The 57,671-nt window shown below is 58.1% G+C and carries 47 protein-coding genes and 5 pseudogenes (1 of these 52 only partly in view); 30 read left to right on the forward strand and 22 right to left on the reverse strand.

Annotated features, from left to right (window positions below; genetic code table 11):
• The first annotated feature begins 55 nt into the window (after positions 1 to 55).
• Complete coding sequence (locus HS961_RS10390; RefSeq protein ID WP_182327680.1) at positions 56 to 781, forward strand: response regulator transcription factor; 726 nt, start codon at positions 56 to 58, stop codon at positions 779 to 781.
• A 345-nt stretch (positions 782 to 1,126) separates the two neighbouring features.
• On the opposite strand, the gene tnpC is transcribed toward HS961_RS10390, so the two are convergent.
• The 4 genes from tnpC to HS961_RS10410 all read right to left on the reverse strand — a co-directional run bounded on the left by tnpC (position 1,127) and on the right by HS961_RS10410 (position 4,459).
• Positions 1,127 to 2,689 (reverse strand): IS66 family transposase, encoded by a 1,563-nt coding sequence (tnpC, locus tag HS961_RS10395; protein WP_412101656.1) that lies wholly within the window; start codon positions 2,687 to 2,689, stop codon positions 1,127 to 1,129.
• A gap of 68 nt (positions 2,690 to 2,757) precedes the next feature.
• Positions 2,758 to 3,090, reverse strand: coding sequence for an IS66 family insertion sequence element accessory protein TnpB (gene tnpB, locus HS961_RS10400; RefSeq protein WP_182327684.1), 333 nt, complete (start codon positions 3,088 to 3,090; stop codon positions 2,758 to 2,760).
• A 50-nt stretch (positions 3,091 to 3,140) separates the two neighbouring features.
• Complete coding sequence (gene tnpA / locus HS961_RS10405; RefSeq protein ID WP_182327686.1) at positions 3,141 to 3,497, reverse strand: IS66-like element accessory protein TnpA; 357 nt, start codon at positions 3,495 to 3,497, stop codon at positions 3,141 to 3,143.
• Between the two features lie 287 nt (positions 3,498 to 3,784).
• A complete protein-coding gene (locus tag HS961_RS10410) occupies positions 3,785 to 4,459 on the reverse strand; it encodes a Crp/Fnr family transcriptional regulator (protein WP_238347933.1) in 675 nt (224 codons plus the stop codon).
• Between the two features lie 329 nt (positions 4,460 to 4,788).
• On the opposite strand from HS961_RS10410, the gene HS961_RS10415 reads away from it, so the two are divergent.
• Both HS961_RS10415 and HS961_RS10420 read left to right on the forward strand, forming a co-directional pair.
• The gene (locus HS961_RS10415) at positions 4,789 to 5,235 is read left to right on the forward strand and encodes a hypothetical protein (RefSeq protein WP_182327690.1); all 447 of its coding nucleotides are present in this window, start codon (positions 4,789 to 4,791) and stop codon (positions 5,233 to 5,235) included.
• Positions 5,232 to 6,689 (forward strand): ATPase domain-containing protein, encoded by a 1,458-nt coding sequence (locus HS961_RS10420; RefSeq protein ID WP_182327692.1) that lies wholly within the window; start codon positions 5,232 to 5,234, stop codon positions 6,687 to 6,689. Before HS961_RS10415 ends, HS961_RS10420 begins: the two co-directional genes overlap by 4 nt.
• A gap of 676 nt (positions 6,690 to 7,365) precedes the next feature.
• Here HS961_RS10420 and HS961_RS10425 read toward each other — a convergent pair.
• Both HS961_RS10425 and HS961_RS10430 read right to left on the reverse strand, forming a co-directional pair.
• Positions 7,366 to 8,809: pseudogene (locus HS961_RS10425) on the reverse strand (IS3 family transposase); the annotation flags it as partial.
• A 769-nt stretch (positions 8,810 to 9,578) separates the two neighbouring features.
• On the reverse strand, positions 9,579 to 9,728 hold the full coding sequence (locus HS961_RS10430) for a hypothetical protein (RefSeq protein ID WP_182327694.1): 150 nt from the start codon (positions 9,726 to 9,728) through the stop codon (positions 9,579 to 9,581).
• Between the two features lie 632 nt (positions 9,729 to 10,360).
• On the opposite strand from HS961_RS10430, the pseudogene HS961_RS10435 reads away from it, so the two are divergent.
• Positions 10,361 to 11,332, forward strand: a pseudogene (locus HS961_RS10435) (IS481 family transposase).
• Positions 11,333 to 11,371: 39 nt separating this feature from the next.
• Here the strand turns inward: HS961_RS10435 and HS961_RS23620 are convergent.
• Both HS961_RS23620 and HS961_RS10440 read right to left on the reverse strand, forming a co-directional pair.
• Positions 11,372 to 11,488, reverse strand: a pseudogene (locus tag HS961_RS23620) (IS3 family transposase); the annotation flags it as partial.
• Positions 11,481 to 12,125: pseudogene (locus tag HS961_RS10440) on the reverse strand (transposase); the annotation flags it as partial. The pseudogenes HS961_RS10440 and HS961_RS23620, both read right to left, overlap by 8 nt.
• A 922-nt stretch (positions 12,126 to 13,047) precedes the next feature.
• On the opposite strand from HS961_RS10440, the gene HS961_RS10445 reads away from it, so the two are divergent.
• Together HS961_RS10445 and HS961_RS10450 are read left to right on the forward strand one after the other, a co-directional pair.
• Positions 13,048 to 13,221 carry a hypothetical protein gene (locus HS961_RS10445; protein WP_182327696.1) on the forward strand — a complete coding sequence of 58 codons (174 nt, stop codon included), beginning with the start codon at positions 13,048 to 13,050 and terminating at the stop codon, positions 13,219 to 13,221.
• 296 nt (positions 13,222 to 13,517) lie between these two features.
• The gene (locus tag HS961_RS10450) at positions 13,518 to 13,682 is read left to right on the forward strand and encodes a hypothetical protein (RefSeq protein WP_182327697.1); all 165 of its coding nucleotides are present in this window, start codon (positions 13,518 to 13,520) and stop codon (positions 13,680 to 13,682) included.
• A 309-nt stretch (positions 13,683 to 13,991) separates the two neighbouring features.
• On the opposite strand, the gene HS961_RS10455 is transcribed toward HS961_RS10450, so the two are convergent.
• Positions 13,992 to 15,531 (reverse strand): IS3 family transposase gene (locus HS961_RS10455; RefSeq protein ID WP_182327699.1). Its coding sequence is split into 2 segments (ribosomal slippage): positions 13,992 to 14,447 and positions 14,449 to 15,531, totalling 1,539 coding nucleotides; the frame shifts between segments, so codons are not numbered across the junction.
• Positions 15,532 to 15,709: 178 nt separating this feature from the next.
• Between HS961_RS10455 and HS961_RS10460 the strand changes: the two genes are divergently transcribed.
• From HS961_RS10460 to HS961_RS10490, 7 genes are all read left to right on the forward strand, one after another.
• A complete protein-coding gene (locus tag HS961_RS10460; protein ID WP_182327701.1) occupies positions 15,710 to 16,174 on the forward strand; it encodes a helix-hairpin-helix domain-containing protein in 465 nt (154 codons plus the stop codon).
• A gap of 279 nt (positions 16,175 to 16,453) precedes the next feature.
• Positions 16,454 to 16,648, forward strand: a complete 195-nt coding sequence (locus HS961_RS10465) for a helix-hairpin-helix domain-containing protein (protein WP_182327702.1) — start codon at positions 16,454 to 16,456, stop codon at positions 16,646 to 16,648.
• A gap of 233 nt (positions 16,649 to 16,881) precedes the next feature.
• Positions 16,882 to 17,685, forward strand: a complete 804-nt coding sequence (locus tag HS961_RS10470) for a hypothetical protein (RefSeq protein WP_182327704.1) — start codon at positions 16,882 to 16,884, stop codon at positions 17,683 to 17,685.
• Positions 17,613 to 18,581, forward strand: a complete 969-nt coding sequence (locus HS961_RS10475) for an FAD binding domain-containing protein (RefSeq protein WP_182328216.1) — start codon at positions 17,613 to 17,615, stop codon at positions 18,579 to 18,581. Before HS961_RS10470 ends, HS961_RS10475 begins: the two co-directional genes overlap by 73 nt.
• Positions 18,578 to 20,986, forward strand: coding sequence for a xanthine dehydrogenase family protein molybdopterin-binding subunit (locus HS961_RS10480; RefSeq protein ID WP_182327706.1), 2,409 nt, complete (start codon positions 18,578 to 18,580; stop codon positions 20,984 to 20,986). The genes HS961_RS10475 and HS961_RS10480 overlap by 4 nt, the downstream gene beginning before the upstream one ends.
• Positions 20,987 to 21,056: 70 nt before the next feature.
• A complete protein-coding gene (locus HS961_RS10485) occupies positions 21,057 to 22,106 on the forward strand; it encodes an XdhC family protein (RefSeq protein ID WP_182327708.1) in 1,050 nt (349 codons plus the stop codon).
• A 183-nt stretch (positions 22,107 to 22,289) separates the two neighbouring features.
• Positions 22,290 to 22,937, forward strand: a complete 648-nt coding sequence (locus tag HS961_RS10490) for a nucleotidyltransferase family protein (protein ID WP_182327710.1) — start codon at positions 22,290 to 22,292, stop codon at positions 22,935 to 22,937.
• A gap of 474 nt (positions 22,938 to 23,411) precedes the next feature.
• Here the strand turns inward: HS961_RS10490 and HS961_RS10495 are convergent, their stop codons facing one another.
• The 5 genes and pseudogenes from HS961_RS10495 to HS961_RS10515 all read right to left on the reverse strand — a co-directional run bounded on the left by HS961_RS10495 (position 23,412) and on the right by HS961_RS10515 (position 27,295).
• The gene (locus HS961_RS10495) at positions 23,412 to 24,134 is read right to left on the reverse strand and encodes an RHS repeat domain-containing protein (RefSeq protein WP_182327712.1); all 723 of its coding nucleotides are present in this window, start codon (positions 24,132 to 24,134) and stop codon (positions 23,412 to 23,414) included.
• Positions 24,135 to 24,284: 150 nt separating this feature from the next.
• Positions 24,285 to 24,506, reverse strand: a pseudogene (locus HS961_RS10500) (IS3 family transposase); the annotation flags it as partial.
• 213 nt (positions 24,507 to 24,719) lie between these two features.
• Entirely contained in the window at positions 24,720 to 25,523 is an 804-nt protein-coding gene (locus tag HS961_RS10505; RefSeq protein WP_182327714.1) for an endonuclease NucS domain-containing protein, read from the reverse strand.
• Positions 25,524 to 25,976: 453 nt separating this feature from the next.
• Positions 25,977 to 26,630 (reverse strand): inovirus Gp2 family protein, encoded by a 654-nt coding sequence (locus tag HS961_RS10510; RefSeq protein ID WP_182327716.1) that lies wholly within the window; start codon positions 26,628 to 26,630, stop codon positions 25,977 to 25,979.
• Positions 26,631 to 27,103: 473 nt separating this feature from the next.
• A complete protein-coding gene (locus HS961_RS10515; protein ID WP_182327718.1) occupies positions 27,104 to 27,295 on the reverse strand; it encodes a helix-turn-helix transcriptional regulator in 192 nt (63 codons plus the stop codon).
• A 668-nt stretch (positions 27,296 to 27,963) separates the two neighbouring features.
• On the opposite strand from HS961_RS10515, the gene HS961_RS10520 reads away from it, so the two are divergent.
• Positions 27,964 to 28,725: a hypothetical protein gene (locus HS961_RS10520; RefSeq protein WP_182327720.1), complete on the forward strand. Its 762-nt coding sequence runs from the start codon at positions 27,964 to 27,966 to the stop codon at positions 28,723 to 28,725.
• A gap of 115 nt (positions 28,726 to 28,840) precedes the next feature.
• On the opposite strand, the gene HS961_RS10525 is transcribed toward HS961_RS10520, so the two are convergent.
• The 7 genes from HS961_RS10525 to HS961_RS10555 form a co-directional block, all read right to left on the reverse strand.
• On the reverse strand, positions 28,841 to 30,028 hold the full coding sequence (locus HS961_RS10525; protein WP_182327722.1) for a tyrosine-type recombinase/integrase: 1,188 nt from the start codon (positions 30,026 to 30,028) through the stop codon (positions 28,841 to 28,843).
• 837 nt (positions 30,029 to 30,865) lie between these two features.
• Positions 30,866 to 31,987 carry an acyltransferase family protein gene (locus HS961_RS10530; RefSeq protein WP_182327724.1) on the reverse strand — a complete coding sequence of 374 codons (1,122 nt, stop codon included), beginning with the start codon at positions 31,985 to 31,987 and terminating at the stop codon, positions 30,866 to 30,868.
• Positions 31,988 to 32,700: 713 nt separating this feature from the next.
• A complete protein-coding gene (locus HS961_RS10535; RefSeq protein ID WP_182327725.1) occupies positions 32,701 to 33,669 on the reverse strand; it encodes a tripartite tricarboxylate transporter substrate binding protein in 969 nt (322 codons plus the stop codon).
• Between the two features lie 403 nt (positions 33,670 to 34,072).
• On the reverse strand, positions 34,073 to 34,708 hold the full coding sequence (locus tag HS961_RS10540; protein ID WP_182327726.1) for an OmpA/MotB family protein: 636 nt from the start codon (positions 34,706 to 34,708) through the stop codon (positions 34,073 to 34,075).
• Positions 34,709 to 34,711: 3 nt separating this feature from the next.
• The gene (locus HS961_RS10545) at positions 34,712 to 36,640 is read right to left on the reverse strand and encodes a hypothetical protein (protein WP_182327727.1); all 1,929 of its coding nucleotides are present in this window, start codon (positions 36,638 to 36,640) and stop codon (positions 34,712 to 34,714) included.
• Entirely contained in the window at positions 36,637 to 37,935 is a 1,299-nt protein-coding gene (locus tag HS961_RS10550) for a hypothetical protein (RefSeq protein WP_182327728.1), read from the reverse strand. The genes HS961_RS10545 and HS961_RS10550 overlap by 4 nt, the downstream gene beginning before the upstream one ends.
• Before the next feature lie 3 nt (positions 37,936 to 37,938).
• A complete protein-coding gene (locus HS961_RS10555; protein WP_238347887.1) occupies positions 37,939 to 38,883 on the reverse strand; it encodes an ATP-binding protein in 945 nt (314 codons plus the stop codon).
• 648 nt (positions 38,884 to 39,531) lie between these two features.
• Here HS961_RS10555 and HS961_RS10560 point away from each other — a divergent pair.
• From HS961_RS10560 to HS961_RS10580, 5 genes are all read left to right on the forward strand, one after another.
• Positions 39,532 to 40,440, forward strand: coding sequence for a helix-turn-helix transcriptional regulator (locus HS961_RS10560; protein WP_182327729.1), 909 nt, complete (start codon positions 39,532 to 39,534; stop codon positions 40,438 to 40,440).
• A 157-nt stretch (positions 40,441 to 40,597) separates the two neighbouring features.
• On the forward strand, positions 40,598 to 40,939 hold the full coding sequence (locus HS961_RS10565) for a DUF4190 domain-containing protein (RefSeq protein ID WP_182327730.1): 342 nt from the start codon (positions 40,598 to 40,600) through the stop codon (positions 40,937 to 40,939).
• A gap of 39 nt (positions 40,940 to 40,978) precedes the next feature.
• Positions 40,979 to 41,347, forward strand: coding sequence for a TM2 domain-containing protein (locus tag HS961_RS10570; protein WP_182327732.1), 369 nt, complete (start codon positions 40,979 to 40,981; stop codon positions 41,345 to 41,347).
• 31 nt (positions 41,348 to 41,378) lie between these two features.
• The gene (locus HS961_RS10575; protein ID WP_182327734.1) at positions 41,379 to 41,702 is read left to right on the forward strand and encodes a hypothetical protein; all 324 of its coding nucleotides are present in this window, start codon (positions 41,379 to 41,381) and stop codon (positions 41,700 to 41,702) included.
• 26 nt (positions 41,703 to 41,728) lie between these two features.
• On the forward strand, positions 41,729 to 42,754 hold the full coding sequence (locus HS961_RS10580; protein ID WP_182327735.1) for a hypothetical protein: 1,026 nt from the start codon (positions 41,729 to 41,731) through the stop codon (positions 42,752 to 42,754).
• Between the two features lie 57 nt (positions 42,755 to 42,811).
• Here HS961_RS10580 and proP read toward each other — a convergent pair whose 3' ends face one another.
• On the reverse strand, positions 42,812 to 44,383 hold the full coding sequence (gene proP, locus HS961_RS10585) for a glycine betaine/L-proline transporter ProP (RefSeq protein WP_182327737.1): 1,572 nt from the start codon (positions 44,381 to 44,383) through the stop codon (positions 42,812 to 42,814).
• A 184-nt stretch (positions 44,384 to 44,567) separates the two neighbouring features.
• Between proP and HS961_RS10590 the strand changes: the two genes are divergently transcribed.
• From HS961_RS10590 to HS961_RS10640, 11 genes are all read left to right on the forward strand, one after another.
• On the forward strand, positions 44,568 to 45,746 hold the full coding sequence (locus HS961_RS10590; protein ID WP_182327739.1) for an acetyl-CoA C-acetyltransferase: 1,179 nt from the start codon (positions 44,568 to 44,570) through the stop codon (positions 45,744 to 45,746).
• A gap of 49 nt (positions 45,747 to 45,795) precedes the next feature.
• A complete protein-coding gene (locus tag HS961_RS10595; RefSeq protein ID WP_182327741.1) occupies positions 45,796 to 48,465 on the forward strand; it encodes a LuxR C-terminal-related transcriptional regulator in 2,670 nt (889 codons plus the stop codon).
• Positions 48,466 to 48,768: 303 nt separating this feature from the next.
• Complete coding sequence (locus HS961_RS10600) at positions 48,769 to 49,827, forward strand: phosphotransferase family protein (RefSeq protein WP_182327743.1); 1,059 nt, start codon at positions 48,769 to 48,771, stop codon at positions 49,825 to 49,827.
• A gap of 21 nt (positions 49,828 to 49,848) precedes the next feature.
• The gene (locus HS961_RS10605; RefSeq protein WP_238347888.1) at positions 49,849 to 51,099 is read left to right on the forward strand and encodes an acyl-CoA dehydrogenase family protein; all 1,251 of its coding nucleotides are present in this window, start codon (positions 49,849 to 49,851) and stop codon (positions 51,097 to 51,099) included.
• 10 nt (positions 51,100 to 51,109) lie between these two features.
• Positions 51,110 to 51,907: an enoyl-CoA hydratase/isomerase family protein gene (locus HS961_RS10610; RefSeq protein ID WP_182327745.1), complete on the forward strand. Its 798-nt coding sequence runs from the start codon at positions 51,110 to 51,112 to the stop codon at positions 51,905 to 51,907.
• 47 nt (positions 51,908 to 51,954) lie between these two features.
• A complete protein-coding gene (locus tag HS961_RS10615; protein ID WP_182327747.1) occupies positions 51,955 to 52,956 on the forward strand; it encodes an NAD(P)H-dependent flavin oxidoreductase in 1,002 nt (333 codons plus the stop codon).
• Positions 52,956 to 54,581: a class I adenylate-forming enzyme family protein gene (locus tag HS961_RS10620; RefSeq protein WP_202883147.1), complete on the forward strand. Its 1,626-nt coding sequence runs from the start codon at positions 52,956 to 52,958 to the stop codon at positions 54,579 to 54,581. Before HS961_RS10615 ends, HS961_RS10620 begins: the two co-directional genes overlap by 1 nt.
• 14 nt (positions 54,582 to 54,595) lie before the next feature.
• Positions 54,596 to 55,402, forward strand: a complete 807-nt coding sequence (locus HS961_RS10625; protein WP_182327749.1) for an enoyl-CoA hydratase/isomerase family protein — start codon at positions 54,596 to 54,598, stop codon at positions 55,400 to 55,402.
• A 9-nt stretch (positions 55,403 to 55,411) separates the two neighbouring features.
• On the forward strand, positions 55,412 to 55,939 hold the full coding sequence (locus tag HS961_RS10630) for a MaoC family dehydratase (protein WP_182327751.1): 528 nt from the start codon (positions 55,412 to 55,414) through the stop codon (positions 55,937 to 55,939).
• On the forward strand, positions 55,936 to 56,910 hold the full coding sequence (locus tag HS961_RS10635; RefSeq protein ID WP_182327753.1) for an NADPH:quinone oxidoreductase family protein: 975 nt from the start codon (positions 55,936 to 55,938) through the stop codon (positions 56,908 to 56,910). The genes HS961_RS10630 and HS961_RS10635 overlap by 4 nt, the downstream gene beginning before the upstream one ends.
• A gap of 157 nt (positions 56,911 to 57,067) precedes the next feature.
• A protein-coding gene (locus HS961_RS10640; protein ID WP_182327755.1) for an MFS transporter crosses the window boundary here: on the forward strand, positions 57,068 to 57,671 show its 5' end (the start). The gene runs 704 nt beyond the window's last position; 604 of the gene's 1,308 nt are visible here — the first part of the coding sequence; it begins with the start codon at positions 57,068 to 57,070; its stop codon lies beyond the right edge, outside the window.

Here is a 57,671-nt window from a genome sequence, read left to right on the forward strand (position 1 = left end):
ATCAATAATTATTAGTGTATCGGTCGATATTTTTTTATAATTAATAATCACGATCATGCAACAAAACTCTAATTTCTTTAAATTTACAATTGCCATTATTGAGGAAAATGAGAATATTCGAGTCAATATATGCAATTTCCTTGGGCAAGCAGGTGTACATGCCTGGGGCGCAGAGTCCGTCGAAAAATTCTACATAACGCTGTTGAGGGAAAAGGCCGATCTGGTAGTCGTTGATCTGAGCCTGCCGCGTGAAGACAAGTTGTGCCTCATCGAGCGTTTGGCCGAGCAGTGCATACCGGTAGTCGTCCTGACTGCACGCAGTGATCTGTGCAGCTGTATCACGGGATTGACCACCGGTGCATTGCGGTATTTTGTTGAGCCTGACGACCTGCATGCCTTGGCCGCAAGCTTGCGCGCGCAGCTACCCCTGGCTGCAACGGTGACTGCGCCGGTGAAACTGGCCCTCAATGGTGGCCATCCTGCTTGGCATCTTGACAAGGCGGCCGCTCGTCTGGTTGCCCCTAATCGACACTCGATACCACTGACTAGTCGTGAGCTCCAGTTGATGGTGCATCTGTATGCAGCTGACGAAAACATCGTAGGCAAGAAGGAACTACTTGATGCGATGGGCTATGCCTATGTGCAAGATGGCTTCCATCGGATCGAGTCTCAGCTCAACCGTCTGAGGCGTAAGACTTTGCAGAGCACTGGCATGCCGCTGCCCATTCGTGCCGTGTTTGGCAAAGGGCTGGTCTTCGTCAGCCAACACGCGCTGCGCTAATAAGAGCCGCGAACACAAGCCTTGCTACGTCGCTCTTCATGCTTGCCATATGCCTGTGCAGTCTGCGGTTTGCTGCCTCCTCGGAGGCACCCAGCTTCCACCGCAAACCTGCGTTTGGATGGGGCTTGTTAGCAGCTCCATGTGGCCTGAGGCTTTGGGGTTGACAGCGTGAGGCCGTTGAACCATTGCAGGGTAGTCTTAAGGGCTTATTTGACGTTGCCCGGCGCTTGCTACGTCCGGCAAACAAGCAGCCAAAAATCATGACAAGAGATGCGACCCGGCCGCAAAGGTGCGTAAGCACGCGGTGATCCCATATTGACCGCTGACGGGCGTCGCGGTTAAAGCTCAGGCGTCGGCAGGCTGCCAGCGATGCGGCAGCAGTTGGTCAATGTCCCGGGTCCTGTGCGTTGGCAACCGTGTCAGCACGTCCCTCAGGTATGCATAGGGATCATGCCCGGTCATGCGCGCCGACTGCACCAAGCTCATCACCGCCGCCGCACGCTGGCCCGCGCGCAAGCTGCCGGCGAACAGCCAGTTATTGCGACCAATGGCAATCGGCCGGATCTGGTTCTCGATCCAGTTGTTGTCCACGGGCAATTGCCCATCATCCGCGAAGCGCGTCAGCGCTGTCCAGCGCCTGAGGCTGTAATCCAGTGCCCTGGCCGTCGCCGAGCTGTCCGGCATCTTGTGCCGCTGCAATGTCATCCACTCGTGCAGCGCATTGAGCACCGGCTTACTGTGCTGCTGCCGGATGGCCTGGCGCTGATCGGCGTTCAGATCCTTCACCTCGCGTTCGATGTCGTAGACCTTGCTGAACTGCTCCAGCGCGAACCCTGCGATCTGGCTCTTGTTGGCCGCATGCAGATCGAAGAATTTGCGACGCGCATGCGCCAGGCAACCGGCTTCCGTTATGCCGTTGGCAAACCCGGCTTTGTAGCCACTGAAGTCATCACAGACCAAGCTGCCCTCCCAATCACCCAGGAAGGCCCGTGCATGCTCACCGGCCCTTGACTCGCAGAAGTCATACACCACAGCCTTGATGTCTTCGAAGGCGCCTGGCGCATAGGCCCACAGGTAAGCACGGTGTGTCGTGCCTTTACCCGGTTTGAGCATCTGCACCGGCGTCTCGTCGGCGTGCAGCACGCGGTGGCTGAGTATCTCGGCCTTCAAAGCATCGACCAGCGGTTGCAGCCGCACGCCGCAGGTGCCGACCCATTGCGCCAGGGTGGAGCGGGGGATGGCCAGACCGGCGCGGCCAAAGATGCTCTCCTGCCGGTACAGCGGCAGATGATCGGCGTACTTGGCCACCAGCACCTGGGCCAGCAGACCGGCGGTCGGGATACCTTTGTCGATCACATGCGCGTCGACCGGTGCCTGTTGAATACTTTCGCACTTCGCGCACGCCCATTTGCCGCGGATGTGGCGCTCTACCGTGAATACGCCTGGCACATAGTCCAGCTTCTCGGCCACGTCTTCGCCGATGCGTTGCATCTGGCAGCCGCAACCGGGCGTGCTGCAGGTGGTCGACTCGGGCTCGTGGTGGATCTCGCGCCGGGGCAGTTGGGTCGGTAGCGGCTGGCGTTTGGGTTGTTGTTTGGCGTCAGGCGCTGCAGCCGGTGGCTGGAGCTGTTCGATCTCGACGGCGACGGCTGCCAGGTCGGCCTCTATCTCGTCTTCGAGCAGGCTCTTTTGCTCGGCGTTGAAACGCTCGGACTGGGCGGCAAACTTCATGCGTTTGAGCAGCGCGTTCTCGTGGGTGAGCTTGGCGTTGAGTGCCTGGCTGTGCTTGAGTTCGGTTTGGTGGCGGGCGATTTGCGCATCCTTGTCAGTCACGTGGCCCATGAGGCTGGCGACCATCTCGCGCAGTTGCTCTGCACTGAGATTGTTCAGGGATTGTTGCTGCACCACCATGGCAGCAAGTGTGCCAAGGAAGGCCCTGCGCTGCCATGCGCAGATCCACGGATTGCGCGCCGACTTCAGACCACGGTGATGATGCCCGCGTCTCCCATGCGCTGCCAGGGCAGGCCCAGCACCAGGGTGTCGAGCTGGGCGGGTTCCAACTGCCACTGGGCTTCCCCCGGCGCAGGCCAGATGAACTTGCCCTGGTGCAGGCGCCGAGCGGCCAGCCAGATGCCGATGCCGTCGTGCACCAGCACTTTGATGCGGTTGGCACGTTTCTTGGCGAACAGATAGGCGTGGTGGGGGTGGGCTGCGCCGAAGACGATGACCACCCGGGCCAGCGCTGTGTCGGTGCCAGCGCGCATGTCCAGCGGGGCCGTGGCCAGCCAGGCGGCATCGATGCGGATCATCGCAGCAGCGCGCGCAGCATCTGAGCACAGGCGCTGGCAGCGTCCACAGGTCAATGCAGGGTAACCTTCATGGCGTGATGTTGGAGCTCAATGCGGATGCTGGATGGCGGTGTCGAGGGCTCGCCTTTACTGGCCAATACAGGCAGCGAGGCGGTGAGATCAATAGGGATGAATGCAGGAGCCGGGACCTCATCGCTGAGCAAGGGTGACCCTTGGCGATGGTCCTTGAGCCAGCGGTGCAGCACGTTGGCGTTCATGCCATGTTGCAGGGCCAAGGCGGCAATCGAGGCGCCAGGCTGCTTGCAGGCGGTGAGCAGTTCGCTCTTGAACTGCGGGGTATAGGTACGGCGCGTGCGCGGCACCGAGTAGCGAGGGGGTTGAGAGTCTTTGAGCAAGATCGTGTCCACGTAGGTTTCGTGGACACGATCTTGCTCAGAGGTGAGTATCGCATCAAGATGGGATTACCGGCCCCTTACAAAGGTGCACGCTGCGGAGGCGAACAAACAGATGCCATGGCACTCAGGGATGTCGAACGCTTTTGCTCGAATCCACCATAGGGATACAAGAGCAAGACCGGTGATGCAAGGCCAAACGTGAAATCGATGCAGGCAGGATGAGCGACGCCTACCAAGAGCCGCCATTTGCATGTGAAGAGTAGATGCTTGCCTGGTACTGCTGCTGCGGCGCTGCGCGTTCAGTCAGCGCTCGGAACTGGCAGCAGGCGCTTGTATTCCTGTTTGACCACGGCGTAGCACTCGCAGGTACGCTGCTCAATACCGACACGGTCGTGCACCGTGATATGGCCACGCCGGTACTGGATCAAGCCCGCTTTTTGTAAACGCCCGGCAGCCTCGGTAACACCTTCCCGGCGCACCCCCAGCATATTGGCGATGAGCTCCTGCGTCATCACCAGTTCATTGCTGTCCAAGCGGTCCAGGCTCATCAGTAACCAACGGCACAGTTGCTGATCCAAGGAATGGTGGCGGTTGCACACAGCCGTCTGTGACATCTGTGTCAGCAAGGCTTGGGTGTAGCGCAGCAGCAGATGCATCACGTCACCCGCGCGATTGAACTCCGTCATCATGAAGTGGGCCTTGAGCCGCAGCGCCTGGCCGGCGCTTTGCACCACGGCACGGCTTGGCGTGGTCTGGCCACCCATAAATAACGAGACGCCAATCAGGCCCTCATTGCCGACAACTGCAATCTCTGCTGAGCCTCCATCGGCCAGCACATAGAGCAAAGAGACAATGGAGGATATGGGGAAGTAGACGTGGCTGAGGTGCCCGCCCGATTCGTAGAGTACAGCGCCCAAGGGCATCTCTATGCACTCCAGATCCGGCAACCATTGGGCTAGCTCATGCTCAGGCAGGGCAGCCAAAAGCAGATTACCTCGAGCATGGGAGGCAGTGACCACGGATGCCTTTCTACTGAAGAAAGCGACAGTCCTCATGACTGGCGAACACCCCGGTGGGGAGCAGAGTTATTACAGTATAGTCGGCTTTTTCCTTGGGGCCTTAGGCTGCGGCGCGCGGCGGGAATCCCATGTTGGCCCGACCAGGCTGCGCCGGCTGCTCATATTCATTTATCCACCGACTTGATGAAAGACGCTCAGATCCAAATATGCTCCCGGCTAGCAGCGTGAGCACGTATGATGCGGAACCACCTGCATTCGCAGGTGCGTGCATATATACCAAATCCATGTCCACCCAGGTGCGTTCGTCCCAGGCCACGCCCAACTCGTCTGCAGTGAAGGGCTCTGGCACTGCTGAGTGCGCAGTCGCCGAATCTGCTCAGAAAGCTTGGGAGCGAGCGTTTACCGTCTTATCTCCGGTGATAGGCTATCAAGGTGTGGCCGGGCTCTACAGGCGCGCGCTCTCGCTCAGCCGCAGGGAACACCTGAGCCTAGTCCCTCTTTATGAAGCCACCAGACTGGGTGGGATCGACCTGACCAAACTGCAAGCCATGCTCCTCGCGCTCGATTCAGTAGAGGCCGCTGCTGTGCAGGCGAGCCTTGGGCGTCATTTTGTCGAGTTGCTGTCGCAGCTGATCGGTGCAAGATTGGCTGAGCACCTGCTTCACCCAACAGATGAGTTAATTCACCCACTCAATTTTAATGGCTCAGCCGCCAAGGACCCATCGTCATGAAAACAGGCAAAGCAACCATAAAGCGTCTGGCGACGGGCGTGCCCGGGTTGGACGAGGTATTGGGCGGTGGCTTACCCGAGCTCTCCTTCAATCTGATCGCAGGCCCGCCCGGCTGTGGCAAGACTACGCTGGCACACCAGATGATGTTCGCCCTGGCTACGCCCGAGCGGCCGGCCCTGTACTTCACGGTATTGGGCGAGCCGCCCATCAAGATGCTGCGCTACCAGCAGCAATTCGACTTCTTCGATTTGGACCAGCTCAACCGGGCGATTCGCTTCATCAATCTGGCCGAGGAGATGAGTACTGGAAATCTCGACAAAGTGCTCTCACGCATTGCCGTTGAGGTGGAGAAGCACGAACCCGGTCTGGTGTTCGTCGACTCCTTTCGCTCGGTGGTGCTGGCCGGGGAGGGGGAGGGTCATAACTTCATCAGCCTGCAGAAATTCATCCAGAGCCTAGGCGTGATGATGACCAGTTGGCAGGCCACCACCTTCCTGATCGGCGAGTACTTCACCGACAGCGATCCCAATCCAGTTTTCACCGTCTCTGACGGCTTGATCTGGTTGCGACAAAGCTTGCAGGGCAATTCCATGGTGCGCAAGATGGAGATCATGAAGATGCGTGGCCAGCCGACCCTGCCGGGTCTGCATACCTTCCGCATTGGTCCGGCCGGTCTGCAGGTTTTTGCGCCGCCGCCGCTAGAGGTGTTGGCCGTAGAGCAGCCTGATGCAAAGCGCCTGGCTATGGGCGTGCCAGGTCTTGATGAAATGCTGGGCGGCGGCTTGCCGCGTAGCTATTCCCTGTTGGTTGCCGGGCCTTCGGGTTCAGGCAAAAGCATTCTTGCCGCTGCTTTCCTGGCAGAGGGCGCAAGCTGCGGAGAAACCGGCGTGATCGCTGCCTTTGAGCAGCGGCCGTTACTTTCACGCGGTGCACAAATGGCTGATTTGATCAAGAGCGGGCGGATCGCCGTGGTTGATACGCGCGCGGCGTCATTGTCGGTGGATGAGATCGCGATGCAACTGATTTCCGAGATACGCAGACTCAAGGCTAGTCGGGTCGTCATCGATTCATTGTCGGGCTTCGAGTTGGCACTGGCTCCGACCTTCAAGCAGGACTTCCGCGAGTCACTGTCACGTTTGGTCTCGGCCCTGGCCAGTACGGGTGTCACGGTACTGATGACTTCCGAGTTGGAAGATCGCTATGGGGATCTGCGCTTCTCGCCCTATGGCTCGGCTTTTTTGACCGACGCTATTATTGTGCAGCGCTACATTGAGGTTGACAGCCGCTTGCAACGTGTCATGGCCGTGGTCAAGCTGCGAAACAGTGCGCATTCCAACGAGTTGCGGCAGTTCCATATCGACGACAAGGGACTGCAGATCGGCGACCGCCTGCAAGGCATGGAAGGCCTGCTGAGAGGTCAGCCGACGCGGCGCGCTGACATGCAGGAGTCGTAGCACAGGTCGGCGATTCGCGGATGTCTTGCTGGTTGCAGATCTGTTCTCATGCTCGACGGCTCAACGTGAACTAGTCGACGTCGTGCCCCATGACTTAACCCACCGCTTCACTACCGATCGACCCGTCGCACTGACCGCCCTCCACTGGGGTCGACACCGTCTCTATAGCCGTGTTTTTGTTGCCTTCGTTCATTCCGCTACCTCTCGCCATGACTAGAGGCAGTCCAGATCAGCACACCCAGCACACCCAGCACATTAGTACTTATGACGCATGACAGGCTCCTTGCGGAACGCTGCTTGGTTCGCTGGTCACTCTTACACGCCAGGAGACGCCATGCCGCGATCTATGCTGCTGTGGGGCGAATGCGCATTGCTAACGAGCCTGTGAATCTCGTTTCAGGGTCAAGGTTTCTCGATGGATTTTTGCTGTTAGCGGAGTGGCCGTGTCGGTGTGACTCTGTCGCGGGGGAGGGGGCGGTGGCAGCTTGTCAGGAGCTGGTGCGCCCTCTGCGGTGAAGTCTCTTTTTTGTTCCGCGAGTGCTTTGGGGGCGGGATCGTTGCGAGAGGGGATCATGGCAGCATTCTCCTAGGGCAATGGCTGAGCAGGCATTTGCAGCGTAGGACCACCACTATCGAGTGTCTGTGCGATTGCAAACATTACAAGGGTTTTTTAGTCGTCGACTACCTGAATGAACTGCGCAATGGTGACGCTCTTCCAGTCCCGAGGATAGAACAGTTCGTTCTTGAGGCGACCGAAGAAGCCTTCGCAAGCCGCATTGTCCGGAGAACAGGCCTTGCGGGACATCGAGCGGATGAGGTTGGCATCGCTCATTCTCGATAGCCAGCCTGGCCGGCGGTAGTGGCCGCCGCGGTCGGAGTGGAGCACGGGCCGGTCAGCGGTGTCCTTCACCGTCTCGATGGCTGCATCCAGCATGGTATTGACCAGTTCCGCGTCAGGGCTCGTGCCAATGGCCCAGCTCACCACCATCCCGTCAAAGCAATCAATGATCGGCGAGAGATAGACCTTGCCGGCGGGGGATCTGGAACTCTGTGATGTCCGTGAGCCACTTCTCGTTCGGTGCCGCAGCCTGGAAGTCTCGGTTGATGATGTTGTCGGGCGCGGGGCTGATCTCGCCAAGGTAGGACGCATACCGGCGCCGCTTGGGCTTGGCCACGACCAGGCTCTCTTGCTTCATCAAGCGCTGCACCACCTTCTCGGAGATGGTGACATCTTGCCTGGTGAGCGAGGCCTGCAGCCTGCGGTAGCCGTAGCAGCGATGGTTCGACTCGAAGATCTCGGTGATGGACTGCCTTACTTCAAGGTACTTATCGCCCACCACTGCACGGGCTCGATGGTAGAAGTACGAGCTCCGCGCAAGACCCAACTGAGCAAGAAGCTCTGGCAAGCCATAGTGCTCCTTGAGGGCGTCAATCAGCAGTGTCTTCTCCCGGTTGGACAGGAGCTGCAGATCGACACCCAGGCCTTTTTTTAACAGTTCATTGGCCTTGTTCAAGAGGTCTTGCTCGAGCCGCAAATGCCTGACCTCGAGCCGCAAAGCCTCAAGCTGATGCTCGAGCTCGTCGCGCTCTCGTACCTGAGGAGATTGATTGGTGTGTTTCATTGATGCGGGGGCCTCCCGTCCCAGAAGCTGGTTCTTCCAGTTGTACAACGTGGGCCTGCTCACGCCAAGCTTCTGGGCAACCACCTGTGCACTTCCCTCACGAGTGCACAGCTCGAGGACTGCCTGCTTCTTCAGTTGCAGCGGCCATGGTGCACAGGCGGCCCTGCCGACAGCACGCTGCCGGGACTCGGGGTCCAGCTCATCAATCCAGGCACGCAGCAAATCGCGGCACGGATAGCCCAACGCCTTGACCGTGGAGGCAATGCAGCGCCCGTGCGCGGCGTAGTGTTCGACAGCCTGCTCCTTCTGAATTTGAGAGTACTTCGGCTTCGAGCGCACGTAACCGGACGACAGGTCCAGGCGCCGCTCGTACTCCTCATGCCAGCTCTTCAAAGCGTTCTTCGTTGGGTAGCCCAGCTGGCGGATAGTCGTCCCGGTGCGCTTGCCCAGCTTGATGTAGAGCTCAACGGCTCGAATGCGGTCGTCGTATGAATACATGAACTACCTCCTGGCAGTCCAAGTTTTCGTCCGCACCCCCGGCGGGTCAAGATTGCATCGGCCCTAACAGCTATGACCCATCAAATCAACTGCCTGCACTCTGGCGAAACTTTCACGATCGGGTTTCACTGAATTTTGACTCCGTCCCTGAAGGTTATTTCAGCATATTCAAGCAGATTGCAGACTTGATCGTTGCCCTTGGACAGCGGGGACTCCACATAAACGACAGCTTCGTGCCAGACATTAGTGTTGGTCAATGTTGGGGGCGTCACTGGGTAACCATAGGAGGCGATGAGAAGTTTGGGCCTCGCATAAACTACCAGCACAACTATCCGGACTATTATCCTCAAGCGGCCAGCAACCCGCAGGTGCCATGATGCTACCCTGAAGCAGCACTTGGTGAGTTCCAAAGGTGGTTCCGCGAAAGCTATCCAAGGAGGGGCGCCTGAAGTCATATCTGCTCAATAAAGTGAAAGATCACACTCTGCCTGCACCGTTTGTCGAACAAGCAATCCAACTGCTTGATCACAAAACACCTCCGCGTCAAATCCAATAGACTCACTTCAAGCCACCTCCGGGTGGCTTTTCTTTTGCCTGCGCGGTAACTTCCATCCAGAAGGCAGTCACGGCCCCTCGCAGTCCAGCGCTGTAGAGGTGATGGGGATGCACTTCACTTTTAAAGCCGTGCTAGGACCTTCAATAAAAGAGCCCACCGAAGTGGGCCATGAATAGCGATCTAAGCCGTCATTTCATTTAATGCAAACTCCAATCACTTGGGTTGCGTGTCTGGCTTTTTGCTGTCTGCTTGCTTGCCATCTGGTTGCTTCTGACCAGGATTTTGCTGATCTTGCTGACCAGGTTTTTTCTGGTCTTGCCCAGGTTGCTGCTGGCCAGAGTTTTGCGGTTGTTGCTGAGACATGATGATTCCTTAAATCAAGTGAGTGATAAGGTGCTTCTGTCGCTAGCGGGAGCGCCTCTCGAATCAGTGTTCTGCTGTGGCATTGCACTGATGATCAGTGTGCGTGGACACCATCAGGTTTGTCGTAGGAGATGCAGGCGCTTACATCCTGATTTGTACATACTCAGCTTGAGACAACATTGTCGGAACAAAGAGCGGTCTCAAGAAGAAAAACACTCAGGGATGCGGTTTAAGGCCATTAAAAAGCGTAAGGTGAATCAAGGCAATCCATCTCGATTCGCCGCAATAGACCGGAGGTCTAAATGTTCAAATTCTCAGCCTATCCCCCAGCTTCGTTTTGGGATGAGTCCAAACAGATGGGTCACACTTCGAGCGTTCCAGCGCCCCAGGAACAACCGAAGAAACCGCCTACAGACCCTGATAAAGCTGGCCAGGGCCAACAAATTGCAGGAGCCTTTGCTTTTAAGTTCTTGTAAAAGCACGCTCCCACCTCAACCGCCTCAGGGCGGTTTTTTGTTGCCTAGTTGTCGCATCCCTGACGATTGCATAGGCAAAAACCGCTATCCGCTGTTCATGGCTCGCGAGGTGCTGCGAGAGCTTGTACAGTCAGTGCAGTCCACCGGGAGCCCGTCATGCAAATAGCCCTGCACAAGAATGCCCGTACCACCCCAGCAGTGCGTGCCCTGATCGCTTCCAGCGATGAGACCGCCAGCGTGCTGGCCCAGCGCTTTGGCATTTCCGAACAGACGGTCTACAAATGGAAGAAGCGCGAAAGCGTGCAAGACCGCTCTCACACCGCCCATCGCCTGCAAACACAGCTCACACCCGCGCAAGAAATCGTGGTGGTACACCTTCGCCGGGCCTTATTGTTGCCCCTCGATGACTTGCTAGCTGTCACCCGCGAGTTCATCTGGAGCACGGTATCGCGCTCGGGCCTGGACCGGTGCCTGCGCAGGCACGGCGTGGGCAATCTCAACGCTTTGAAGCCAGCCGAGCCCAAAGAGGTGCACAAGGCTATTAAGAGCTATGTGCCCGGCTATTTGCACATGGATGTGAAGTACTTGCCCCAGATGCAGGACGAGCCCAAGCGCCGCTATTTGTTCGTGGTCATCGACAGGGCCACGCGCTGGGTGTTTGTGCAGATCAAGTCTGCCAAAACGGCAGCCGGCGCCAAAGCATTCTTGAGGGCCCTGCACAAAGCCTGTCCGATCAAGATAACCAGGCTGCTGACCGACAACGGCAAAGAGTTCACTGATCGCTTGTTTGTCAGTCATGCAAGAGCGCCCAGCGGCAGCCGTGAATTGGACCTGCTTTGCGAGCAACTGGGTATCGAGCATCGCCTGACGCAGCCCCGGACACCCAGAACCAACGGCATGGTTGAACGCTTCAACGGCCGCATCGCAGATGTCCTCAAGACACATCGCTTTAACAGCGCCGAGGATTTGAAGCAGACGCTGATGCGTTACGTGGCCTTGTACAACCACCAATTACCGCAATAAGCGCTGCAAAGCAAAACGCCCATCCAGGTTATGAAGCAGTGGCACCAAACGCATCCTGAACTGTTCATTAAGCGGCTCTATGATCGTCCGGGATGCGACACCTAGTCTCTACTTGGGCTTCCCTCAGTTTCCCGGACGCTTTGCCTAGCCCTTTAAACGTTGCCGCTCCTCAAATTGAACCGGGCTAAGGTAGTTCAATTTTGAGTGTTTCCTGAACGGATTGTAGAACCGCTCGATGTAGTCGAACACATCGGCCCAGGCCTTTTTTTAGTAGTTCATTGGCCTTATTCAAGAGGTCTTGCTCTAGCCGCAGTTGCCTTACCTCCCGGCGCAAAGCCTCAAGCTGATGCTCGAGCTCGTCGCGCTCTCGTACCTGAGGAGATTGATTGGTGTGTTTCATTGATGCGGGGGCCTCCCGTCCCAGAAGCTGGTTCTTCCAGTTGTACAACGTGGGCCTGCTCACGCCAAGCTTCTGGGCAACCACCTGTGCACTTCCCTCACGAGTGCACAGCTCGAGGACTGCCTGCTTCTTCAGTTGCAGCGGCCATGGTGCACAGGCGGCCCTGCCGACAACACGCTGCCGGGACTCGGGGTCCAGCTCATCAATCCAGGCACGCAGCAAATCGCGGCACGGATAGCCCAACGCCTTGACCGTGGAGGCAATGCAGCGCCCGTGCGCGGCGTAGTGTTCGACAGCCTGCTCCTTCTGAATTTGAGAGTACTTCGGCTTCGAGCGCACGTAACCGGACGACAGGTCCAGGCGCCGCTCGTACTCCTCATGCCAGCTCTTCAAAGCGTTCTTCGTCGGGTAGCCCAGCTGCCGGATGGTAGGCCTAACGCGTTTGCCCATCTTGATGTAGAGCTCAACGGCTCGAATGCGGTCGTCGTATGAATACATGAACTACCTCCTGGCAATCCAAGTTTTCGTCCGCATCCCCATAGGTCACCGCTGGCAGCTGGAGGCCAGGCCCAACGCACCGGGATGACCACGCAGCAGTTGCACCACGCGATGGGTGCAAGTGATCGAGCGAGCTCCCTCAAGTCTTTAAAAAGTTAGCCGCCGATGTTGCTTGCCCGCGTACGTGGGGCATTCGTCCGGCCAATTGCATCAGCGGACATGCCCGCTGCTCAGCGCAGTGTCCCGACTGAGCGCCTGCCGCCAAAGCGCGTATACGGCCAAACAGGGTGAGGCGAAGACGGCCAATAGCGAAAACGGTCATGCCATTTGGAATCGTGGCAAGCCCTTGGCAATAAGGGCAAAGCTAAAGCCGCGTGACAGGCGTTTTTGTCTTCCAAGTAAGTCTTTGTGCAATCCAGTTTAAAGGGTTTAAAGAGAGTACTGTCAAAGTAGGCGATCTATCTCGATTCGCCGCCATAGACCGGAGGTCTATATGCTTATGTACCCTCGTCCTGATAGGAAGCTCTCGCTCTGGGAGCATGTGAAATCATTCTTCTCTATAAGAAAGCCTGAACAAGCACCAGTCGTTGATCAAGGCAAAAAGCTTCCCAAGGAGCCTGAAAATCCCGATCGCAAAGCTACTGTGTTTCCCGGTTCCGGCGATTTCTAAAGTATACGGAGGCGTCAATGACTCCCACAGAAAAAACCATCTTCAACTTTCGATTGAGGAAGACCGCGACACTGAGAGATGTTGATAGTCACAATGTGTCAGATGACGACTATGTGTTCCATCGTTCGGCCCGCTCTGGCGAGAAAGAGGAAAAGGAGACTCCCATGCAACTACTAAAGGAAAAGACAGCACGCATACACAAGCAAGCCGTGCTTCAAAAAGCCCTTGACCCTACTTAGACCGGAGGTCTATATGTTCTCGCTTCTTGCCTACAAACGACACATGGAGTTCTGGCGCGACATGCGCGACATCTTGGTGATGCCCATCGAGAAAATGGAACCCATCTTTGCTGAAGTTAAGAGCCCCCAAAAGCAGCAGCCAAAGGATGATCGAGCCCGAAATAAAAAGCGGAAAACCGAATGCTGAAGAGGTGCAGAGAGCGCAATTGAGGCAGCAGTTTCAGCATCCGGACATTCGGCGCCCGCCCTAAGCGAGATCAGGGGCAAAGCCAAGCATCGCGAGTCGGTGCTTTTTTATTGTCCACCGACCGCACTGAGCCTACCCGGAGCGTATCCGGGCGCGAAACCTAAGCCTTGTTACAGAGGGCTTAGGTTTCCGAAACTAAAGTAAGTGTTTACTCCATATAGTTTTTTAGCCAATAAAAGGAGTACCCTGCAAGGAGGCAACTCAACCTGAGTTGCCAAATTAGACCGGAGGTCTATATGTTTCCACTTCTTTTGTACCAACGAAACATGGAATTCTGGCGCGATCTGCGCAACATCTGGTTGATGCCGATGAACGAAATTTCGGCTCTGCTCCCAGAGGCGAAGAGTCCAGAAAAGCAGCCGACGAAAGACGAGCAGGCTAAAGGCAAAAAACGCAAGTAGATCTGTGTGTCGTATTCAGAAAACGCAATTGCAGCAGTTTTAATGTCCTAGCAATCGGCGACCGCCCTGGCGATAACGGAGCAAGCTAAAGCATCGCGAGTCGGTGCTTTTGTTTGCTCACCATGCTCCCTACGTCGCCCCTAAGTGGCGCTTGGTAGGCCCTGAGCCTTGCGGCAGAGGGATTAGGTTTCCAAAACGACGATCAGTGTTCGTCTTGCTCGACGGGAATCGGCTGCTTCTGAAGCTGAGAGTGTTAGTGCCGATGCAAATCTGATCAGCTGGGGGTGCGGATAAAAACTTGGACTGGTGTTATGCCGTAAGTCCGAGGCTCACCCGGTATTCGATGGGACTGAGTGAGCCAAGGGATATCTTGATCCGCTTTTCGTTGTACCAGCGAATGTAGTCGTCGACTACCTGAATGAACTGCGCAATGGTGACGCTCTTCCAGTCCCGAGGATAGAACAGTTCGTTCTTGAGGCGACCGAAGAAGCCTTCGCAAGCCGCATTGTCCGGAGAACAGGCCTTGCGGGACATCGAGCGGATGAGGTTGGCATCGCTCATTCTCGATAGCCAGCCTGGCCGGCGGTAGTGGCCGCCGCGGTCGGAGTGGAGCACGGGCCGGTCAGCGGTGTCCTTCACCGTCTCGATGGCTGCATCCAGCATGGTATTGACCAGTTCCGCGTCAGGGCTCGTGCCAATGGCCCAGCTCACCACCATCCCGTCAAAGCAATCAATGATCGGCGAGAGATAGACCTTGCCGGCGGGGGATCTGGAACTCTGTGATGTCCGTGAGCCACTTCTCGTTCGGTGCCGCAGCCTGGAAGTCTCGGTTGATGATGTTGTCGGGCGCGGGGCTGATCTCGCCAAGGTAGGACGCATACCGGCGCCGCTTGGGCTTGGCCACGACCAGGCTCTCTTGCTTCATCAAGCGCTGCACCACCTTCTCGGAGATGGTGACATCTTGCCTGGTGAGCGAGGCCTGCAGCCTGCGGTAGCCGTAGCAGCGATGGTTCGACTCGAAGATCTCGGTGATGGACTGCCTTACTTCAAGGTACTTATCGCCCACCACTGCACGGGCTCGATGGTAGAAGTACGAGCTCCGCGCAAGACCCAACTGAGCAAGAAGCTCTGGCAAGCCATAGTGCTCCTTGAGGGCGTCAATCAGCAGTGTCTTCTCCCGGTTGGACAGGAGCTGCAGATCGACACCCAGGCCTTTTTTTAACAGTTCATTGGCCTTGTTCAAGAGGTCTTGCTCGAGCCGCAAATGCCTGACCTCGAGCCGCAAAGCCTCAAGCTGATGCTCGAGCTCGTCGCGCTCTCGTACCTGAGGAGATTGATTGGTGTGTTTCATTGATGCGGGGGCCTCCCGTCCCAGAAGCTGGTTCTTCCAGTTGTACAACGTGGGCCTGCTCACGCCAAGCTTCTGGGCAACCACCTGTGCACTTCCCTCACGAGTGCACAGCTCGAGGACTGCCTGCTTCTTCAGTTGCAGCGGCCATGGTGCACAGGCGGCCCTGCCGACAGCACGCTGCCGGGACTCGGGGTCCAGCTCATCAATCCAGGCACGCAGCAAATCGCGGCACGGATAGCCCAACGCCTTGACCGTGGAGGCAATGCAGCGCCCGTGCGCGGCGTAGTGTTCGACAGCCTGCTCCTTCTGAATTTGAGAGTACTTCGGCTTCGAGCGCACGTAACCGGACGACAGGTCCAGGCGCCGCTCGTACTCCTCATGCCAGCTCTTCAAAGCGTTCTTCGTCGGGTAGCCCAGCTGCCGGATGGTAGGCCTAACGCGTTTGCCCATCTTGATGTAGAGCTCAACGGCTCGAATGCGGTCGTCGTATGAATACATGAACTACCTCCTGGCAGTCCAAGTTTTCGTCCGCATCCTACAAATTATAGAGCCTCTTGCGGTGTAGGATAAAGCCTGCAATCAGAATCCGCTGAAGAAGTCTGTTGAAAAGGGATTACGGTGTTAGGCGCCCAAAAGCAGTGGATGCACCTGCTACTCATTTTGCCATTTGAAATAAATGTCAGATAAAAAAACAAAAACACTTTTGCAAGGCAAGCTCTCTCCCGGATTGGTGAAAATCCTCGCAAAAAACAATCTACACACAGTGGAGGCAGTCAAGCGAGCTTATCCCGAAAGACTGCTGAGAATGCCAGGCATTGGCATTGTGCGCTTCCGGATGATTGAAGCAGAGTTGATTCACAGCGGCCCCTACAGACCCCTTTTTGCTGCTTCCCCTTTTCCTGAAGTACCTGGTTCAACTCTGAAAAATTCCCCATTGCCGCTGGCTACAGTACGCCGCTTGGCAAGAAATGGCGTCTTTACTGAACAGCAGCTACGCGAAGCCTATCCTGAGAAGCTGATGAAGATTAGTTTTATTGGATTAGTTTCACTTCGCGAAATCGAGCGCATCTTTTTTCCAGGGCAGCGATACGATCCTCCTAAACGTAAGCAGCCACCCCCAAACTTTCCCCGATGGAGTTAACGAAGTTGCCAAGGAGGTTCCGAAGTCCTGCTGGAAAAGATCTATGATGAATTTACCATGCATAACGAACCGCAACTCGAGACGCCTCTAGGCGATCTACTGCCACTCCGAGCGAAGTCCGTTCTCTTAAAGAATGGACTTCATACAATGGAGGAAGTCCGCCGGGCATACCCGGATCAACTTTTGAAGATGAGAGGCATGGGGATGCTTCGATTCAGGGACATCGAGGGAGCGCTCTTCCCAGGTGAGTCATTCACTCCTGCCATGCCGAGACCTCCAGTGCGTCAGATTAAAGGCTCATCTCTCAATGGCGTGCTATCCCCAGCCACGGTTCAAGCGTTGGCGCGCGGCGGGATCACGACTGTTGAGCAGTTGCGGGCAATGAACCCCAAGCAACTGATGAAGATTGATGGCTTCGGCGCTGGGAAGCTCAGGGAGATCGAGAGCGTGTTCTTTGCGGGGGGGCAGGCGTGACCCAGTGCTGAAGTAGCAATCGTGGTCCACCTCCCAGCTGCATTGCAAACGCAGTGAAAGCTTCAGAATTGCTAAATGTTGTTCATTGTCAATTCGTAACGTTTAGCACAAATCATGGAAATTATTGTTACTTGGATGAATGATTGATTGTCATTTAATGTCATTGCATACCCCGAAGTCATAGGTAATTGCTACATTTTCATATTGGCCATTTTGGCCAGATGAAAGAATGTATGAAAAAACAATGCTACCTCTTGGCAGCTCTGATAGCAGCAAGTTTCCATACCCATGCTGCAGAGATCACAGTCGCTCCAAACTCTATGTATTTTTCGGGCTGGAATTTCAGCAGCTTGAATCCCAACTCTAGAGCAGAGCGTATCAACATGACGCCAGGGCAGACCATTTCGGGAGCATTCAACGGATTTCCGCTTAGCTGGACTGTGAACGCTAGCCCAACGCCTGATACCTACGGTGTCTGGACGGATGGATTTAATGCATTTGGCACAAATCTCCCTACTAATATTTCCAGACCTGCTCCCTCGCCTGGACAGGGATTTATCAATCGAGGCGAAGCGCAGTTCGCATCCACTATTCCTTTCCCTACGGGTACTACAATCTTTTTTCAAGATGTTGATAATAATGAGATTGCGAACCTTAGATTTTACAGTTGCAGTGGAGTGCAAGTAGATGCTGGAAGCTTTGATTTCTTAAAAATATCAAGTTTTAACACGCCAGCCTATTCAATTCAGGGAGATTTTCCAAATCAGTCCTGGCAAGTTGCAGCAAATAACTCCAATGATCCGAATACAGTAAACGGTATTACTGTTCGCTCTAACGAAGTCTGCAGTATTACTATTCAAGCAATCAGACCTTTAAATGGTGGAAGTATTAACTACTTCCTTGGTGCACCTCCCAATGTAGTTCCAACTGCTGTACCTACGATCTCGGGAACTACGCAAGTGGGCTGGCGGCAAGCGCCGAAGCAGCCAAGCCGGACACCAAATTGCTCGCCGGGGGCACGACCCTGCTCGACCTGATGAAGCTCAACGTCGAGCGTCCGTCGCGCGTGGTCGACATCACCCGCCTCACGGGCTTGGACCGTATCGAGGTGACGGGCAGCGTCATCCGCATCGGCGCTCTCGCGAAGATGAGCAAGGTGGCGGACCACGGCGCTGTCAAGGATGCGGCGCCGGCGCTGTCGGAAAGCCTCTGGCGCGCCGCCTCTGCGCAGCTGCGCAACATGGCGTCGATTGGCGGCAACCTGATGCAGCGCACCCGCTGCATGTATTTCCGCGATCCGGGCGCCTACCCGAACTGCAACAAACGCAACCCCGGCTCCGGTTGCGCAGCGCTGGACGGCATCAACCGCAATCACGCCATCCTGGGCACCAGCGACGCCTGCATCGCCATCTATCCGGGGGACTTCGCGGTTGCGCTGGTTGCCTTCGATGCCAGGGTAATAGTCAAGGGCGCGATCCGAGGCGAGAACGAGCGCACCATTCCTGTCGACGACTTTTTTCTGCTTCCAGGCCAGACCCCGCATCTCGAAACCCGCCTGGCTCCCGGCGAGATGATCGTGGGCATCGAAGTGCCGCGTTCGGCGACGCTCAAGCGCTCGCACTACCTGAAGGTGAGGGACCGCGCGTCCTACGAGTTCGCTGCCGCCAGTGCGGCCGTGGGTTTGGAGATGGAGCCAGATGGCAAGACCATTCGCGAGGTGCGCATCGCCGTCGGCGGCGTAGCCACCAAGCCCTGGCGGCTGCGCGCCGTCGAGGCGTCGCTCCAAGGCAAGACTCTTGACGAGGCCACGTTGCGCGCCGCCGCTGCGGCCACTGCCGTTGGTGCGAAGGCCAGCGGACACAACGCGTTCAAGATCGATCTCGCACCGAAAGTCGTTGCGCGGGCTTTGATGACTTTGGGAGGTGTGGCATGACACAACACAACGAACTGGAACTGAACCGGCGCGCCATCATGAAACTCGGTGTAGGCACTGCAGCGGTGGCCACCGCAGGGGTCGGTTTGTCGGCACAAACGGATCTGGCCAACGCGCTTGCGCCGGCCAGAGGACCCGCCCTTGGCGCTGCGCTGTCGCGCGCTGAAGGTCCGCTGAAAGTCACGGGGCTGGCACGCTATGCCATTGAGCAGAAGCTTCCGAACATGGCCTATGGCGTCACCGTGCAATCGACGCGGCCCGCAGGGCGCATCGTCCACATCGACACCTCTGCCGCCAAGGCGCTGCCGGGCGTGGTGGATGTCTACACGCCACAGAACCCGTTGAAGCTGAACAAGCCGACCCTCTACAGCAAGGGCGGTGGCGCCACGGAAGAGTTCACGCCGCTGCAGGACGACGTGGTGCGGTTCAACGGCATGCACATCGCGTTGGTGGTGGCGGACACGTTGGAGCAGGCCACGCAAGCGGCAAGTCTTCTCAAGGTCACGTACGAAGACGCCGAACCGATCCTCGACCTGGACGATCCGAAAGCGAAGCCCCAGACCATCGCCGACATGGGCGCAGCATGGGGTGATGCACCGGCTGCGCTCGGCAGTGCCGAAGTCAAGCTCAACGTCACCTACACCACGGCCCGCGAATACAACGTGCCGCTGGAGCCGCACGCCTGCATCGCGTCCTGGGACCACGGGAAGATCACCGTCTGGGAGCCGAGTCAGTGGGTGGGCGGCGCGCGCAGCGTGGTGGCCGAGTGGCTGGGCATCGACATCGAGAACGTGCGCGTGATCTCGCCCTACGTGGGCGGTGGCTTCGGCTCCAAGATCGGCGCGCATCCACACGTCGGCCTGGCCTGTGCGGCGTCGCGCCAGCTCGGTAGGCCTGTCAAGGTGTCACTCACACGCCCGCAGACCTTCACTGGCCTCGGTGGCCGCCCGGTGACCAAACAGAACCTGTCGATCGGCGCCAGGAAAGATGGAAGGATCGTGTCCATCGTGCATGAGAGCTGGAACGAAACGGCCATCGACGAAGTGCATGTCGAGGCCTGCAACAACGTGACCAAGATCATGTACGCGACGCCCAATCTTTCATCTCGGCTGAATGTCGTTCCGGTGCACGCGGTGATGCCCGGCTGGAAGCGCGGCCCCGGCGAGAACCCCAGCGCCTACGCCCTCGAAAGCGCGATGGACGAGCTGGCCTACGCGCTGCAGATGGACCCGATCGCGCTGCGCCTGGCCAACTGGGCCGACAAGGACCCGAGCAACCAGTTCCCCTGGACGACGCGGCAACTGCGCGAAGCCTATGCCGCAGGCGCCAAGGCCATCGGCTGGCACAACCGCAACCCCAAGCCCCGTTCGATGCGCGAAGGCCGCGAGCTGATCGGCTACGGCATGGCTGCCGGCGCGTACCCCATGATCCGCACGGCGAGTGAGGCGAAGATCGTCTTCCATGCCGATGGGCGGATCGAAGTGCTCAGCGCCGGCACCGACATCGGCACAGGCACGTACACGATCCTCGCGCAGACAGCGGCCGAAGTGCTGGGCGTGCCGGTCGCGCATGTCACGGTCCGTCTGGGCGACACCGTGCTTCCGCGATCAGCACTGGCCGGTGGCTCGCAGCAGGCGAACAATCTCGCGAGTGCTGTCGCCAAGGCGGCGAACAACGCCAAAGACGCGTTGCGGTCTTTGGCGGCGACCGATTCCAGGTCACCGTTGGCATCATCAAAGCTGGTAGACCTCATTTTCGAGCGGGGCACCATTCGCCCCAACCGCCGTCCTAGCGGTGGGCTCAGCATCGCGAATCTGCTGAAAACCGTAGGCAAGGAAAAACTGGAAGTTGAAGGAAGCACCTTCGCCGCCGATGCAACCGAGGCCACGAAGAATGCGGCGGACCGCAGCTTCGCCCAGTTGAAGGGCCCGGTGGAGGGTGGTCTGTCGGCCCACAGCTGGTGCGCACAGTTCGTGGAGGTGCGCATCGACGAAGACTTCGGCACGGTCCGCGTCAAGCGGATGGTCGCGGCCTTCGACAGCGGAAGAATCTTCAACCCAAAGCTCGCCGAAAGCCAATGGATCGGCGGGATGGTGATGGGTTTGGGTCAGTCGCTGTTGGAAGAAGGCCAGATCGACCACCGGGACGGCCGCACCGTGAATGCGAACTTCGCGGACTATGCCGTACCCGTGAACGCCGACGTGCCGGAAATTCAGGTGATTTCTGTGGGCATACCCGACCTGCAGGCCAGCGCCCTCGGCGGCAAGGGTGTCGGCGAGATCGGTGTCGTGGGAGTCGCTCCGGCGATTGGCAACGCCGTTTTCCACGCGACCGGTAAACGGATTCGAAGCCTTCCCATTACGTTGGAGAAAATCAGCGTGACGCGCGACCGGAGGCAGTCGTGAGTACACATCGTCCGTACGAGGCAATTGCTGCGCTGGCGGCGATGTTAGCTGTGACAAACTGACCGGCACCATGGAAGATCTCGACACATTGGTCTTAAGAACGGCTTGTGACTGGTATGGCAGCGGTTTGGCCGTAGTGCTGGTTACAGTCGCGCGAACATGGGGATCATCACCCCGTCCCCCAGGCTCGCTGATGGCCATCAACGGCCGAGGCGAGACTGTTGGTTCAGTTTCAGGAGGGTGCATCGAAGACGACCTGATTCACCAGATTCGCGAAGGCGGTGTTCAGGCTGCGTGCGCACCCGATAGGCCAACGGTTCTGCGCTACGGCATTTCTGCCGACCAGGCGCACCGATTTGGGCTTCCGTGTGGCGGCACAGTGGAGCTGGTCCTTGAAAGTGTGGCAGCGCACAGCCGGCTGGGTGAGTTGCTGGCGGCGTGCGAAGAGCGGCGCAGCACCGAGCGTCGTTTGAACCTGCGTACAGGTCAAGCCATCCTGCGTCAAGGGCTACGTGATGGCGTGCCCAGCTTGGACGGCACGCATCTCATCACTTGGCTTGGACCGAAAGCCCGCCTTGTCTTGATTGGGGCCGGAGACTTGGCCCGTTACCTTTGCCAGATGGCTATGAGCTTGGGATTCGACGTGGTTGTGTGTGATCCGCGCGAGGACCACCGGGCGAGCTGGAGCATGTCTGGGGTGCAAGTCACCCACGAGATGCCAGATGACCTTATCGTGCGGCTGAAGCCCGACGCTCGTACGGCCGTGGTGGCGCTCACCCACGACCCCAAGTTGGACGATTTGGCGCTCATTGATGCCTTGCAGTCCGACGCCTTCTATGTCGGCGCCATCGGCTCGCGCCGTAATACTGCGCAGCGTCGAGAGCGGCTGAAAGAACACTTCGATCTGTCAGATGCCAGCCTCGCCCGGCTGCGCGGACCGGCAGGGCTTTACATCGGCAGCAAGACACCCGCAGAGATTGCTCTATCGATCATGGCCGAGGTCGTGGCAGCCAAGAACGGAATCGTGGCCCATGACCTCATGTCGGTGGAACGGGGCAAGTCGCAGACACAGTCCCCGGTTCGTCACAGCGCCGGTCCGTTCGCTTTGGCTGCGGCGTAAGACATATCGAGTCACCCTGTACCCACCGCAAAAGCAAGCCACAAGGGCGCACGAAATGACCCCACAGTTCCTCGCACTGATTCCATCCTTATCCATTGCGACGCGTTGTGCCGATGGCGAGAGCAGTGCAGCACACGGCCACGACAGCATCAAGGTCGGCATCTAAATTTCGTCGTCACACGAATGGAATACCTCGAACCCAGCCAGCTTGGTCTCGCTGCTTGCATTCTTGCTGCTGGCTACGGCAGCAGAATGGGGCACGTTCCCAAGGCAGCCATACGCATCCGCGAACGTTCAGTGCTGGAGTGGCAGGTTTTAGCTCTGCGAGGCGCAGGCGTGCAAGACATATCCGTAGTCGTTGGCCCCTACCAAGAGCAACTGTGCCCGCTCGTCAGCCTCTGCGAGGCTGAACTCGTTCTCAATGAGTCGAAGTCTGCCGAAATCCTCCACTCCCAAATCGCAGCGGTCAAGTCGCATTACCGCGACCGCCATGGCTGCGACATGATGGTGCTACTTGGGGACCTTCCTTTCCTGCAAACCCATCATTTCCTTAGGCTGCGCAAGCTTTGGGAGATGCGCAATGGCGATATCCACGGCCTGGTTCCCATGGCCGACGGAGTTCGTGGTCATCCCTTGGTTCTTTCTTGGTCGGCTGTGCAGACCATCGCCGAATCAGGCCAGACCGATAAGGGCATCCGCAGCTGGCTATCACGGAGTAAGCAGTCAGTGCAGTTCGTGGAAATGAACGATCCGGCTTACGTGCGGGATGTCGACATCCCCCAAGATCTCGCGCAAATTGAAGGGCCTGCCGAGCTCCCGTTAGTATCCTGACAATAAAAGTCGAAACGTGTCAATGCCCCCGACTTGCATCACTGGCTTCACCCGCTTCCCTAGACAAGCTTCATGCAAACCTAAACTGAGATACGAATAGCCCTGCCGCAATGGCAGCGCCCAAAGGTGACTACCCAAACTCTCCGAATGACTTAAGCAGGTCTTCTGGCGACGAGACGCGGAGCGCCCTGGCGTCATCACCACTTTCGATGGCGGCGAAGACACCGCCTCGCAAGTCGCGGCGCAAAACACTGGAAATGCGGTTCCAAAGCTTCGACCTACAGTATGGGTCGTCAAGTATCGCTCGTTCCACTGAACATCTTATGCGGATGTCTTCTGTTGGCCGAGAGCACCCGGTCGTGGCAGGGCCACGACCGGCAGCAATCGCTGCATAAGAGACATTGACTGACGCGAGAGAACCTACGTGGCTGCTTGAAAGGAAAGCGGGAAGTATTTTAACCCTCTACGGCGACATCACCCAACACCATCGGCAGGCCATGCCTTCATCAGTGCCTTTTCGAAACCGCTGCGGACGACACCGAGGCAAAGGCCGCTGAAGCCTTCAATGCCGTACAAGGCTCCAGACCACGCATCAACACATAGCGGTGAGAAATCACTGCTCTTATGCTCTCCTACCCGGTTGCCTGCCCACTTCTGGGTGGCTGATAGCTGCTGCCCGTTTGTCTGCTCTGGCCTGCCCTGCAATGGGTTGTACTCGCCGTGGCCTATCTGTTGCCTGCTCACCGGGTTGGCCTGGCTGCTCGCCCGCGGCTGGGCTCTTTGGCGATCCGTTTCGTCCAGCTCTCCTGTGATGGCCTCGCCTGCCATGGATGTGGCTACTGTTCCTGTGACGGGTAGCCGGTTGCCTGCTGGATAGAACTTCCAGCGCTGTTGGCCTGCATGCGGGGTGTCAGCCCCTGTGAGCCGGCCAGCTGCGTCGTAGGCGAAGCGGCTCATGCCCACCGGCGTCTGGATGCCGACCATCTGGCCCAGGCTGTCGTAGTGGTACTGTCTGGAGGTCAGCTCCCCGAGCATGGTCTGCGGCGCTTTTGCGAGCTGGGCCATGCCTGCACTTTTGGCGGTGCTCCCCTCAGGCAGGCTGTCCAGCATGTCTGGCAGGCCGGTGCCTTGCTGTAATCCACTCCACAGCATGGAGGTCAGATGTCCGGCCTTATCCCAACTGAGTTCACGGCTCATTAGCTTGGGATCGGTTTAGCCCGATGCGGATGCCTCTGCCCCGGTCACTAGTTGTCGTCCCGCTTCACGGTACAGCGCATCGCGCTCGAAGTCTACGAGGTTCTCACCTTGCAAGGTGATGCCATGCGCATGGCCCGAACCATAGAGCAGATAGCCCAGTGCCCTTATGGTGGCTGCAATGTACCGATCGTGGGCGAGGTAGTGCTCAATGGCTGCCTTCTTCTGCTCCCGCGAGAACTTGGGCTTGCGATCTGCATAGCCTGCAGGCAAATCGAGCCGCTGCTGATACTCGCGATACCAGCCCTTCAACGCATTTTCGGTGGGATAGCTCAGCTGCCGGATGGTGGGCCTAACGCGTTTGCCCAGCTTGATCTAGAGCTCAACGGCTCGAATCCGATCTTCGTATGAACACATGAACTACCTCCTGGCAGTCCAAGTTTTCGTCCGCACGCCCTCGCTTGATCGAGGTGGTTCTTGCTCTCGCGATCTTCCCGGTTAACGTTGATCGCCAGCTTCGCGAAATAGCCTGACACGCATATTGCGACGACCGAGATGACCGGGGCGAGGAAGGACATGATATTGACATCAGCCATGGAGCGCTACCGGTCGCAGGTCCACTTTCAGATCGTACTCCATGAGACGAACGTTAGGCACCTGCGTCGCCGCGTACCGGAGTTTCTGCCCGATGTCGGACGCAACGATGATCCCGTAGACCTTCTTCTCGCTGGCCAGGTGCTCTTTCACCCAGCCCATATAGCGCAGGATCTGCCCCAGCGTTGCGTCGGGGCCGCGACCCAGTTTCAGTTCCAGCACATAAAAATCGCCGTTGTTAGTGGCGAGAATGTCGATCGGTCCCACGTCCGTCTGGAACTCAACACCGTCACGGTCGTCAGCACGGTAAAGAGTCAGTGGTGCGGTGTGGTCGGGAAGCTTGGGCAAGTTCCTGGCGAGGTAATCGCGCAGGTGTGCTTCGAGCGCGAACATGCCATACGCGTCGTCTGGCCCTTCGATGGTTTCGACGACCGACAACGAGTTTTCGCCAACACCGTCCGCCCGGCGCACCACCAAATTTCCGTCGGTCGCCTTGGTGATCTCCCAAACGCCATGCTTTTCGGGCTCGTACCAAACGACCTTGCCGCGCCCGGTGTTGAACAGGTAGTCGTAGGGCGTGTCGGAGATCCGGGACTTTTTATTCTCGTTGTAATGAATACGTGACGGGTGATTCACCGCCCCCGAAATGATGCTGCACGTCATCGAACTGTCGTTGACGTCGCCGCCATACATCGAGCGGATCTTCGCCTTGATGGCGGGATAGGTGCATTCACCGCTCATCTGCTGGACCGCTTCCTTGACCATTTGCCAGACTGGTGTCTTGCTCCCGTTGTTCATCGTTTATCGCCCTCGCATTCGTTGGTGGTTTTGTCGGGATCGGCCGGTCCGATCCTGCTGCGACGAGAATTCTTACATAACTAGGCGGCAGACACGCAAGGGCGGAGGCGTCATAGAACGCCGCCAATTCGAATGGCCCGTGTCTGTACCTTCGAATGACAGGGCCAGGCGGACAACGGACTAGTATGCTATTTCTGATGCTGGAAGTACGCGACGCGGCGGAAAATTCACAATTAGGTGAATATCGGCACTTGGCTCGATCCATACACATCGCAGCCAACGCAATTCGTTAGAGAAACGTCGGACGTCACAGATAAGCCAGAAGTGGTCAGCTGTCGCCAAGACGACAACGCAGCAAAGGCCGGTGAAGCCCTGAGAGCTGTACAAACCTCTCAGATAGCACCTATACCAAGAGCAGTGAGAAATCACTGCTCTTATGCTCTTCAGCCTTTCCTAGTTGTTGCTGCAACCAAAAGTGTGGAACCCTTGGTTGTATTCCTTAGTCTGCATCTTCGCAAAGTAGCTCAGCCGGTAGAACACGTGGAGAAATGATTCAGCATCATCTCTGATGACCTGGTAAGTTGGATTTACCGGGATATGTACATAGCCTTGCATGTCGTCGATGTACATGCCAAGAGCCGACGCCCAAGCCCCATGGATCCTTGCGTACATGTTATTGCTCGCCAAGTTGAACTGCCCCATGAATGCATAGGCAGAGTGGTTGAACACCAGCGCGACGTGGTAATGCACACGGCCATTGCTACTCGTCTCCCTGCACCACATGTAGCGCATATCTGCGTCATGAACGCGATGATCTTCATTCCTGCTTCTATTCTGGGCGTGCTTGATCTTGGCACGCATAGATGCGAGGAACTTCGAGATGAGTGTATTGCTGAGCAATACATCAGCGGAGACATGGCCAGGCACATACAAATCAAATCGTATCACGCAGATGCGGCTGTGATGCTCAAATGTGCGATATAGGCAATCGTGGATGCACTTGAGGTAATTGGTAATGACATGCCCATGCCTAGTCTGAACAGGAGATCCATGGAACTTATCTCCATGGAGCAGCTGATGGTTGGTATTCAAAGGATTGCGTTTCATGCGGTGTGTCTTGGTGACTATTGACACACAGTTGAGAGCGGTAAACAGGCTTGCTCTTTTATGGAGAAAAAGTGCAGTAGGGCAGATGAATCTCTTCCTTCTCTATCGAATGAATGCATTGAGTTCCTTAAATGCAAATCGGCAAGTGACGCTGTGATGATCTTCCATCTGAGCTTGAGGCTAAGAGGTGGTATGGACGCATTTCAACCACATGCATCTAGAGGATGCACTAGTGGCCATTGATGGATCTATTCAATGGCTAGTGAACTAGCCTGTACTCAACCATGGAGATATCAACTAAATGCCACAACGTCTCTAAATCTCTTCCATGCCGAGCACCATCTATATACTAATTAATAGAACTTAAACATACACCATAGAGTACAAAATTCAGACCATAAAACAGCAGATTACAGAGGAGAGATTCCCTGTAATCTGCTGTTTTATGTTTGCTATCTCACTCTGAATAAATATCAAACCAGCTGCTGGTCACGGACGTTAATTTTCTCTTGAATCCAAGCCTCGATTTCGCTCTCAAGCCAGCCAACAGATCGCAAGCCCAAGCTGATGGGTTTCGGGAATTCCGAGAGGCTGACGAGTTTGTAGAGGGACGTTTTACCCAATCCTGTCTTGGAAAGCACATCTTTCAACTTCAGAACGCGCATGATGAAACTCCGGTGTATTAAACATCGGATTTCGTTGAAGATGCTTTTTTAAGCGGTTGTAATCCTTCATTCAAGGCGAGTGATTGATAAGCAAGAGATAATTAGAAGAAAACATACTAAATGCATAAAAAAGCGTTAAAGGGCGGAAGAATGCTTCGCTTACACAAGTTGCAAACGGCAGACAACCCAGAAGTTAAAGGTTTGGTACCTGCTAAGCGTGCTCAGCAGGTCATCAGCCTTCGGGAAAGACAAAGGTCGGGATAAGTTGCAAGGCCTCATTTATGCCGCAGAACGATACGAAGTAAACAACAACAACACGAAGCAGTGGGGTTGGAATGAGGCCGTGTTCCGGCAATGGCAGAGAGCTATCAAGTAAGTCTAGGCTCGCTTTTGCTAGGCAAATTACATATCTATAAATTTATAAAAATTGCGTCCTACCATGCATTGACTGAAACCTAGCTATTGCTAGCTCTGGATCGAGCTGTTATCATAGCTAACAACATCAAATTTATATCAAGATATAAAATGCAAATAAATAAATTCAATATTAACTTTAATATGAATCGATTGACGTGTAAAAAATTTCTGATTTCAGAACTGTTCAGTCTCTGATATTTCATTTTGGCATTAATCTGAATATTTTTAATTCGTCAGATTTTGATTTCAAATTGGCACTGTACGAATTTATAAATAGTAATTCCGAGGTGCTAAAAGATCCTTATGTAGGTGTAATCATTACAGCTGATAAAGTCAGTGATAAATCATTTGAATTTTTGAATGACTATAGTCGTGCGTATGTGCAGCAAACATTGTTGAATTGGGACATAGGAGATGAATTGGTTGTGAAATGGGCATTTGGTGAAAATAAATCAATAGCCCTTACTGTTGCATATTTGTTGGATAGAAGTTCACGTAACCCAAAAATAATTACTGATAAATTAAAACAATTAAATGTTAGATTGATGGATATTGAAAAGCTGGCGAAACGTGCTAAATGGTTTGACGATATTTCGAAGACCCGTGCAGCTGAATATATATTTGCAAGGCGAGGATATATAAGGTATTGGACGTCTTTTGTTGAGCATCCTGAGTTATTTTTTCTAGATGACCGGATTAATGATTATGAGAAAGAGGCTTTATTTAAAGATATTCGTGCTAGATATAACTTGGAGGAATCTAGAAAAGTAAATCCCAAGAGGCAATGTAATTTTTCAATTGATCCTAAAGCCTATATACTTATGGAAAAAATTAGAAAAAAATCAGGATTTAAAAAATCTGTGTTTTTGGAGATTATATTTTCACCGGAGAATGAGGAAATTTTGCATAAGCTAGTCAAGCTGAAAACAACACCTCCAGTTATACATAAACCTACTGAAGCTGTTGATTGGGATATGTCGAAAAGTGCTGCGCCCCCAGGAGGGTTTAAATGAATTTCTAAATTGTTTTATAAGCTAAGAATTTATTTTTTTTGCGTTTGAATGTAGCTGTAAATTTTAGCCTAATAACTTATGTGTCAGTAATTACGACCTTCATCGCTAAATGGAATCATTTAGAGATAAATTTTGACCACTCTTGCATCATCTCTCTACGCCTTTCCAGTGCATCACCACGACGATAAGCAGCCTCCACTTTGCTTTCTAACGTGTGCGCGAGGGCGTGTTCTGCCAGTTCTCGTGGAAATTGAGTTTTTTCTCCAACCCAATCACGAAACGTTGATCTGAATCCATGAGGAACGGCGGGAGATTCCATCCGCCGCATTACGGCGGTCATAGTCATGTCGGAAAGGACCTGGCCTTTAGTTCCTGGAAATATTAGATTGCTGCCTTCAATACGAGGCATATCTGCCAGTAGCTTCAATGCGACCTGAGATAGCGGAACTCGGTGCTCCACTCCAGCTTTCATCCGTGACGCAGGAATAGTCCATATAGCTTTGTTTAGGTCGATTTCAGACCACAACGCACCTCTCACTTCTCCGGAGCGTGCTGCTGTATAGATTAGAAATTCAAGAGCTTTAGCTGCAATGCCTGCGCGCGTGCGCAAGTCCTGCATAAAGGTAGGCATGTCATCTACTGGTATGGCCCTGTGGTGTTCTACATTCTGAATCTTGCCTGGGGCTGCTAGCACTTTGTCGAGATGGCCTTTCCAGCGAGCTGGGTTCTCACCACTACGATATTTGCGGACAGTAGCCCAATCGAGTACCGACTCAATTCGTCCCCGCAGGCGACTCGCAGTTTCGTTCTTCGTGCTCCAGATGGGTTCTAGGCAAGCAAGGATGTGTGGAAGATCGATGACTGAAACACTCAGTTGTCCCAGATGCGGCATCGCATAGGCTTCAAGGGTGTTCTCCCACTGCTGGCGGTGCTTAGCGTTCTTCCACTCGGGTGCTTTTGTCTTGAGGTATTCGGAAGCGCACCAGTGGAAGGTCTTTTCGGTGGCTGCCTTGGAGGCGATAAGACTGCGTTGTCGTACCTTGGGAGATATGGGGACCTGACCATTTCGAAGATCATCGTGGATCTTTCTGGCCTTATCTCGAGCCTCCAGTAGGCTGACTGCCGGATACGGGCCAAGGCCCATGTCTTTGCGCTGGTCGCCAACCTGCACTCGCAGTACCCATCCGCGATAGCCAGCAGAGATGCGAAGGTGCAGTCCGGCAATGCCTCCTACGGCGTGTCTCCCTTCCGTTTTGATGGCCGCGACAGCGCGGTCTGAAAGTTGTTTGGCGACTTTGGGCATGGTGCATGAAGTAGTAGATCTGTTCCCACATTATGCCCACATAAAACATTGGCTGTTGATGAAATGGCGCGAACGTCTGCGAACGTGATATGATAAAAAATCAAGAAAAATCAAAGATTAACTGATCTTCTATGATCGGCTCTGAACGCCATTATGGCGGACTCCGTTTCCGCCAAGAATCAAACCCCTGAGTGTTCGCATTCAGGGGTTTTTCTTCGTCTGAGGTGGTGTGCACTTGACGCTTCCTTGAATCACTGCTTGTCAGGGAGGTGATTGCTGCATTGGCCGCGGCGAGATGATGCCTGGGTCTGCTGACCGAAACCACTTCGCATAGTCGCGGATCATCACCTTCACGGAATCCCTGTCTGTATGACCACCCACATGGAGTTTGCGCCGGCCATGTGCGCCGAGGCAGTACGGGTGTCACGGCATTCTTTAGACGCACGCCAATGGCTCGGAACGTAAGGTGCCTGGCGTTGTGAGTGATGATCGTGATCGGGTGCCTCAGTGTCCGGGTTGTAGAACACCTCCGCATTCATCGCCGCTGGCGCTGGATCACGCTGGCTGCGTGCTGTTTAAGCGCTACCTTGCGTTCAACATTGGTTTTGGTGCGGTCCTTTTCTATGGTCATGACCTCGGAGTGGTGAACCAACACAGTAGGCGTTGCGCAATTCCACATCCGTTCACCGACGCGCGATACGCTCGCTTGTCCGCAGCCAAGCAAAGAATCCGGGTTCAAAATAATCCATGATTGCCTCCCCAGCCTGCTTGTCGAGGGGGAGTAATTCAGAATAGAAAAATTCTCAAGCGCAAGTATGGTCTTGGGGTTTGGTCTCTTCAGCCTGCTGGTGCTTGAGGAGGCTGAAAAGCCGTGGAAATTCTTGATCTCAAAAGCCGCTGGCGAATGAATTGCTTTAGAGGAAGCTCAATATTCTGAAAGATCCAGTAGCTACTCAGGCAAACCGTTATTAGAAAAACCACAAAAAATGAAGGTGATTGGACAATGGAAATCCGATCGAGATTGGCGGTATCCATCGCTGTCATTACTGCAATCTGTATGGGTATATGTATTAGATACGACGCATATGTGAGGTTGCCAACAACATGTCCTGCCTTCCCAAATGACACACCAACTTGTTCGAAGGATGCACACATCCAAATAGAGGCCGGAAAAATTCCGAAATATACCCAAGACTGGCTCCATTCGCCTTTTAAGTACAAGGCGTATATTACGAGCGCTAATAAGCTGCTGGATAAGAGTGCACACACCAATGATGGAAGCAGCCTACCGATGTAGATATGCAGTTGATGCACTGCACCGCCCAGTATGAATAGTAGGGCGCATTGTGAGAAAGCATTTGTAGAGCTTATTCCCTGGAATGCGACCCAGCTTAAAATAAACCATGCGGTGGCAGTGAGTAAAGTAATTCTTGTGCTTTTTACATAGGCAAAGAAAAGACCGTAAATAATTATCTCTACGGACACGGACCAAATAGGGGCATTAAAAGACCAGCCTTTCTGAAGTCCCCAGTGAGAGATCATGAATAGATTCAGTAGGAAATGGTAAAGGTCATTGAACGGATAGATCTGATAGTGGCCAAGGATGCGAAAGCTCACAAACTGCAGCACCGCGACCAATAACAGAGTTGCCAAGTGTAGTGGATACAGTCGGCTAAAACGAGTGACAGCAAATTCTCGGAAGCTTACATCCTGTCTGCCTTGGTAAGCATGAAAAAATACAAAGCCTGATAGGATCCAGAAAAACTGCACACCGTGACTGCCGTATTCATACAGCCAGCGCAAGTTAGTGAAGAACGGTTGGATGCTCCGATCTTTAAGGCCCACTGCAGCCTGTGGATAGAAGAAATGCTGGTAGTGCCAAACAAGCACCACTATTGCGGCAATGCCTCGTAAGAAGTCTATATTGGAGATGGAGGCGTGACGAATCGGTGTGCCCAACGAAATACCCTGTAAAATTAATTTTTAGCGAAAATGTACGCGATAGTTCTGGTCAGCAATGCTTGGAAAACGCTTCAGTTATCTTCTTTTCTTTGAGTGTTTTTTCATTGCTGCCTCGGTGCCGGTGGTTAAGGTGGCGCCGTGGCCGGGTCATAATTTTCAACAGTAATAAAACGGTAATGCCTCTGGTAAAAACGCTTGGTCTGAGGGGCGTCAATGTTAGCTTGCTGAACAGTCATTGTTATACCAACCCCTGATCGAACTGTAAGGATAACTTCGCGCGCTGCAAGAAATTGAAAGAGCCTCTTCGGCGCCATCTCGGCACTGCGGAGGCTCATTTTTCGTCGATAGGTTCAGTGCTCCGCTGCCAATTGAATCCACAGTCTACAGCCATCGTCTCTGTATTAGGGGCCAATAGGTTCTAACGGAGGGGATAGGGTGCGCTGGGGCGACATATCGAAAAGTCAAATGGAAATCGACAGCTAACAGCTACCTCGCAACAGGCGTTAAAAAGCCCTCAGGTGAGGGCCCGTTGGGGGCTGTTCTGGAGCTCACGTGCGTTGCTCACACAACCCAACAAATAATAGATTTGCGGATGAGTCTATGCGCCGGGTCGCTTTCAGCGAAGCTGCACGCAATACAAAATGCGTTAAGGCGAAGCCACGGCGTATCAGGGGTGTTAACGACTCTTAAGTTGATCAGCGCCACAGGCGTCATTCCAGCCCGATGCTCTGCACAATCGTGCCTTCTTCGGCGAAGGCTTTCTTCGCAAACGCACTGTAATCCTCGGCATTACGGTACTCCAGCCGCACACCATAGTTTGCGGCCGCCTGCTGGAAGGCAGGGTCGTCCATGGCGGACTTCACGGCGGCGTCAAGCTTGCGCACAATTTCGGGCGGCAGTCCTTTGGGGCCGGCAATGCCCAACGGCGATGGCGTCACCACGTCATAGCCCTGCTCACGGAAGGTCGGCACATTGGCGAAGGCGGGAGGGCGCGTTTCTGAGGCAATGGCCAGCGCACGCAGCTTGCCTGACTGCATATGCGGTAGGACGGTATTGCCAAACACCCCTGTCTTGGTGTGGCCCGCAATCAAGGCATTCACCGCCTCGGCATCGCCCTTGTACGGCACATGGGTGAACTGCACGCCCGCCTTTTTCTCCAGCAAGGCCATCAGCACATGGTTGGCCGAAAACTTACCGGGCGTGCCGTAGTCGACCGAGCCGGGCTGCTTTTTGGACTGCTCGACTATGTCCTTGACCGATTTGAACGGCGAATCCTGCGCCACGGCCAGCAGAAAGTCATACGACATAAAGGCTGCCACATAGCTCAGGTCGGCAACCGGATCGTAGGCCACCTTCTGGATATGCGGCTGCCGGAAGATCGCTACCGGGCTCAAGGTCAGACGGTAGCCATCGGGCTTGGCATTCTTCATGTCCATCACCCCCATCGAGGCCCCGGCACCCGGTTTGTTCTCAATGATGATCGACTGACCCAACTGCTTGCCCATCGACAGGGCCAGCGCCCGCGCCACCACATCGCTCACGCCCCCCGCGCCATAGGGCACGATCAGCACGATAGGCCGGTTGGGGTAATCAGCCTGTGCCACCGCGGGCGCGGCAAAACCCGCAGCGCCGACTACGGCAATGCTGGCTGCGACAGCGGCAAAAGTACGGCGTTGCATGGTTGTCTCCTTGCATGAGTGGTTGTTGTCTCTGCAGTCTAGCGAAGCCACCGCTAAGCATCCCCAACACGGGTGACAGCAGGATGGCATCGGCGGCGGGGTCATCATGGCGAAGGGTCGGGGCTCACCGGGTGAGGGCCGCAGGGTCGCAGCTCCTGTGCCGCACTGGAGCATCCATAGCCACGCGCTGGAGTCGGGCAAGCATTGAAGAGCCAGCTTGCCAAGTCTGAGAGATGTTCTCGGTAGATGGATGTTGCTAGCCTCTGCAGATCCTTCTCCGACCCTTTGATTCAGCCTTGGCTCCTCTCGGGCTTTGTGCTGCCAACAGCCACCACATTTTGTGGGAGAGTGCAGAACCCAGCGCGATGTTGCCATAGCTGCTGGGTTCTTGATTTCATGCAACTCAGTTCAAGGTCAGTTGCACTTCTACCCGACGGTTGCGAGCATCGCCCGGATCAATTCCTGTGAGGGGGCTTGAATCGCCGTATCCAGCCACGACGATGCGCCGTGCTGTTGATTCGTCCAAGCTTCCGATGATCGCCTTTCTGGCTTCACGTGCTCTGGCAGCTGACAAAGTGTAATTGTCGTCGTATACGGTGCAAAAGCGGCGGAAATCCGTGACGGGGTTCTTGACCGGCAGGTTATCGGTGTAGCCCTCGACCAGAATTTTCGACCTGGTGTGCTCTTTGAGGAACATCTCCAACTGCCTCTGCACGCTTTGAACGGCGACTTGTGCTTCTGGCGTAAGGCATGCGCTGCCTTTCTCAAAGACACCGTCGCGCAAGGTCAGGCGGCTTCGTTGCAAGTCCATCTCTATCAGTGCATCGGCATTGCCACTGCTGAGAATGTTCTTGATGTTCTGAGAGATCTTTTTGAGCGGATTCTCCAGTTGGGATTTGGATTGCTCCAACTCCTGTTTGTATTTCAGCTCGCTGGCCCCTTTTTGGATCACGGCAAGTACAAGCAACAACATCATGACGGCCATAACCCCTGCCATCAGGTCTGAAATGGCGATCCATTCACTAGGTTTGTCTTTCACGACTTAGGCCCCGCTGGTGACTGGATGTCCAGAGAGTGCAAGAGGCGCGACGCTGGCATGTGGTGCCACCCGTTGAGAAGCTGCACCATTGACCCCCTGAAGCATATGCTGAGACAGCTCTTTGAGTAGCGACTGAATATCATTCAATGGGGAGAGCGCCCGGTTCAATTCACCATTGATTTCACGAGCGATACCTGTTTCTGCTGTCGGACGGGTTGAAATCTGCTTCTGAACGTCGGAGAGGGCCTTGCGAATTTCGCCCATAGGCTCAAGTGCGTTGGTAAGCCTGTCCATGGCCACTGGAACCTGATTGACATGCTTGACGTCATCAGCCAATGAAGACAGTTTCTCGATCGCCTCCTTGACGAAGCCTATGCCGTCCGTCATGTTCTTAGAGACTGAATTCATTTGCCTGCTGCTGGTGGATATGGATACCAAACCATCCGCAATAGGCGTTGAGAGTTTGCCGATGTTCTCGACCACAGTTTGAATTGCCCCATTCAAATTCTCCGAAGTGCTAATGAATTCGACCGATGCATCCTTTTGGATTTTCAGCGCCTTTCCGATCGAGCTCTGTACCTCGCTCATAGTGTCCGTCACATCGTGCGAAAGCTGTTCCAGAGAGGCCGAAATCTTCTCCGTAGCGCTACTCAATTCCTTGCTGCCCATTGCCAATGTGTCAGCCGCTCTGTCACTCATCAGCGTAATGGCCGCAGAGAGGTCGGTTCGCACGTTGTCCAGTACGTCTTTGAATTGGGTCTCAAATTCTTTCACTGCACCCAGCAGGTTCTGAGCCGCAGCTCCCACGTTGTCCGCGCCGTCGGCCATGCGCTGCGCTGCGCTGTCCATATTGGCGACGACCCGTTGGGTGCTGTCCGTGAAAACTTGCATCGCTTCATTCGTCTGCGTGCTGGCATCAGCAACCCGTTGCATGCTCTGTTCCAGCAATCCGATCATGCGCGTGTTCTCCAGCATGTCTTCCTTTTGCTGTGCATTCATTGTTCGGGTTTGCTCAGCGAACAACTCGCGCAAGGTCGTCTCATTGCGGGCAGCGATCTCTCCTTGTTGACGGGAGAAGGCGGTGAGTAAAAACTCCTGGCGTTCGCGGCGTTCATTCGCCCCCTCAAGGGCGGCACGCATGTGTTTATCAAGCAATGCTTGCGCAGCAGCTTGACTTGAGATGATCTCGCGCAGTGTCGCTTCGTTGCTTTGTGCGATCTGGTTTTGCTGTTCGCGAAGTGCATGGGTTTGGGCGGCGTGTTGCGCGGAAGACTGCAGCAAGCTCTTTTCGAAAGCGCCCGCCAGGAAGGCCGTCATGGAGTTGCCAAGTTCCACGGACCGATTCCACTTCTGCTCTTCGACAGCAACCAGCATTGCATTGCGCGCCTCTGATTCTTTCTTCACCTTGCCGATCACCCATGCAAGTCGCTTTTCTTCAAATTGAGTGACTTCGCTCCAAACCTTCATCAGGATGAATCCGGCGATACCCCAAGTGGAAGTTTTGAATTTGGTTCCAAGACCTTTGAGCATGCCCAGCATGTTTTGCAGCCCGTCTGCGGCGCCTGCCGCATCCATCGCACTGCTGGCTCCCAGAATGGATGACGCCTTGTCCAGCGCTAGGCCCAGGCCAATAAAGGTACCAAGCAATCCCACAATCAGCAGCATCCCGGGCATCACCTCAGCCAACTTCTCCGGGCGCGTTGCTACGATATGGAACAGATCGGTAACACCACCTTGGTCAATGCCTTGTGCTGCACCAGACTTGGCATTCGACGCGCGATTCCATTTTTTTTCCCAAGCGCGCGGTGATGCAGTAATGCTTACACAAGCCACTGTCAGCACCAACATCGCCAACATCACGCAGAAAAACGATGCTTGCAGCAGATCTGAAAAATCGGGAGTGAGAAAACTAAGAATGTCTTTGGGGTTCATGCGGTCACCGCCAGAATGGTGCTCATGCGCTTGTGCGCATCTGCCTTGAAGATGTTGGAGTAGTCGCGAATTAGTTCTTGCTCGTCATCGCTCAATTCGCTGAATGGGATGTGCTCTTCTGCGCAACGCATCAACACAGCGCCAATCACTGGTGAGTCAGATATCAGGAATTCATTGCCCTCTGCAATGAGGTCTGCTTCCTCCTTTTCCAGAAGTTGCAGGAAGCCTTCGGCGGCTCCCACATAGCGGTCTATGTCTATCTTCTTGGTTTCGATCTCGTTGAGCTGTTGTTGCTTGTCGAGCAGTTCTTGCGTGACTGTTTCAAGCGCTGTTTCGTCCTCGGCTGACAGTTCACCTTGAATCTTCTTGGAAACAGTCAGGGACCGCTGAAGAATCTTGTCCTTAATGAGTGTTTTGTTGAGAGTTTCCCAACGTTGATCCTCAGCTTCTGCACTGCTGGCCCAAGATGCAATCATCTCTTCGAACACAAATGGGGTCAGCTTCTTGCCATGCCGAGATTGCAGGATGCCATCCAGGCGTACGGCCGCAATTTCGCTGAGCTCGGGATCTTCCTTGATCAGATCGGAAGCGATGCGAACAAGGAAAATGTCGTCCGCACTGATCTGGGTGATCTCGGTTGCAGTCCTGAAGGTCTTGTCGGCAATTTTGAGGAGCTTTTGCGTTGCGCGCAGTCGCAGGTAGTGTTCGAAATCAGCAGGCGCTTCCTGGATGACCTTGGCAATTCCTGCCTTTGCAATTTCATAGTCATTCAGGGCCATGAGTAATGCGATTTCGTGCGACAGGCCTGAAGATTTCACATCGCCCTCAGCGGCACGCATGGTCGCCTGGTGTTCTTTTGCGACATGGAGATCAGCTTCGTCGAGTACTGATTCCTCCTGCTCCGCCGCCATTTCCTGTTCGCGTTGCGCATGGATCTTCTTGGACAGCTTGATCGCCCATTGGATAGCCTCTTCGATCTTCTTGGCGACCGGAGAGTTCTCGAAAGCAAACAAGGCACCGATGCCTCTGTCTAAGGCCACCAGAGCAACCTTTAACCATGGCACGGGCGCAAAGGCGGCCGCTTGTTGTACATAGGATCGGAACAGCTCCACATTCGGCTTGACTCGTGTCCATGTCTCTTTGATGTCCTCGACCAATTTTTCGGCATTGGTGGCCATAAAGCCGATGGCTTTGCCGACGACCTGTTTTGCCGCTTCGTAAGTCTTGGTGGCAACCTTGACTACAGCACTGACGGCTTTGGCGGTGAACGACGCAATTGAACTGAAAAATCCCATTTTTTATTCCCCTGATGTTGTTTGTTCGGTTTCTTGGTTCTTGATACCAAGAAGCGAAAGTGCGGCCTTGGCGCTGCGCGCATTAGCCGCGTGTGATTGCGTATTGCCTCCACCTACATTGGCCTTGGCATATTTGATGTCAGCGATCGCGGACTCCAGGTGTACCCATGCAAGCTTTGGTGCATCCACTTGCGCCATGACCGCACGTGGCAAGGCAGTTCTTAACGCAGTCCGAATCTCTCGCCCCGACAACCCCGCAGAGGATGAAGAGGCCAACTGGATAAGTTCCTCACGCTCCAGAGCAAGCGGGATACCAGCTACCAGCATGCGACTCCAAAGCCGTTGGCGTTCTTCCATGTCAGGCAGCTGGAACTCCACGTGGTAACGGATACGGCTCACAAATGCCGAGTCATAGTTCTTCGCAAAATTAGTGGCAAAAACGACCACGCCATTGAAACGCTCCAGCTCAATGAGCATGGTCGAGCGCATGGCATTGATTTCGTTGTCGATGCCTTGCGTTACAGAAGAAAGGCGAGCACCCAACAGCGTGTCTGCTTCGTCGAAAAAAAGCAGTGCTCCCTGCAGCGCTGCTTCTTGAAATGCCGCACCAATGTTTTTGGCTGTTTCGCCTACGAACTTGCTTTCGATTTCAGAGATGCCAATGTGAATGAACTGAAGTCCCAAAGTGCCAGCAAGAGCTTCTGCCGCCAGTGTTTTGCCGGTGCCTGGTGGTCCGTAAAAGTTGATCGCCATGTTGCGCCCAGTGGGATCAACCTCGGCAAAACCCCAGTCCGTATAGATGAGCTTATGAAAACGCAAGGATCCAATGGCCTCATCCATCATTTGACGGGTGTGCCTTGGAAGGATCACGTCTTTTTCAAGATCAAAGCGAGGTGCTTTGCACTCGTAGCGAGCGGAGTCGCTGATGTTTTCTTTTTCTGAGCTCAAGTTTTTTTCTCCATCTGAATCAACATGGATTGATTGCGTCTTTCTTGTTTACATTTGGAAGGTTTGGCCTGGGGTAAATGCCGTGTGTTGAATTCCTGACGTCGCATTTCCCAGAGTGCCGCAGCAATGTCGGCCGGGCGTCGACCGTCAATAACTTTCGATGGTGTTTAGCGCCTTAAATGCTTGTGCACCCATGTCACTATCCAACCCACTCACTTTCGAGCCTTGCTCGCAGTCTGAAAAAAACGTGCATAGGTAGAAATCAGCGGAGCTACAAACCCGCGTATTTGCTTTGTCTCGAAGTCCTCACCCCCGCACTCAGGGCAATAGGGAACCACATCAACCCAGGGGACAAGCACATCAGACCCACCGGCTGTGATGTGCTTCCATCCACAGGATGTGCAGGTCCAGGATCTGGGGCCGACAGGACGGACCATTTTTCAACTCCTTCGTCGTTTTGGGCGTTGATGGCGACGTTACATTCTGCATTCTCTTGATACAAGTGTGCAATTGCTTCGTCAAAGTGTGTGGTCATTGTGCAGTCTAACTGTCCGTTTATAAGAGGCAAAAAAGATTTTTTTCGGACGTGGTTTGACCATTCATTCACTTACGATGTGTTTCGTTGACCCCAAAAATGACTCACTAGCAATGTCCTCTTCCACTTCTTCTCTCGACACCATCGCCTACCGCTTGAGCGCCATTCTTCGGCGGCTGAACGCAGGAGAGACGCTTGTCATCAAGCGTCTGGCGGACGAGTTCGGGGTGACCGAACGCACGATCCGGCGCGATCTCAATGAACGCTTCAGCTTTTTGAATCTGGAGAAGAAGAGCAATCGCTATTCGCTGCCGCCCTATAAGTTGGGTACCTTCAGCCAGCGCGATGTGCAGCGCATTGCATCGCTGGCAGGGCTCCAGGGCATGTCGCCGGCTTTGTCGGGCGAGTTTCTGGGGGATTTGCTCGATGACAGTCTGCGTGGTTCCCTGCTGGTGCATGGCACCAAGGCCGAAGATATTAGCAACAAGGAACCCGATATTGCCAAGCTGCGTGCGGCGATTCAGGACCGCCTGGTGGTGGAATTTGAATACAGCAAGCCCGATGACACACGCAAGATTCTCCAAGTGAATCCTTACAAGCTGGTGCTGAACGAAGGTGTTTGGTACTTGCAGGCCACCGACCAAGGCAAGGTCAAGTCCTATGCGGTATCGCGCATTGACCGCCTGCTGGTGAGCATGGAGGCATTCACGCCGGATACCGAGGTGGTGGATTACCTGAAGAAGGAAGACACAGTCTGGCTCAACCAGGAAAAAACCGAGGTGGTGCTCAAGGTACTGCCCCCAGCGGCATCCTATTTCCAGCGGCGCCAGCTGATTGGCAGCCAAAAGATCGAGATGACCTTCAAGGATGGCGAGATTCTGGTGTCGGGCTTGATTGCCCACCAAAACCAAATCCTGCCCATCGTGCGCTACTGGATTCCTTATGTGCGTGTCGTCCGTCCAGACGGACTTCAGGCAGAACTGGATGCCCAGCTGAAAACCTATGTGGGGCTGAGCGACTAAGCACGCCCCCCTTTCCAGCGTTTCCCCCATTAGGAATTTCTGCCGGCGAAAGCCGGTAGGGGGATGCTTTGCCTTCTTTTTTGATGAGAACCGCCTGATGCGCGGATAGGCGGAGCTTTGCCCACTTTTTTGACAACCGATAAGCAGGAGAAAAACCATGTCCTTTTGCCGAGGCTGCGGCCATCAGATTCATGAGACAGCACAAAGCTGCCCGCAATGCGGTGCGGTCACTGCGCACAGCACATTGGCCCCCGCACAGGGTGGCTCCTTGTGGTTGCCGGTGCCATCGCTGGTTTGCGGCGTCATCGTGGCGTTTGCGTTGTTTGATCCCAGCGATTGGGACCAGGACCAGGTCGTGGGATGCGCGCTGATCGCTGTCGTTGCCATCGTGCTTGGCGGTATCAGCCTGGCGAAGCAAAAGAAGGGCGCCGGGATGGCCATTGCCGGGCTGATTCTGGGTGTCGTCGGCTTGCTGGGTGCGATCGGATCGCAGCTTTGATGTCTCAGGTAGTCAGTTCATACAACGGAGGTAAGAAAAATGGATCAACAAGCTTTTGAAAGCCCCACCATGGTGTTTTGCCACGCCTGTGCAAAACCATTGCACTTGTCAGCGGTGGCCTGCCCGAGCTGTGGCGCTGCGCAGCGCAAGAGCGAAGCACTGGATGCAGGCGAGTCCGAGAAAAGCAAGGTCACCGCAGGTGTGCTGGCGCTGCTCCTGGGTGGCCTTGGCATCCACAAGTTCTACACCGGCGCCTGGGGCTGGGGGATCGTCTACATCCTCTTGTGCTGGACCTACGTCCCGGGGCTCATCGCCGTCGTGGAAGGTATCCGCTACCTGGTGCTTTCCAAGCAAGAGTTTGCGCGCAAGGCTGCCGCCATGCAGGGCCCCTTTGCCTGGCTCTGGTGAACCGCCCCACAGATCAAAGAAAGGACGCGTTATGAAGCTTGAGCGTTTACTGCCGCTGCTCTTGTTGCCAGGGGCTGCCCATGCAGGCGGAGGAGGCGGGGGCATCCTGCTGGTGCTGCTCTTTCTGCCCTTGCTGCTCTGGTTGTTTGTCAAGATCTGGAGCTTCTGGTTTCGGCTGATTTTTGGCAGCCGTGAGGAGCGTCGATCTACTTACCAGGCGCCACCGTCCTATGCAGGTAGCAGTGGTGCGCCAACAGCTGCCGGGTCCGACCTGAAAAGCTGCCCGTTCTGTGCCGAGCCGATTCAGCGCATGGCGATCAAGTGCAAGCATTGCCGCAGCGATCTGCAGCAATAGGTCCTCAAAGAAAAACAGGCGAGATGATGGAATTGAAGAAGCTGAAAAAAATGGCGCTATCCAAGATGGCGTTTTGCGTGCTGGCAGCTGCCGGATTGACTGGCTGCTGGGACAAATCTGGCAAGGCAGAAGCGCCCCAGTCCCCCATGCAGGCAGAGGCACCGGCCAACAAGAACCCCATCGGGCAGCTGCAAGCCATGCTTGCGTCCAGGGAGGCCATTGGCTTGAATCTCCAGTACGTGGAGCGCATAGCGGGGCCGGCCAAGCGCATCGATGGCAAGCAGCAGCAGTTTGATCTGCAGGGCTGCGAGTTTTTGCTGACGACAGATGATGCCAAGCAGTCCATTGTGGGCGTGCAACTGGCCTTGTCCAGCGCCTGCACGGTCAATGTGGGGCCGCCCATCAGCGCCGACAAACCGATCAAGCCCAGCGAACTGACCTTTGGAATGGCGGAGCAGTATTTTCGGCCGGGCAACTATTTGGCGGATTGCCTGTCAATGTGTGGCAACGCCTATGACCCCAGCATTTACTGGACTGCGGAGGGCAGCCGTGCGGAGGGCTTCATGTCGGTCACGCTGAGTGTTCCGATTGTCGAGGATGCCGTGATCGAGGCCGCAAGCCGTTGGCGCGATGCGATGGAGAAATCGGAATCCGAGGACTGGGTGGTCAGCGAACTGGGGTTCAACTGCGCACCGCAGAAGTACCGCCATGTGGCTGTGCAGGAATTCTCAGGCATGCATCCTGCCGTTCTCAGCTTTGGCCAAGGCCTTGAAGCCCCCGTATGCGTACCAGCGCTGCAGTCACAAGCCCCTGCACCTGCCGCCACTGTCATCTCAGCGCTGACGGTGCCCAAGCCGCGTTCCGATTGCGACATGGAATACGGCGCCTATCTCCGGTCCAAGGGCCTAGTGCCCAAGGAGAAGTCCATCCACGGCCCGGACGACCGAGATTTTGCCGGCTATGGCTGCGCCTATGGCATCTCGCCCGCGCCAGGGTCGCCAATCCAGCGCGGAGCGACCGTGACTTTCCGATCTGCCTGGGAAGCCGGTTAAGCGCCTGCGCTCAGTGCCTCCATCCGTGTGGAATGGCTGAGCGCTGCGATCTCCGTCTTAATCTAGCCGCGGATGCAAATCAATGTACCGCTGCTTGCGCAACTCCAGCGCCGCAATCTGCTCCTGCAGCTTGACAATCTCGCCATCGATGTCTTCCACGCTCTGCTCGATATGGTCCAGCGTTTCGATCAGCAGCTCCTTGGCCTCCTGCTTGCTGGAGGCCGCTGGCGTGGCGCCGCGCAGCGGGCGGTTGGCGGTTTCCTTCATGAAGATGCCGGTGATGATGCCGACGACAGCGACAAACATCAGGTAGTAGGCCGGCAGGTACAGGCTGCCGGTCGAATCGACCAAGGCGGCGGTGATGGTGGGCGTGAGGCCGGCGACGATGATGGCGATGTTGAAGGAGGCGGCGAGCGCGCTGTAGCGGATGCGGGTCGGGAACATGGCGGGCAGGGTGGAGGCCATCACGCCGGTAAAGCAGTTCAGCACAATCGCCAGCATGAACAGGCCGACAAAGATCAGCGCGATCTGGCCGTTGATGATCAGCTTGAACGCGGGAATCGCCAGCACCAGCAGGCCGATGGAGCCGATGATCACAAAGGGTCGGCGGCCAATGCGGTCGCTGGCCAGGCCGATCACCGGCTGCACAAACAGCATGCCGATCATCACGGCGATGATGATCAGCACGCCATGGTCTTCGGAGTAGTGCAGGTTGTGCGACAGGTAGCTGGGCATATAGGTCAGCAACATGTAGTAGGTGATATTGGTGGTCAGCACCAGGCCGACCGACACCAGCAAGGGGCGCCAGTAGCGTGTCGCGATTTCTTTGAAGGACACCCGTGGGCGGTTTTCCACATCGTCCTGGTCCTCTTTCTCCATTTGTGCCAGCTGCTGCTGAAAGGCTGGGGTCTCTTCCGCCGCATGGCGCAGGTAGAGGCCTACCAGCCCCAGGGGCGCGGCCATGAAGAAGGGCACGCGCCAGCCCCAATCGAGAAAGCTGGCGTCGCTCAGCAGGCTTTGCAAGAGGACGACGACGCCCGCGCCGGTGACAAATCCCACTATCGAGCCAAAGTCCAGAAAGCTGCCCAGAAAGCCGCGCTTGCGGTCCGGCGCAAACTCGGCCACAAAGATGGCAGCGCCGGTGTATTCACCACCGACCGAGAAGCCCTGCGCCAGCTTGCACAGCAGCAGCAGGATCGGCGCCCATATCCCAATGCTGGCGTAGGACGGTATCAGCCCAATACAGAAGGTACTGGCGGCCATGATGATGATGGTGATCGATAGCACCTTCTGGCGCCCAAACTTGTCACCCATTACGCCAAAGAAGATGCCGCCCAGGGGCCGCACCAGGAACGGGATCGAGAAGGTGCCCAGCGCGGCAATCATCTGCACGCTCGGCGATGCATCGGGAAAGAACACCTTGCCCAGCGCAAAGGCGACAAAGCCGTAGACGCCAAAGTCAAACCACTCCATGGCATTGCCCAGCGCGGCAGCAGAAATCGCTTTTTTGAGCTTGACCTTGTCGACGATGGTGATGTCGTGCAGCTCCAGGGTGCCGCTTTGGGTGGGGATCAGAGGCGGCGACGGAGGTGTTGGATCGGCCGCTGTATTGTTGTTGATGGTATCCATGCGGTTCCCCGGTAATTATGGGTCGCCATCTTCGCCAATCGCCGCCGGGCCGTCTGTAGGACGAGGGGGCTGCGCGCTGCCGCCAAACTTCGCCAGCCACCCGTTATGGGTGGTTGGGCCGGGGTGGGGCGGGCCTAAACTCTTCCCGAGCATCTTCTAAAAAATGACGAGACAAAGGAGTTCCATGTCCGAAGCTTTTATCGTGGCGGCGCAACGCACCGCCGGTGGCCGCCGGGGTGGCCAACTGGCCGGCTGGCATCCGGTGGATCTGGCCGCACAGGTCATCAATGCGCTGGTGGAAGGTGTCGATGCCGACCCAGCCGCAGTGGATGATGTGTTTCTGGGCTGCGTCAGCCAAGTGGGTGAGCAGTCCAGCAATGTGGCGCGCAATGTGGTGCTGGCTTCCAAGCTGCCTGAATCGGTGCCTGGCACCAGCATTGACCGCCAATGCGGCTCCTCGCAGCAGGCCATCCACTTTGCCGCGCAGGCGGTGATGTCGGGCGCGATGGACATGGTGATCGCCGCCGGCGTCGAGTCGATGACCCGCGTGCCCATGGGCAGCCCAGGGGGCTTGGCGCAAAAGGCGGGGCTGGGCCACTACCACAGCCCCGGCATCGCCAGCTGCTATGGCGATACCGTCTTCAGCCAGTTTGTTGGTGCCGAGATGGTGGCGCGCAAGTACGGCTTGGACAAGGACGCGCTGGACCGCTACGCCCTGCAAAGCCACCAGCGCGCCGCAGCCGCCAGCCGCGCCGGCCACTTTGCTGCTGAGATTTTGCCCATCGCAGTGCGCGATGCCAGCGGCGCCTTGACGCAGGACCTGCACGCGGTGGATGAGGGCATCCGCTTTGAAGCGACGTTGGAAGGTATCCAGAGCGTCAAGCTGCTGCAGGAGGGCGGCTTGATCACCGCGGCCAATGCCAGCCAGATGTGCGACGGCGCCAGTGGCGTGCTGATCGTCAACGAGCGCGGCCTGCGCCGCCTGGGCGCCAAGCCCTTGGCGCGCATCCACCACATGACCGTGCTCGGCCATGACCCTGTCATCATGCTGGAGGCCCCGGTGCCCGCCACCCAGCTGGCCTTGAAGAAGGCCGGCATGCGCCTGAGCGACATCGACCTCTACGAAGTCAACGAGGCCTTTGCCTCCATCCCGCTGGCCTGGCAGCAGGCGCTGCAGGCCGATCCCGAGCGCATGAATGTGAACGGCGGCGCCATTGCGCTGGGGCATCCGCTCGGCGGTACCGGCGCCAAGCTGATGGCCACCCTGGTCCATGCGCTGCACCAGCGAGGCGGCCGCTACGGGCTGCAGACCATGTGCGAGGGCGGGGGCATGGCGAATGTGACGGTGATCGAGCGGCTGTAGAAGTCATGGCAACATAAGAGGATACACATGCTGCACAACGACAAAAACAGTGACCGAGACAAACCCCACACTTCCCCGGCTGGAGCCCCGGCGCATTGAGCGCAAGCATCTGCTGGCGCGCCTGTCCGAGGCCCGCCATAAAACCTGCCTGCTGATCCACGGCCCGGCGGGCAGTGGCAAAACCTCGCTGGCGTTGCAGTGGCGAGCCCAGGCGCTGACCTTTGGCCATGACGAGGCGTGGGTGACGGTACAGCCCGGCGACGACGGGCAGGCGCTGATGGCGGCGCTCTTCGATTCGCTGGACCGCATCGACAGCGATATCGCGCGCGAGGCGCGCCTGTTGTCCAACCGGGGTGGTGAGGCACGGGCCGATGCCATCGTCATCGCCTTGCTGCGCGCTTTTTTGGCGCGCAGCCGGCCTTTGCTGGTGGTGATCGACGACTGGCAGAACATGGGTGACATGCGCGCGGGCGCAGCGCTGCAGACCTTGCTGGATTTTGCGCCGCCCGCCTTGCGGCTGGTGATCGTCTCGCGCAGCATGCCCCAGCTGCGCCTGGCGCGCCTGCGCGACCAGGGCTTGCTCGAAGAGATCGGGCCCGCCGAGCTGCGCTTTACCCTGGAAGAGGTGCAACAGTTTTTGCAGGCCCGCCAGCCGCGCAGCACCAGCCCGGCCATGGCGCGCCAGTTGTTGGAGGTGACCGATGGCTGGGCCGCCGGCCTGCAGCTGCTGGCACTGCAGCCGCGCACCCCCGCATCGCCGGTGCAGAACGCGCAGGACTTCAGCGCCTATTTCAACCGCGAGGTGCTCTGCCGGGTCGACAAGGACGAGATCGATGCGATGACGCGGCTGGCGGCGGCGCGCAGCTTCAACCAGGCGCTTGCCATCACCATCGCCGGCGAGCCCGTCGGCCCCGCGTTGTTGGAGCGCCTGCAGCGCGAGAACCTGTTTGTGCTGCCCCTGCAGGATGCTGACAGCCAGGGCTGGTACCGCTTCCACCCCTTGTTCCGCGAGCTGCTGCTCACCCGCTTCCAATCGCTGCCGCAGGCTGAGCGCCAGCGCACCCACGCGGCCCTGGCGCAATGGCTGGGCGCGCGGCGCCACCTGCGCGATGCCGTGCACCATGCGGTGGAGGCCGGCGACATGGAGCAGGCCGTTCACTGGGTGGAGCGCTGGGCACGTGAGCTGTTTTTGAACGGCCAGCTGCAGCAGCTGGTACGCGCCGTGTCCGAGCTGCCGCGTGCCACCGTCAATGCCCGGCCGGCGCTGCTGCTGTGGCTGGGCTGGACCCAGCTGTGCTACTACAAGCTTGCCGCCTGCCATGAGACCTTGAATGCGCTGCGTGCGCAGCTGGGCGAGCGCGACCATGAAGGCCGCGCGCACTGCGTGCTGCTGGCCTTCTCTCTCGCTTTGCAGGAGGACGACCTGGGCACTGCACAGGCCTTGCTGCCCGATCTGATGTCCATCCAGCAGGGCGATGATGCCGTGCTGGTGGGCGGCAAGCGCAACCTGCTGGGCTGGATGTACGGGCACAGCGCTGAGTACGACAAGGCCCGCGAGGTGCTGCAGGGCTCGCCCCCGTTGCGCGAGGACGGCACGCCGCTGCTCGACTCGGCCTTTGGCCATCTGATGACGGAATCCTTGCGTGGCCTCTCTTGGCTGTATGCCGGCGATGTGCGCCATGCCGAGCCGGTGCTGCGCGATGCGCTCGCACATGCAGAAAAGGCGTTGGGCCGCCATAGCGAGATGGCCTGCAATGCCGCCGCTTATCTGGCCGCCGTGCTGTATGAAACGAATGAGCTGGACGAGCTGCGCCAGCTGCTCGATGGCCGGCTCGACACCACCGAGCGCGTCGTGCTGCCCGATGCGCTGGTGACCGTGGCCCTGGTCTGCGCGCGCCTGAGCCGGCTGGACGGCAACCCGCTCGAAGCGATTGAGGGCCTGGCGCGCATCGAAGAAATCGCCCAGCGCCGATCCCTTGACCGTCTGCTGGCCTTTGCGATGGGCGAGCGCGTGCGCTGCCTGTTGCAGATGCGCGATATGGACGGCGCGCGGCAGATGCTGCGCCAGCTGGAGCTGCTGGCCCAGCGCCATGCCGATGCGCACAGCCCCGTGAGCCTGCGCATCACCGGCATGGCGCGCTACACGCAGGCGCTGTTCCACGAGGCCAACCTGGATGACCGGGCCGCACTGGAGGCGCTGGGCGAGCGTGGCCGGGACGACAGCGCGCTCCTGCAGCGCCGCGACCGCTGCGCCACCTTGGTGCTGCGCGCCTTGCTGCTGAGCCGCCTGGGCCGGCAGGAGCAGGCTTTGGAAGTCATGCGCGATGCCTTGCTGCAAGGCCAGCAGCTGGGCCTCGTGCGCAGCCTGCTTGATTTTGGCGAGCCCGCACTGCTGCTGGCCGAGGCCTGTGCACAGGCCTTTGGTGCATCTGATCCTCTGCTGGCCTTTTATGTGGAGCGGCTGCAGCAGCAATCGCAGCGCTACCGCAGCGTGCAGCAGCGCGAGGAGGCGGGGCTCAGCGAGCCGCTGTCAGAGCGGGAGCTGGAGATTTTGCGGGCGCTTGCGCACAGCATGTCGAACAAGCGCATTGCCCAGGTGCTGGGCATCTCGCCGGAGACCGTCAAATGGCATTTGCGCAATGTCTACGGCAAGCTCAAGGTGGTGGGCCGCGATGATGCCGTGGCCCGGGCGCGCGACCTGGGCCTGGTGCAGGGCTGACCGCCCACTTGGCAGGGGGAAACCCGAGCCACCCACATCGGGTGGGGGCCGGGTGGGGCGGCTGGCCGCATGATGGCTAAAAATAGCAAAGACAGGAGACAAGCCATGTTCGCATCCCTCATTCGCCTGGCGCAAAGCCCAGCTGCTCCCTTGCACCGCCTTGGCACGGCCGCCCTGGCGCTACGCCGTCCTGCGCGCCGCTAAGCGCGTTTTTTCCACGTTCAACCCCAGGATGCCGTTTATGGACGGCCGGGGCGCAGCTTTGCCTGCCTGCCATTGCAACCCACCCAAACCCCTTGCGCGATGACCCCCTTCAGCACCACCTCTGCCCACCCGCAAGCCTTTGACCCAGCATGCCTGGACGACTTTCTGCGCGCGCAGTTGCCAGGGCTGCAGGGCGAGATGGCGTTGCAGGCCATTGGCGGCGGGCAGTCCAACCCGACCTTCTTTGTGAGCTACGGCAGCCGGCACATGGTGCTGCGCAAAAAGCCCGCGGGTGAGGTGCTGCCATCGGCCCATGCGGTGGACCGCGAGTACCGCGTGATGAAGGCGCTGGCGGGCACGGCGCTGCCCGTGCCGCAGATGCTGCTCTACCACGCAGACAACGAGGTGGTCGGCACGCCTTTCTACCTGATGGAAAAGGTCGAAGGCCGGGTGTTCAACGACAACGCACTCGCCGGCATGCGCCCAGCCGAGCGCCGCGCGATCTACCTGGCGATGGCCGATACCCTGGCCACCCTGCATGCGGTGGACTGGCGCGCCGCCGGGCTGGAGGGCTTTGGCAAGGAGGGCGGTTTTTTTGAGCGGCAGTTGCAGCGCTGGCAAAAGCAGTGGGATCTGTCGCGCATAGCGCCCAACCCGGCCATCGATGAGTTGCTGGCCTGGCTGGGCGCCAACCGCCCCAGCGATGACGAAACCACGCTGACCCATGGCGATTTCAAGCTCAACAATCTGCTGTTCCACCCTACGGAGGCGAAGGTGGTGGCGGTGCTGGACTGGGAGCTGTCCACCCTGGGCCATCCGCTGGCCGATGTGGCCTTCAACACGGTGGCCTGGCGCACCCTGCCCGAGGAGTTTGGCGGGCTGCGCGGGCTGGATCTGGCTGCGCTGGGCATTCCGTCCGAGTCCGAGTATCTGGCGCACTTCTACCAACGCGCCGGCCGCAGCGATCCGGCCCGCCAGGCTGCCCCTTTCCATTGGGCCTTTGCATTCATGCGCTGGGCTGTCATTTTTGAAGGCATTGCCGCCCGCGCCGCGCGGGGCAATGCGGTAGCAGACAACGCCTCGGAGGTGGGCGCCATGGCCCAGGCCCTGGCGCAGCGCGGGCTGGAGGCCATCGAGGCGCCAGCGGTGGTGTTTTGAATTTTTACCGAGGAGACGCTCTTGAACTTCCAGTACCCCGAGGACACGCAGCAGATGCAGCGCACGCTGCGCCAGTTCATGGAGCGCCATGTGGTGCCCCGCTACCACGACTACGAGCGCATCGCCGCCACCGGCGCCTACCCGACCGAAGTGGTCGAGCCGCTCAAGCAGCTGGCGCGCGAGGCTGGCTTGTGGAACCTCTTCCTGCCCGGTCTGCGAGACGATGAGCCCGGCACCCGCATGAGCAATATGCAGTACAGCCCTCTGGCCGAAATCATGGGCCGGGTCTACTGGTCGGCCGAGGTGTTCAACTGCAATGCACCCGATACCGGCAACACCGAGCTGCTGCACCTGTTTGCCACGCCCGAGCAGCATGAGCGCTGGCTAAAGCCCTTGCTCGACGGCAGCATCCGCTCCTGCTTCTCGATGACCGAGCCCGATGTGGCCTCGTCCGATGCCACCAATATCTGCACCACCATCCGCCGCGAAGGGGATGAGTACGTGATCAACGGCCGCAAGTGGTTCACCACCGGCGCGCTGCACCCGAACTGCAAGTTCGCCATCGTCATGGGGGTGAGCGACGAGAGCCCCGATGCGCCCCGCCACCAGCGCCATTCGATGGTCATCGTGCCGCTGGACACGCCGGGCCTGAACATCGTGCGCAACGTGGCGATCATGCACCACCATGCCCCCGAAGGGCATTGTGAGGTGACCTATACCGATGTGCGCGTTCCCGTCAGCAACCTGCTGGGTGAGGAGCACAGCGGGTTTGCGCTGGCGCAGGCGCGCCTGGGCCCTGGCCGGGTACACCACTGCATGCGCACCATTGGGCAGTGCGAGCTGGCGGTCGAGATGATGTGCGAGCGCGCACTCACCCGCCGCGCCTTTGGCAAGCACCTGAGCGATTACGCCAATGTGCAGGACTGGATCGCCCAGTCCCGCGTAGAGATTGACCAGGCGCGGCTGCTGGTGCTGCAGGCGGCCTGGAAGATGGACATGTTCGGCAACAAGGCCGCGCACATCGATGTATCCGCCATCAAGCTGGTGGCGGCGCAGCTGCAGACCCGTGTGCTGGACCGCGCCATCCAGGTGTTCGGCGCCATGGGCATCACGCCCGATACGCCCCTGTCCTACCTTTGGTCCTGGGGCCGGGCGATGCGCTTTTTTGACGGCCCGGACGAGGTGCACCTGCGCGCCATTGCCCGCGCCGAGCTGGCCCGCGCACGCGACAACCTGGGCGCCACCGCCGCCTTCTACAGCACCAGCCACTGAAGCGCTTGCGATGACCTATCCCGACCAGAAACCCGACGGCAGCGTGCTGCACTGGCGCAGCGGCGCCGTGGCACATATCCGCTTCAACCGCCCCCAGGCGCTCAACGCCATTGACCGTGGCATGGCAGCCGCCTTTCACCAGGCCTGCCAGGACATTGCCGGCGATCCGCTGGTGCGTGCCGTACTCATCAGCGGCGAAGGCCGGGCCTTTATGGCCGGTGGCGACTTGGATGAAATGCGCGCTGATCCGCAGCAGGCCGCAGCAACGCTGATTGCCGGCATGCATGGCGGCATCCGCCTGCTGACGGCCTTGCAGGCGCCCGTGGTCTGCGCCGTGCAGGGCGCGGCGGCGGGTGGCGGCTTGGGGCTGATGCTGGCCTGCGATCTGGCCATTGCCGCCGAAGGCACGCGCTTTGGCGTGGCCTATCCGCTGATCGGCGCGAGCTGCGACTGCTCCACCTCCTGGGGCCTGCCGCGTGTGCTGGGCCTGCGCAAGGCGATGGAACTGGCGCTGCTGGGCGACAACCTGGAGGCGGCCGAGGCCCTGCGCCTGGGCCTCGTCAACCGCGTGGTCGCCAAGGACAGCCTGGCCGCCGAGGCCGAGGCCCTGGTGCAGCGCCTGGCCCAGGGCCCGACCCATGCGCTGGGCCATATGAAGCAGCTGCTGCGCAGCGCCCTGGAGCGCGGCCTCGACGCCCACCTCGACAAGGAAGCGGAGAGCTTTACCCAGTGCGCCGGCACGGCCGATTTTCAGGAAGGCATCAGCGCCTTCCGCGAGAAGCGCGCGGCGCGGTTTCAAGGCCGTTGAGCCGTTGATCGACCCACCCATTCATGAACGCAAGCCACGGGCATCCTATGAAGACACGTATTACGCAATTGCTGGGCATCCGCTACCCGATCATCCAGGGGGGCATGCAGTGGGTGGGCACGGCGGAGCTGGCGTCAGCCGTCTCCAACGCCGGGGGCCTGGGCGTGCTGACGGCGCTGACCCAGCCCACGCCCGAGGCGCTGGCGCGCGAGATCGCCCGCTGCCGGGAGATGACGGACCAGCCTTTTGGCGTGAACCTGACGATTCTGCCGTCGGCCAAGCCGCCGCCCTATGAGGCCTACCTGGATGCAGTGATCGACAGCGGTGTGCGTGTGCTGGAGACCGCCGGCAACAGCCCCGTCGCCTTTATCGAAAAAGCCAAGCGCGGCCATATGCGCATCGTCCACAAATGCACCAGCGTGCGGCATGCGTTGTCGGCCGAGCGCAATGGGGTGGATGCCGTCAGCATCGATGGCTTTGAATGCGCCGGCCACCCGGGCGAGGACGATGTGGCCGGCCTGGTGCTGATCCCGCTGGCGGCCCGCGCGCTGCGCATTCCGGTGATCGCATCGGGCGGCATTGCCGATGGGCGCGGCCTGGCCGCTGCGCTGGCCTTGGGCGCCGAGGGCGTCAACATGGGCACGCGCTTTTGCGCCACGGTCGAGGCCCCCATCCACGACGATATCAAGCGCGCCCTGGTCAACGCCAGCGAGCGCGATACCCAGCTGATCTTCCGCAGCTTCCGCAACACCGGCCGGGTGCTGAAGAACGCGATCTCGGACCAGGTGGTGGCCACCGAGCGCCGGCCCGGCGGCTGCGAGTTTGCCGAGATCCACCCGCTGGTCGCCGGCCAGCGCGGACGTGCCGCACTGCACAGCGGCGATGTGGATGGCGGCCTGGTCTGGGCCGGCCAGGTGGTGGGCCTGGTGAACGATGTGCCCACATGCGAAGCGCTGGTGCAGCGCATGGTGGCCGAGTGCCAGGAGGCGCTGGCCAGCGCCGCGCGCCGTGCTGGCGTGCCCGAGGCAGCCGTGCTGCAGGAGGCTTGATGAGCATGACCGCGTCCACACCCACGCCCACAACCGCCCCCCAGCTGCGGCTGGAAACCCATTACGACCAGCGTGTGATGCGCTGCTTTGCCGAGCGACCCAACGATGTCATCAGCATGTGGCAGCAGGCCGCCCGGCGCCAACCTGAGGCCGAGGCCCTGGTCTGCGGCGCGCAGCGCCTGAGCTGGGCGCAGCTGCAAGACCAGGTCCTGCGCGTGGCGGCCGCTCTGCGGGCACGCGGTGTGGCCAAGGGCGACCGAGTGGCGCTGCTGCTGGGCAATGGCCCCGAGTTTGTGATTGCTTCCTACGCCACGATGGCCATCGGCGCGGTGGTGGTGCCCCTCAGCACCCGCGACCAATCGGCCGGCATTGGCTATATCTTGCGCGACTGCGAGGCGGTGGTGCTGGTCCATGACGCTGCGCTAGGCGCCGTGGTGGCCGGCATGGGCGAGACGCCGGCGCTGCGGCACCAGGTGGTGGTGGGCGGCGCGCCCGATGCCGCCCAGGCCTTTGCGCAACTGCTGGCCCATGCGCCACTGCCGCAGTGCGAGGCTTTGGACGAGGAAGACCTGGCGATGCTGGTCTACACCTCGGGCACCACCGGTTTCCCCAAAGGCGCGATGCTGACCCACCTGGGCATTGTGCATACCATCCTGCACTACGCGCAGGCGCTGGGGCTGGATGCCTCGGTGCGGGGCTGCGCCGTAGTGCCGCTCAGCCATGTCACCGGCCTGGTGGCGCTGATGGCGGTGACCCTGGGCCTGGGCGGCACCCTGGTGGTGGTGCCGCATTTCAAGGCGGCCGAGATGCTGCCCTTGGCCGCCCAGGAGCGCATCAGCTTCACGATCATGGTGCCGGCGATGTACCAGCTGTTGCTGCTGCAGGAGAACTACCGCCAGCATGACCTGTCGCACTGGACCGTGGGCGGCTTTGGCGGCGCGCCCATGCCGCCGGAGACCATCGACCGGCTGGCGCAGTGGCTGCCAGGGCTGCGCCTGTCCAACTGCTATGGCGCGACCGAGACCACCTCGCCGGTGGCGGTGATGCCCGCGCAGCTGACGCGCACGCACCTGGCCAGCGTGGGCCTGGCGCTGCCCTGTGCAGATATCGCGGTGATGGACGACGATGGCCGCGCCTTGCCGGCCGATGAGGTGGGTGAGCTCTGGCTCAAGGGCCCGATGGTGGCCAAGGGCTACTGGAACAACCCGCCGGCCACGCAGGAGAACTTTGTCGATGGCTACTGGCGCAGCGGCGATGTGGGCCGCATGGACGCGCAGGGCTTTGTCTATGTGATGGACCGCCGCAAGGACATGCTCAACCGGGGCGGCTACAAGATCTTCAGCGTGGAGGTGGAAAACGCCTTGTGCGAGCACCCCGATGTGCTGGAGGCCGCCGTGGTGGCCAAACCCTGCCCGGTGCTGGGCGAGCGCGTGCATGTGTTTGTGACCCTGCGCGACGACAAGCACACTGAGGCCGAGGCGCTGCGCCGCTTTTGCGCAGAACGCCTGGCCGACTACAAGGTGCCGGAGAGCTTTACCGTCAGCCATAGCCTGCTGCCGCGCAATGCCAACGGCAAGCTGCTCAAGCGCGTGCTGCGCCAAGAGCTGCTGGCCGCACAGGCTTGAAGGAGGGCGCCCGCATGCCAAACGATGCCGCCACCATCGAGACCTTGCAGCCGGGCATTGCCTTGCTGCGCCTGACACGCGCCACGCGCCTCAATGCGCTGAGCCTGCCCGATCTGCAGTTTCTGCATACGCTGCTGGATACCTGCTTGGCGGATGCCAGCCTGCGCGTGCTGGTCATCAGCGGCGAGGGGGAGTGCTTTTGCGCCGGGCTGAACCTCAAATCCTTGCTGGACGAGAACGGGCAGCTGCCGGCCACCGTACGCGAGAACATGGACTTGCAGCAGAGCTTTGCCGGCCTGGTGCAGCGCCTGCGCGATACCAGCGTGGCGGTGATCGCCGCCGTCAACGGCGTGGCAGTCGGCGCGGGCATGGCGCTGGCCTTAGCGGCCGATGTGCGCTTTGCCGCGCAGCAGGCGGCCTTCCATGTGGGGGCCATCAAGATCGGCATCACCGCCGGCGAATGCGGCATCAGCTATCACCTGCCGCGCCTCATCGGCGCCGGTCGTGCCTTTGAGCTGATGCTGAGCGGCCGCCCGGTTGCATCGGACGAAGCACTGCGCATAGGGCTGGTCAGCGAGGTGCTGCCTGCTGGCGAGCTGCTGGATCGCGCCTTGCAGTGCGCGCGCCAGATCGCCGCCCATGCGCCATATGCCACGGCCCACACCAAGCGCCTGATGTGGCAGAACCTGGATGCCCCGAGCTTGGCCGCAGCCATTGAGCTGGAGAACCACGCCCAGGTGCTGGGCCTCATGACCGAGGATTTCCAGGAAGCCGTCCAGGCCTTTTTGCACAAGCGCAGCCCCGTGTTCACGGGGCGCTAAGGAGGCGATATGAACGATTTACGGAACCCGCCCGCCCAGGACCATGATGGCCTGCAGGCGCCCGTCTGCCAGAGCGTGGACGATCTGCAGGCGTTGACCGGCAGCGCGCTGTATCTCAGCCCTTGGGTGGAGGTGGACCAGACCCGCATCGACCGCTTTGCCGAGGCGACGGGGGATTTTCAGTGGGTGCATGTGAACCCGGCGCGCGCGGCGCAGGAGTCGGGCTTTGGCGGCACGATTGCGCATGGCTTTTTGACCCTGTCCCTGCTCGGCAAACACTACGAGGACTTTATGCCCGGGCTGCTGCCGTTTTGCGACCTGGGCATCAACTACGGCCTGAACCGGGTGCGCTTTATGCAGCCAGTGCGGGCGGGCAGCCGGGTGCGCAGCCGCTTTGTGCTGGCGGAGGTCAGCCTGGTTGCAGGCGGTGTGCAGATGCTCTTCAACGCGACGGTAGAGCTGGAGGGCGAGAGCAAACCGGCCTGTGTGGCCGAGTCGGTGGTACGCCGGATGTTCAAGCAAGGAGGTGCGCGATGAAGGCCGTCGTCTGCGAACAGTTTGGCCCGCCGTCGGCGCTGCAGCTGCGCGATCTGCCTGCGCTGCAGCCTGCCCCCGGCGAGGTGGTCGTCGCCGTCAAGGCGGCTGGCATCAACTACCCCGACACCCTCATCATCGAAGACCGCTACCAGTTCAAGCCCAGCTTGCCCTTCAGCCCTGGGGGTGAATTTGCTGGCGTGGTCGAAGAGGTAGGCGCCGAGGTGCAGGGCGTGCGCCAAGGCCAGGCCGTGATCGGCTTTGTGGGCTGGGGCGCGTTTGCACAGCAGATCCGCGTGCAGCCTGCTGCGCTCTTCCCCATGCCGGCCGGCCTGCCGTTTGAGGTGGCGGGTTCCCTCTTGATGACCTATGGCACGGCCTACCACGCACTGCGCGACCGGGCGGGCCTGGCGGCTGGCGAGACGGTGCTGGTGCTGGGGGCAGCCGGCGGTGTGGGCATTGCCTGCATCGAGCTGGCCAAGGCCATGGGCGCAAGGGTCATTGCGGCAGCCTCGTCGCCGCAAAAACTGGCCGCCTGCCGCGCGCATGGCGCGGACGAGACCATCGACTACGAGCGCGAGGATTTGCGGGAGCGGCTTAAGGCCATCACCGGCGGGCGGGGGGTGGATGTGGTCTGCGATGTGGTGGGCGGGCGCTTCAGCGAGCCGGCGCTGCGCAGCACCGCCTGGCGCGGGCGCTTTCTGGTGCTTGGCTTTGCGGGCGGCGAGATTCCGCGCATTGCACTCAATCTGCCGCTGCTCAAAGGCTGCGCCATCGTTGGCGTGTTCTGGGGCGACTACCTGCAGCGCGAGCGCGCCCATGTGGTGGCCGACATTGAGGCCCTTGCTGAGCTCTACACCCAGGGGCGGTTGCGGCCGCTGATTTCCCAGCGCTTCTCGCTGGAAGAAACGCCTGCTGCGCTGGAGGCCGTGCGCCAGCGCCAGGCCATTGGCAAAGGAGTCGTCGTGCCCTAGCACCTACACACCCCAGCACTTCCCGATTTCCCGGTTTCCGTCTTGAACACCGGTGCCACGAGACAAGGGGGCAATAAAGCCCTCGGCGCCGATGTGAACCCCGGGGTGGCTCTTGTGGGGCTGCCCTAATCCAACCACCTTTCCGAATGGATGAATCATGACGAATGCGAACACCTTGAGCGCTGGCACAGCCGCGCAGGCCAGTGAGAGCGGAGCACCCGCCGATGCCAAACGCGCAGCGGTTTCGGGTTTTGTGGGCACCTTGATCGAGTACTACGATTTCAGCCTCTATGGCTATATGGCGGTGGTGATTGCGCCGCTGTTCTTCCCCAGCGGCGACCCCACGGTATCGCTGCTGGCCGCACTGGCGGTGTTTGGCACGGCCTACTTTGTGCGGCCGCTGGGCGGCATCGTGTTTGGCCATATCGGCGACAAGTACGGCCGCAAGACGGCGTTGATGGGCACCCTCATCTGCATGGGTATTGGCAGCACCTTGATGGGCCTGCTGCCCACCTTTGAGCAGATGGGCTACTTTGCCACCGCCTTACTGGTGCTGGTGCGGCTGCTGCAGGGCTTCTCGGCCGGTGGCGAAGTAGGGGGTTCGGCCACCTTTATCTCGGAGTCGTCGCCCCCGCACATGAAGGCCACCTTTGGCGCCTTCACACCGATGGGGTCGACAGGCGGCTTTGCCGTGGCAGCGGCCGTGGCCGGTGCGGTCACTGCCTTGACCACGCCCGAGCAGATGAGCTCCTGGGGCTGGC

Source organism: Comamonas piscis (genome assembly GCF_014109725.1).
GTDB classification, from domain to species: domain Bacteria; phylum Pseudomonadota; class Gammaproteobacteria; order Burkholderiales; family Burkholderiaceae_C; genus Comamonas; species Comamonas piscis.

What these genes read in the sequence shown, in the direction of transcription:
- HS961_RS10390 (WP_182327680.1), top strand. Translation starts at nt 56, where the DNA reads ATGCAACAAAACTCTAATTTCTTTAAATTTACAATTGCCATTATTGAG.
- tnpB (WP_182327684.1), bottom strand. Translation starts at nt 3,090, where the DNA reads ATGATCCGCATCGATGCCGCCTGGCTGGCCACGGCCCCGCTGGACATG.
- HS961_RS10415 (WP_182327690.1), top strand. Translation starts at nt 4,789, where the DNA reads ATGTCCACCCAGGTGCGTTCGTCCCAGGCCACGCCCAACTCGTCTGCA.
- HS961_RS10420 (WP_182327692.1), top strand. Translation starts at nt 5,232, where the DNA reads ATGAAAACAGGCAAAGCAACCATAAAGCGTCTGGCGACGGGCGTGCCC.
- HS961_RS10430 (WP_182327694.1), bottom strand. Translation starts at nt 9,728, where the DNA reads ATGTCTCAGCAACAACCGCAAAACTCTGGCCAGCAGCAACCTGGGCAA.
- HS961_RS10445 (WP_182327696.1), top strand. Translation starts at nt 13,048, where the DNA reads ATGTTCTCGCTTCTTGCCTACAAACGACACATGGAGTTCTGGCGCGAC.
- HS961_RS10450 (WP_182327697.1), top strand. Translation starts at nt 13,518, where the DNA reads ATGTTTCCACTTCTTTTGTACCAACGAAACATGGAATTCTGGCGCGAT.
- HS961_RS10460 (WP_182327701.1), top strand. Translation starts at nt 15,710, where the DNA reads ATGTCAGATAAAAAAACAAAAACACTTTTGCAAGGCAAGCTCTCTCCC.
- HS961_RS10470 (WP_182327704.1), top strand. Translation starts at nt 16,882, where the DNA reads ATGAAAAAACAATGCTACCTCTTGGCAGCTCTGATAGCAGCAAGTTTC.
- HS961_RS10480 (WP_182327706.1), top strand. Translation starts at nt 18,578, where the DNA reads ATGACACAACACAACGAACTGGAACTGAACCGGCGCGCCATCATGAAA.
- HS961_RS10485 (WP_182327708.1), top strand. Translation starts at nt 21,057, where the DNA reads ATGGAAGATCTCGACACATTGGTCTTAAGAACGGCTTGTGACTGGTAT.
- HS961_RS10490 (WP_182327710.1), top strand. Translation starts at nt 22,290, where the DNA reads ATGGAATACCTCGAACCCAGCCAGCTTGGTCTCGCTGCTTGCATTCTT.
- HS961_RS10495 (WP_182327712.1), bottom strand. Translation starts at nt 24,134, where the DNA reads ATGAGCCGTGAACTCAGTTGGGATAAGGCCGGACATCTGACCTCCATG.
- HS961_RS10505 (WP_182327714.1), bottom strand. Translation starts at nt 25,523, where the DNA reads ATGAACAACGGGAGCAAGACACCAGTCTGGCAAATGGTCAAGGAAGCG.
- HS961_RS10510 (WP_182327716.1), bottom strand. Translation starts at nt 26,630, where the DNA reads ATGAAACGCAATCCTTTGAATACCAACCATCAGCTGCTCCATGGAGAT.
- HS961_RS10515 (WP_182327718.1), bottom strand. Translation starts at nt 27,295, where the DNA reads ATGCGCGTTCTGAAGTTGAAAGATGTGCTTTCCAAGACAGGATTGGGT.
- HS961_RS10525 (WP_182327722.1), bottom strand. Translation starts at nt 30,028, where the DNA reads ATGCCCAAAGTCGCCAAACAACTTTCAGACCGCGCTGTCGCGGCCATC.
- HS961_RS10535 (WP_182327725.1), bottom strand. Translation starts at nt 33,669, where the DNA reads ATGCAACGCCGTACTTTTGCCGCTGTCGCAGCCAGCATTGCCGTAGTC.
- HS961_RS10545 (WP_182327727.1), bottom strand. Translation starts at nt 36,640, where the DNA reads ATGAACCCCAAAGACATTCTTAGTTTTCTCACTCCCGATTTTTCAGAT.
- HS961_RS10550 (WP_182327728.1), bottom strand. Translation starts at nt 37,935, where the DNA reads ATGGGATTTTTCAGTTCAATTGCGTCGTTCACCGCCAAAGCCGTCAGT.
- HS961_RS10560 (WP_182327729.1), top strand. Translation starts at nt 39,532, where the DNA reads ATGTCCTCTTCCACTTCTTCTCTCGACACCATCGCCTACCGCTTGAGC.
- HS961_RS10565 (WP_182327730.1), top strand. Translation starts at nt 40,598, where the DNA reads ATGTCCTTTTGCCGAGGCTGCGGCCATCAGATTCATGAGACAGCACAA.
- HS961_RS10570 (WP_182327732.1), top strand. Translation starts at nt 40,979, where the DNA reads ATGGATCAACAAGCTTTTGAAAGCCCCACCATGGTGTTTTGCCACGCC.
- HS961_RS10575 (WP_182327734.1), top strand. Translation starts at nt 41,379, where the DNA reads ATGAAGCTTGAGCGTTTACTGCCGCTGCTCTTGTTGCCAGGGGCTGCC.
- HS961_RS10580 (WP_182327735.1), top strand. Translation starts at nt 41,729, where the DNA reads ATGGAATTGAAGAAGCTGAAAAAAATGGCGCTATCCAAGATGGCGTTT.
- proP (WP_182327737.1), bottom strand. Translation starts at nt 44,383, where the DNA reads ATGGATACCATCAACAACAATACAGCGGCCGATCCAACACCTCCGTCG.
- HS961_RS10590 (WP_182327739.1), top strand. Translation starts at nt 44,568, where the DNA reads ATGTCCGAAGCTTTTATCGTGGCGGCGCAACGCACCGCCGGTGGCCGC.
- HS961_RS10600 (WP_182327743.1), top strand. Translation starts at nt 48,769, where the DNA reads ATGACCCCCTTCAGCACCACCTCTGCCCACCCGCAAGCCTTTGACCCA.
- HS961_RS10610 (WP_182327745.1), top strand. Translation starts at nt 51,110, where the DNA reads ATGACCTATCCCGACCAGAAACCCGACGGCAGCGTGCTGCACTGGCGC.
- HS961_RS10615 (WP_182327747.1), top strand. Translation starts at nt 51,955, where the DNA reads ATGAAGACACGTATTACGCAATTGCTGGGCATCCGCTACCCGATCATC.
- HS961_RS10620 (WP_202883147.1), top strand. Translation starts at nt 52,956, where the DNA reads ATGAGCATGACCGCGTCCACACCCACGCCCACAACCGCCCCCCAGCTG.
- HS961_RS10625 (WP_182327749.1), top strand. Translation starts at nt 54,596, where the DNA reads ATGCCAAACGATGCCGCCACCATCGAGACCTTGCAGCCGGGCATTGCC.
- HS961_RS10630 (WP_182327751.1), top strand. Translation starts at nt 55,412, where the DNA reads ATGAACGATTTACGGAACCCGCCCGCCCAGGACCATGATGGCCTGCAG.
- HS961_RS10635 (WP_182327753.1), top strand. Translation starts at nt 55,936, where the DNA reads ATGAAGGCCGTCGTCTGCGAACAGTTTGGCCCGCCGTCGGCGCTGCAG.